Source organism: Blautia sp. 1033sp1_1033st1_G9_1033SCRN_220408, from assembly GCF_040929965.1.
Classification (GTDB): Bacteria; Bacillota; Clostridia; order Lachnospirales; family Lachnospiraceae; genus Blautia_A; species Blautia_A ammoniilytica.
In genome coordinates, this window is sequence record NZ_JBFKZO010000004.1 from 173,015 (window position 1) to 230,685 (window position 57,671).

The following is a 57,671-nucleotide window of genomic DNA, read 5'->3' on the forward strand; positions in this document are numbered from 1 at the left end:
TACATCGAAGCTCCACGTAAAAACTGTGTGGAATCCATCATGAAAAAGCTGCAGGTTTCGGAGCCGGAAGCTCATGAGCTGATCAGCAAAACAGATAAATACAGAGCAGATTATTATGAGTATTATACAAGAGGCGGCTACTGGACAAACCTGGTGAATTACGACCTTACATTAAACAGCGCAAGAGTAGGCCGTGAAAAATGTGTGGATGTGATAGAGGATTACTTAAAAATCCGATTTGATTTGTAATACCAAATACAAAGAAAAATGTCAGGCAGTTTAAAAACAGAGGAGATACTTGAGGAGAGTATTTTCTCTGTTTTTTTATCGAATATGAGGAATACTGTGTAGAAAAAACTTTTGTGGTACTGTGAAAAAGAGTATAATGGTGTAGATTGGATGGTTAGAGAATCAAGATACCATATATTCTCACAGAATCTTTATGTACGAGGGGAAAAGTGAATGAGGAAAAAAATCAATACATATGTTATGCTTGGTGCATTCGTCATCCTTATTGCAATATTTTGTGCAGGGAATTATTCGGCATTGAAAGAGGAAAATGAATGGCAGCAGCAGATGGAGGACTACGAAGAAGATTATAAGAAGGCGGTAGAGGCCGTTCATGCGGAAAATTATGCTACGGCAGTTGATTTATTGGAAAAAATACCTGAGGATCTTAGGCAAACTGTATCTGTGGGGCGTTTGGACAGTGTTCCTAGATGTCTTGCAAATGTAAAATATGTTCGGGCATATGCAAAGTATTGTGAGAACATAGCGTCTGGTGAAGATATAGATAGTCAATACTGGGTTATATCCAGGCTTCCCAGTGAGACGGCTGAGTATAATGGAGACTTGGCTGAAGAAATGCAAGAGACAAAAAAGCTTGTTCAGGAACGCTATGAGGCTGAAAAGCGGCGCAAAGAAAAAGAGGAGGAAGAACGGTACAAAGAAGAAATCCGAAAGGATCAGCCATTCCGGGGGATGGAACAGAGGTATATATCTATCACTAAGTGGGGACCTTATGATCGGAGGACGGAGGAAAATTACAGAGAGAATGGAGAAGTGAAGAAGCAGGTTACCTATACCTGGAGGAATATTGGCGGAAGTGTATACTCGGCAGTGTGCAGGGATGGTGAGGTGGTGGACCTGATACGATATGTAAGCAGTTCCTCAAACAGCTATAGTGGAAACTCAAGAGGATATTCATCCTCCGGAAGCTCTTCGTCCGGCAAGAGTGGGAATTCCTCACGAAAAGACGAGTATGACGTATATGATTATGATGATCCTGAGGACTTTTACTACGATCATGAAGATGAATTCGACAGCTTTGAGGATGCGGAAGATTACTGGGATGAAGCTCAATAAATAGAAGAATGGGTATGGTTATTTTGAAATTTGCAGAATAGCCGTATCCATCTTTTTTATTATACAAAATATTTCGGTCTATTTTTTTATATATAAAATATTCCAATCTATTTTTTCCTTGACAATATAAAAAAGTATGATATACTTTGATAATCAAAATATTTTGAAATAAAAACAAATTAGGCTAAGAGACAAACAGCAGGTTGATGCTTAGTAAGGCAGAAAAAGCAACACAACCAAGCAGTAAAACAATTCAATTGCAAAATAACGAAACAGTAAAACAGGAATAATCATTATGACAGGAAGAATAACAGGAACAGGCTCCTGGGTTCCGGAACACATATTGGATAATGATGCATTATCCAATATGGTGGACACAAATGATCAGTGGATCCGTGAGCGGACAGGAGTGGAAAGACGACATATTGTATGGCAGGAGACAACTGCCAGGATGGCTGCAAAGGCAGCACAAAGAGCACTGGAGCAGGCCCAAGTGGATCCGGAAGAAGTTGATCTGATCCTTGTGGCAACCATTTCAGGTAATGAGATTCTTCCCTGTACAGCTTGCAGTGTGCAGGAGATGCTGGGGGCAGTTCGAGCCACCTGTTTTGACCTGAACAGTGCATGTACAGGATTTCTTTTTGCACTGAACACAGCACAGGCATATCTGAATAGCGGCATCTACCGGAATGCGCTTGTGATCGGGGCAGAAAGCCTTTCCAATCTTACCAATTGGAAGGATCGGGGAACCTGTATTTTATTTGGAGATGGTGCAGGGGCAGTTTTCCTGGAGGCAGATGAGAAGAGCAGATATGCACAGGTCACTCATTCAGAAGGGGAGAAGGGCAGAGCCCTCACCTGCAGCAGCAGAAACCAAAAGCAGTATGTGGAACATCCGGATGCGCAGGAAACCTACATGGAGATGGATGGCAGAGAGGTATTTAAGTTTGCTGTGTCTTGTGTGCCACAGGTGATCCGGGAGCTTTTGGAAAAGGAAAAGCTTTCTGGGGAAGAGATAAGATTTTATATTTTGCATCAGGCTAATATAAGAATTATTCAGTCTGTGGCAAAAAGACTTGGAGAAGCTGAAGAAAAATTTCCTGTAAATATTCAGGAATATGGCAATACTTCCGGGGCAAGCGTCCCTATTCTTTTGGATGAACTGAATCGAAAAGGATGTTTCAAGGCAGGAGATAAGCTGGTCTTGGCGGCTTTTGGAGCCGGACTGTCTTATGGAGCAAGCCTGCTGGAGTGGAAATAAAAAATAACGAGGAGAAAAGAACATGTTAGAAAGAATTAAAGAAATCGTAGCAGAATCACTGGGAACAGAGGCAGGAACATTAACAGAGAGCACGTCCTTTAAAGAGGATCTGGGAGCTGATTCACTGGATCTTTTTGAAATGGTTATGGCTCTGGAAGAGGAATTTAATGTGGAGATTCCTACAGAAGACCTGGAAGGAATCCAGACAATCGGAGATGTGGAAGCTTATATCCAGAACCGGGAAAAGTAAGAAGCAGTATTGCAAAAGTAAGAAATAGTACTTGAAAAGTAAGAAATAGTACTTGAAAAGTAAGAGGCAATATTGAAAAAAGTAAACAGTATTGTGAAAGCAAAGGACAGTGTTATGAAAACAAAAGTTACAGATTTACTTGATATACAATACCCCATTATACAGGGGGGAATGGCCTGGGTGGCCGAGCATCATCTGGCAGCCGCTGTATCAGAGGCAGGAGGCTTCGGTATTATTGGAGCAGCCAATGCACCGGCACAGTGGGTGCGGGAGCAGATCCGGCTGGCAAAAGAGAAAACAGATAAACCATTCGGGGTAAATGTAATGCTGATGAGCCCTTATGCAGATGAGGTTGCGCAGGTGATCGCAGAAGAGGGTGTAAAAGCAGTTACCACAGGTGCCGGAAATCCGGAAAAATATATGGAGATGTGGAAAAAAGCAGGGATCCGCGTGATCCCGGTAGTTGCCTCTGTGGCACTGGCAAAACGTATGGAGCGGTGTGGGGCAGATGCAGTGGTAGCCGAAGGATGTGAGTCCGGAGGCCATGTGGGAGAGACAACCACCATGGCACTGGTGCCCCAGGTAGCAGATGGGGTACAAATCCCGGTGATCGCAGCAGGCGGTATCGGTGACGGCCGTGGGATCGCAGCAGCATTTATGCTGGGAGCACAGGCAGTACAGATGGGCACCTGTTTTGTAGCAACAACCGAATGCCAGGTGCATCAGAATTATAAAGATATGATCCTGAAAGCAAAAGATATAGATACAAGAGTGACCGGACGTACTACAGGGCATCCGGTGCGGGCACTGAGAAATCAGATGACCAGAGAATATCTGAAAAAAGAGGCTGAGGGCGCACCTTTCGAGGAACTGGAGCAGCTTACACTGGGAGGCTTACGAAGAGCAGTAACAGAGGGAGATGTGAAAAACGGAAGCGTTATGTCCGGACAGATCGCAGGACTTATAAAAGAAGAAATGAGCTGCAAGGATTTGATCCAAAAGCTGATGAAGGAGACGGAAACTCTTTTGAAAGGAACTGCAGTTTATGAGTAGGATCGCATTTATATTTCCCGGCCAGGGAGTTCAGAAAGCAGGAATGGGAAAAGATTTTTATGAAAAATATCCGGCTTCTGCCAGGGTATTTGAACAGGTGTCCCACTGGCTGGATCTGGACATGCCACAGCTTTGCTTTGAAGAAAATGATAAACTGGATCTTACCGAATATACACAGGCAGCACTTTTAACAGCCTGTCTTGCTATGGAAAAAGCAACAGAAGAATATGGCCTGATCCCGGAGGTAACGGCAGGCTTAAGCCTGGGGGAATATTGCGCCATTGAAGCAACTGGCGGAATCAGCCTGAAGGATGCAGCTGTAACTGTACGTAAGAGGGGAATCCTTATGGAACAGGCAGTTCCTGCAGGAAAGGGAAGCATGGCGGCAGTGCTTGGTCTGACCGGACCGGAGATCGAAAAAGTGATAGAAAAGATAGATGGAGTGGAGATTGCCAATTATAACTGTCCCGGACAAATTGTGATCACTGGGGAAAAGGCAGCAGTGGAAATAGCGGCAGCGCAGTTGAAAACTGCAGGGGCAAGGAGAGTCCTTCCTTTAAAAGTCAGCGGCCCTTTTCACTCATCTATGATGGAAGCGGCAGGCAGGAAACTGGAAAAGGTACTTGAGACTACAGAAATCCAATCTCTAAAGATCCCTTATGTGACAAATGTTACGGCAAAGTATGTAACAGACCCTGCACAGATCCGTCCGCTGCTGGCCAGACAGATTTCCTCTTCCGTCCGCTGGCAGCAAAGTGTGGAGCAGATGATCAGTGCCGGGATCGATACCTTTGTGGAGATCGGACCAGGCAGGACGCTTACCGGTTTTATAAAAAAGATAGATAAAAATGTAAGGACCTTTAATATACAGACAGTAGAAGATCTGGAAAAAACAGCAGCAGAGATATGACGATAACAGAAATGTAACAGAGATGAAAATCTGATAGAAGCACAGATATGACAGATACAGGAATCTAATAAAAGCACAGACATGACAGATACAGAAATCTGACAGGAGGACAAAAAATGACCGGAAAAAGAGTTGCCCTTGTAACCGGTGCATCCAGGGGAATCGGGCGTGCCATTGCCTTACGGCTGGCAGCAGAAGGATGCTATGTGGTTATCAATTATAATGGCTCAAAGGAAAAAGCAGAAGAAGTGCAGCAGGAGATCCTGCAGGCAGGAGGCCAGGCCCATATTTATCAGTGTAATGTAGCTGATTTTCAGGCTTGTGGTGAAATGTTTAAAGATACGATCAGTAAAATGGGACATCTTGATATTCTGGTCAATAATGCAGGAATCACAAAGGATGGCCTTTTGATGGGAATGAGTGAAGAAGATTTTTCAAAGGTAGTGGATACCAATCTAAAAGGAACATTTTATTGTATCCGCCATGCTGCCAGAAATATGATCAAACAGAAAAAAGGCAGGATCATCAATTTAAGTTCTATTGTGGGTATTTCAGGAAATGCAGGCCAGGCGAATTATGCTGCATCTAAGGCAGGGGTGATCGGACTGACAAAATCAGCTGCAAAGGAGCTGGCATCCAGGGGAATTACTGTAAATGCAATCGCTCCCGGATTTATCTGCACAGACATGACCCAGGTTCTGCCGGAGCAGGTGAAGGAAAAAATCTGGGCGCAGATTCCTATGGGCGGATTTGGCGATCCCCAGGATGTGGCAGCAGCAGCGGCTTTTTTTGCATCAGAGGAAGCCGGTTATATTACCGGACAGGTGCTGATGGTTGACGGCGGAATGGCAATGTAGGAAAAGTGAGGACAAACATATATGAAACGTAGAGTAGTGGTCACAGGACTTGGCGCAGTAACACCTCTTGGAAATGATGCAGAATCCTTCTGGGAAGGTATCAAAGCCGGAAAAGTGGGGATCCAGAGCATTACAAGATTTGATACAACAGATTATAAAGTGAAGGTGGCTGCAGAGGTAAAGGGGTTTGAACCTGAAAAATATATGGATTTTAAGGCTGCAAAAAGAATGGAATTATTTTCAAAATACGGAGTAGCAGCTGCAAAAGAAGCACTGGCGGATTCCGGGATCTGCATGGAACAGGAGGATCCATACCGGGTAGGTGTGATCGTAGGATCCGGTGTGGGAAGCCTGCAGGCTATGACAGCTTCTCAGCAAAGGCTTTCCCAAAGAGGACCTTCTAAGGTGGATCCGCTTTTTGTTCCCAAAATGATCAGCAACATGGCTGCCGGAAATATTTCCATTGCCATCGGGGCAAAAGGTAAGTGTACCAATGTGGTCACTGCCTGTGCATCAGGAAGCCACTGCATTGGGGATGCTTTTCGGGCGATCCAGTATGGGGATGCAGAGGTGATCCTGGCAGGTGGCACAGAGGGATGTATCTGTCCTTTGGGAGTTGCCGGATTTACCAGTCTGACTGCATTAAGCACATCTTCAGATCCTTTTCGGGCTTCCATTCCATTTGATAAAGACCGTGCTGGCTTTGTAATGGGAGAAGGAGCAGGGATCGTAGTTTTGGAAGAACTGGAGCATGCCAAGAAAAGAGGTGCCCACATTCTGGCAGAGGTTGTGGGATATGGTGCTACCGCAGATGCTTTCCATATCACTTCTCCAGCGGAAGACGGAGCAGGCGCTGCAAGGGCGATGGAGGATGCTATGCATGAGGCTGGGATCGAACCGGAAGAGGTGGATTATATCAATGCACACGGCACAGGCACCCATTACAATGATCTGTTTGAAACAAGAGCCATTAAAGCTGCGTTTAAAGAGGCTGCATATAAAGTAAAGATCAATTCTACCAAGTCAATGACAGGGCATCTTTTAGGTGCTGCCGGCGGTGTGGAATTTATTGTATGTGTAAAATCAATTCTGGATGGTTTTATCCACCAGACAGTTGGAACAAAAGAAACAGAAGAGGAACTGGATCTGGATTATTGTATTGATGCACCGGTTCAGACTCAGGTTCGGTATGCTATGAGCAACTCTCTTGGATTCGGAGGCCACAATGCTTCTCTTCTGGTAAAACGCTATGAGGAGGAATGATCATGGAATTTGAACAGATACTGCAGCTTATCGACAAAATAGACGCCGCAGGAGTATCATCCTTTGAATATGAAAACAATGGACAAAAAATGTCCGTTAAATGGGATAGAGATAAAAAAGAAACCGTATACAGTGCAGCTCCTGTACCGGAAAAGGCAGCTATTTTGGAGAAGGAAGCAGAAACCGGAAATCTGGTAACATCACCTTTGGTTGGTACATTTTATGCGGCTCCTTCCCAGGATAGCCAGCCTTTTGTGAAAAAAGGGGATACAGTGAAAAAAGGCCAGGTGCTTGCCATTGTTGAGGCAATGAAGCTGATGAATGAGATTGAAAGTGAATTTGAAGGAATTGTGGCAGAAGTTTTGGTTGAAAACGGACAGGCGGTAGAATATGGTACCCCTCTGTTCAGAATCGAGGAAGCATGAATTATTTAGATACAAAGCAGATACAGCAGATCATTCCACACAGACATCCCTTTCTTCTGGTGGATTATATTGAAGATTATGAACCAGGGGAATTTGCGGTAGGATATAAATGCGTAACCTACAGAGAGGACTTTTTTAAAGGCCATTTTCCACAGGAACCTGTAATGCCAGGGGTGCTGATCCTGGAAGCATTGGCACAGACCGGCGCTGTTGCCATCCTGTCAAAGCCGGAAAACCAGGGGAAAATCGCCTATTTCGGAGGCCTTGATAAGTGTCGCTTTAAGACGAAGGTGCGTCCCGGAGACAAGCTGCGTCTGGAAACCAGGATCGTGAAGCAGAAAGGCCCGCTTGGAGTGGGAGAAGCAGTTGCAACCGTAGACGGGAAGATTGCTGTTAAAGCACAGCTTACATTTATGGTGGGGTAAAATATGATACGAAAATTGCTGGTGGCAAACCGGGGAGAGATTGCAGTAAGGATCATCCGCGCCTGCAGAGAATTGGGGATTGAGAGCGTAGCGGTTTATTCAGAGGCGGACAAGGATAGTCTTCATGCTCAGCTTGCTGATCAGGCAGTCTGCATAGGACCTGGTCCTTCAACGGAAAGCTATCTGAATATGGAAAGCATTATCAGTGCTACAATGACAACCGGCGCAGATGCCATACATCCAGGCTTTGGGTTTTTATCTGAAAATGCCCGTTTCGCACAAATATGTGAAAAGTGCGGCATTATCTTTGTAGGGCCTCCCTCTTCTGTGATCCGCAGTCTTGGAAACAAGCAGGAAGCCAGAAACACCATGGAAGCAGCCGGTGTTCCGGTGATTCCTGGGACGAAGGGGGCAGTTCTGGATATTGACGCAGGAAAAAAGGAAGCTGACAGGATTGGTTATCCGGTGATCATCAAGGCTGCCCTTGGCGGTGGCGGCAAGGGTATGCGCACAGCCTTTTCACCGGAAGAGTTTGAAAAAGCTTTCCTGACTGCAAAGAAAGAAGCGCAGATGGCCTTTGGGGACGGAACCATGTACATAGAGCATTTTGTGGAAAAGCCAAGACATATAGAATTTCAGATCCTTGCAGACCAGCAGGGAAATGTGATCCATCTTGGGGAAAGGGACTGTTCCATACAGCGGAATCATCAAAAGATGATCGAGGAATCGCCCTCTGCAGCTGTATCGGACAAGCTTCGCAGGAAGATGGGAAAAGCAGCTGTGAAGGCTGCAAAGGCAGCACATTATGTGAATGCAGGAACCATAGAATTCCTTCTGGAAAAGGATGAGAACTTTTATTTTATGGAAATGAATACCAGGATACAGGTAGAGCATCCGGTAACAGAGTGGGTCACTGGCATGGATCTGGTAAAGGAACAAATCCGTATCGCTTCCGGTCTGCCGCTTCAGGTCAGCCAGAAGGATGTACATGTACAGGGGCATGCTATTGAATGCAGGATCAATGCGGAAAACCCGGAGAAGAATTTCAGGCCTTCTCCCGGCACCATTTCAGATCTTCATTTTCCTGGCGGCCAGGGAATCCGTGTGGATACAGGTATTTATCCAGGATATACAGTACCGCCTTATTATGATTCCATGCTTGCAAAGTTGATCGTTCATGGAAGAACAAGAGAAGAGGCTATTGCCAAAATGAAAAGCGCATTGGGAGAAGTGGTGATCCAGGGAGTGGATACAAACATTGACTATCAGTTTGAAATCCTCAGTCATCCGGATTTCCAGAGCGGTAATTTTAATGTTGGATTTTTAAGTACCCATGAAATCGGGGGAGTGAAAGTAAATGAAATTTAACTGTACATTTAAACGGACAGTTGGCCGTAGCAGCCTGACAGCAGAAACAGTAAAGCCGGAGGTTCCGGAAGGACTTCTGAAAAAATGTAATGTATGTAAGTCGGCGGTGTTTGTGGAAGAGGTAAAGGACAACGATTATATATGCCCCCATTGCGGCAATTATTTTCGTGTTCATGCCTGGAGAAGAGTCCAGCAGATCGCAGATCCAGGGACTTTTGAAGAATGGGATGCAGGTTTGCCCCAGGAGAATCCGCTTCATTACAAGGGATATAAAGAGAAAATTGAAGGTCTTCAGGAAAAAACAGGACTGGATGAAGCCATCCTTACCGGTAAGGCAGAAATTGACGGAAATCCCACAGTGCTTGGAGTCTGTGACAGCAGGTTTATGATGGCAAGCATGGGAAGTGTAGTAGGAGAAAAAATCACCCGGGCAGTGGAGAGGGCTACCAGGGAACGGCTCTCCGTAGTGATTTTTGCCTGCTCCGGCGGAGCACGTATGCAGGAAGGTATTGTGTCCCTGATGCAGATGGCAAAAACATCAGCAGCACTGAAACGGCACAGTGATGCCGGCCTTCTTTATATCAGTGTGCTTACAAATCCTACTACTGGTGGTGTTACGGCAAGCTTTGCCATGGAGGGAGATATTATTCTGGCAGAGCCGGGAGCGTTGATCGGCTTTGCAGGACCAAGAGTGATCCGGCAGACCATCGGACAGAAATTGCCCAAGGGATTTCAAAAGGCTGAATTTCTCCTGGAGCATGGTTTCTTAGATGGGATCGTTGATCGAAAACAGATGAAAGCTACACTTTCACGTCTGCTGTCCATGCATCAGCATCAGGATACAAAAAGCGTATATCAGGGAAAAAAAGTTCTGAAAGAAGAAAAGCTTCAGGATAAAAGTGCCTGGGAGCGTGTGCAGCTTGCAAGGGATAAGGAACGTCCAACAGGGAAAGATTATCTTGCACTGTTATTTGATGAATTTACGGAACTGCATGGAGACAGACGATATGGAGATGATCCTGCCGTGATCGGAGGAATAGGGCGTTTTCATGGAAATCCTGTGACAGTGATCATCCAGGAAAAAGGGCAGGGAACAAAAGACAGTATTGCCAGAAACTTTGGGATGGTTTCACCGGAAGGATATCGTAAATCCCTGCGTTTGATGAAGCAGGCAGAGAAGTTCAAAAGACCTGTGATCTGTTTCGTGGATACTCCGGGAGCATTCTGCGGGATGGAGGCTGAAGAACGGGGGCAAGGGCAGGCGATTGCAGAAAACATTTATGAATTATCTGCTCTTAAGGTACCTGTTCTGTCCATTGTGATCGGAGAAGGGGGAAGCGGCGGAGCTTTGGCTCTTGCTGTGGCTGATCAGGTATGGATGTTGGAAAATTCCATCTATTCTGTCCTTTCCCCGGAAGGCTTTGCTTCAATTTTGTGGAAGGATGCAGGAAAAGCCAGGGAAGCAGCCCAGGTGATGCGGCTTACTGCCGGGGATCTGAAAAAGCTTGGTATTGTGGAGCATGTTTTTTCTGAAAAGGAGCCTCTTACACGAGCCAATATGACAGACATGGGAGAGAAAATGGACCAGGCGATTGGTACATTCCTTACATTGTACGAGAAAATGGATCCAGAGGAGCTTTTGGAAAAACGGTATAACAGATTTCGTAAAATGTAGATGAAATCCGGAAAGCAGACGGAAATCGGAAAGCAGACAGAAATCGTAAAGCAGACAGAAACTCAAACCACAAATGCTGCGGAAATTCAAATTCAAATTTACGAATCCAAATGTCACGGAAACACATGGTGCAAAAATCCCCGGTTTATGCTATACTGTGTACACTTGAACAACAACGGACAGCAACGGACAAGCAGGAGCACAAGCTGCTCCCTGTATACAAATTAATTGGAATAGCCCATAAGGCGGGGGGAAGGACCATATTGAATGATAAGGAAGTAATCAACGATGTGCTGGTAAATCTTTTTAATGAGATCATGGAGCTGGAAGAACAGGCCATTATCACAGATGAGTATAAAGATATTACCAATAATGATATGCATATTATCGCTGCCATTGGTCTTGGAGAAAAAAAGATGTCCGATATAGCGGCAGAACTGAATATTACGGTAGGCTCCCTGACCATTGCCATGAATGCACTGGTTAAGAAAGGGTATGCGCAGAGAGAACGCAGTGAGAAGGACAGAAGAGTTGTTTTTATCCATCTTACGGTTAAAGGGCGTAAAGCCTTTCATCATCACGCAGAGTATCACAGGCAGATGACAGATGCAGTGGTGAGTGCTTTATCGGACAATGAAGTAGGTGTTCTGGCGAAGGCACTGGAGAAGCTGTCTGTTTTCTTCAGGCAGTACCAGAAATAACCGAAGGCAGGACAGACAGATGATATCCATAGAACTGGAGAATTTTAACATAAGGCAGATCATGGAATCCGGACAATGTTTCAGGATGGATGAAACAGATACAGACTGTTTTACTGTGATCGCAGGTAAGAAATACGTAGAAGTAAGGCAAAAAGGGCAGGTAGTGGATTTCGACTGTTCTCAGGAGGATTTCCTTTTCTTCTGGATCCCATACTTTGACCTTGATGCAGATTACAGCAGATATATACAGTCAGTGAATCCCAGGGACAGATATTTATGTGCAGCCGCACAGCATGGACAGGGAATCCGTATACTTCGTCAGGATCTGTGGGAAATGCTGGTCACATTTCTTATTTCGCAGCAGAATAATATACGCAGGATCCGCAGGTGCATTGAGAATATCTGTACACGGTACGGAGAAAGAATCATTTTGCCGGATGGCAGGGAATATTATGGCTTTCCAAAGCCACAGGCTTTGGCCACCGCATCTGAAGAAGATCTGCGGGCATGCAATCTGGGATACCGTGCTAAATATATTCATCAGGCCGCACTGGATGTGGCAGACGGGCAGATCAATCTATCAGAGATTCAATCAATGTCTTACAAAAAAGCACGGGAAGCTTTGATGGAAATCTATGGCGTAGGTGGGAAAGTGGCAGATTGCATCTGTTTGTTTGCCTTGCACCAGCTGGATGCGTTTCCGGTGGATACCCATATACGCCAGGTACTGGATCAGCACTACAAAAGAGGCTTCCCTAACCGCCGCTATAAAGGGATGCGTGGTGTGATGCAGCAGTATATTTTTTATTATGAACTTACAGGGGTTCCTTCCGGCGATAAATAAGCTCCCTGATGCTTTGCTATATCACTGGATTTTCTTTTGTAGTACAAAATCAGGTAACGGAATCAATCGCCAGTTCATCTTCTGAGTTAGAGGATGAACTTTTTTTGCCTTCGATCACTACTTTGTTAGGCAGACATACAATGGTTCCGCCGTTTTTGTCAATTGCATGCTGTTTCATACACAAATGGTCCGGGCAGTCAGCCCAGATCATTTTTATTTCCCCGTCTTTTATTTCACACCGATTGGTATCTCCTATGGAGATCACCTGATCTTTGGATAAAGAATAGGTGCCATATTCTTTGCCTGCCACTGTAATGCGTACTGTGGAAAGATCACCCTTGTCCATAAGGTGGGTACCTGCCCACAAAAGTGCTGCAGCTGCAAGGATTCCCAGGATAAATAGGATTTCTTTTTTTTTCAAAGTTTCACCTGCCTGTATGTAAATGATGCCAGCCAAAAGCTGCCAGCCAAAATCCACCAGCCAAAAGCCTCTGGTGCATATGCGTGTAAGCAGCTATTGGCTTTGTCGTTTCATAATTTCGCTTAATCGAAAATATCATAGCATAAGAAAATATGCATGTCAAAAAAGTGGGACGGTGTATGTGAATGCTTATTGAGCTGCTATTCACTTCGCTCATAGTAATAAAAATCCACAATAATCACAGAAAAGCAAAAAAATAATTGTATAATCCTGCCAGATAATGTACTATATTGGATATAGAATTGTGCAATGGATACAAATACATACTAGCGAACGACGCAAAGTAAGGAGGAAACCAATGTTAGATCAATCTTATTACAACAAGGCGGATGAGATTATCGCACACTATGGTCGGAAAGCAGCATCGCTGATCCCCATCATGCAGGACATCCAGGCAGAATACCGGTACCTGCCAGGGGAACTGCTCACCTATGTGGCGAAAGAGATCGGGGTAAAAGAAGCCAAAGCATACAGCGTGGCTACCTTTTATGAGAACTTTTCATTTGAGCCAAAAGGGAAATACGTGATCAAGGTCTGTGACGGAACAGCCTGTCACGTAAGAAAATCACAGCCTGTGAAAGAGGCACTGATGAAAGAACTGGGTCTGACAAATAAAAAGCATACCACAGACGATATGCTTTTCACAGTAGAGACAGTTTCCTGTCTGGGAGCCTGTGGACTTGCGCCTACCCTGACTGTAAACGATGAAGTACATCCGAAGATGACGGAAGAAAAAGCCATAGAACTTTTGAACCGGCTGAGAGGAGAAAGCGTATGAGTATAAGAAATGGAGAAGAACTGTTAAACAAACAGAAAGAAGTAAATGAAAAGATCCGCTCCTATACCTGTCGTGTACTTGTATGTTCAGGTACAGGCTGTATTGCCTCCGGCGCACAGAAGATCTATGAGGAGATGAAGGTGCTGTGCCGGGATGTGGACGGAGTAAAGGTGGAAATGCAAAAAGATATCCCTCATACAGGCGTGATCAAGACTGGCTGTCAGGGATTATGCGAGCTGGGGCCTTTGATGAGGATAGAGCCTTACGGATATCAGTATGTACATGTGCAGCCGCAGGACTGTAAAGAGATCGTAGAGCGTACAGTTCTGGAAGGAAAGCCAGTAGAGCGTCTGTTTTACAGAGAGAAGGACACTGTCTGTCCCCACCCGGAGGACATTCCTTTCCTAAACCTTCAGACAAGGGTGGTACTGGAAAATTGTGGAAAGATCGATGCAGAATCTATTGACGAATATATTGCAGTTGGCGGATACCAGGCACTGGCAAAGGCACTGGAATCCATGACTCCTGATGATGTGATACAGGAGGTGACAAAGTCAGGCCTCAGGGGCCGTGGCGGCGCCGGATTCCCGGCAGGGAAGAAATGGTCCCAGGTGGCAAGACAGGCCGAAAAGATCCGCTATGTTGTATGTAATGGTGATGAAGGCGATCCTGGTGCATTTATGGACGGGTCTGTTATGGAAGGCGATCCATATAAGATGATCGAAGGTATGACCATTGCTGCTTATGCAGTTGGCGCAGAAGAAGGCTATATCTATGTACGTGCAGAATATCCTCTCTCTGTAAAGAGACTGCGTATGGCTATTGAACAGGCAGAGAATTACGGATTTCTGGGAGATAACATCCTGGGAACAGGAATTAATTTCCATTTACATATCAACAGAGGTGCAGGTGCATTTGTATGTGGTGAGGGATCTGCACTTACAGCATCTATTGAAGGCAACCGGGGCATGCCCCGTGTAAAGCCTCCCCGTACAGTGGAGAAAGGACTGTGGGGCAAGCCTACGGTACTGAACAATGTGGAAACCTATGCCAATGTGCCCAAGATCATTCTTCAGGGGGCTGACTGGTTCCGGACCATCGGTACAGAAGGAAGCCCGGGCACCAAAACCTTCTCCCTTACAGGCGCCATTGAGAATACCGGATTGATCGAGGTGCCTATGGGTACTACGTTGCGCCATATCATTTATGATATTGGCGGCGGACTGAAAAAGGGAGCAGCCTTTAAAGGCGTACAGATCGGCGGACCTTCCGGTGGATGTCTGATCATGGATCAGCTGGATGTGCCCCTGGATTTTGACTCGGTAAAGAAGCTGGATGCGATCATGGGATCCGGCGGACTGGTTGTTATGGATGAAAACACCTGTATGGTAGAGGTTGCACGTTTCTTCATGAATTTTACCCAGAGGGAAAGCTGTGGTAAATGCGTACCTTGCCGTGAGGGAACCAAGCGTATGCTGGAGATCCTGGAAAGGATCGTAGATGGCAAAGGCGAAATGTCAGATCTGGATCAGCTGGAAGAACTGGCAAATATGGTTCAAAGTATGGCACTTTGCGGTCTTGGCAAAAGCGCACCGCTTCCTATAATCAGTACTCTGCACCGCTTCAGGGATGAATACGAGGAGCATATCAGGGATAAGAAGTGCCGTGCAAAGGTATGTACTGCACTGCGTCAGTTCCATATCAATCAGGAATTCTGTATCGGCTGCGGCAAGTGTGCAAGAAACTGTCCGGCAGGTGCAATTTCAGGACTGATCAAGCATCCTCATCATATAGACAATACTCTTTGCATCAAGTGCGGCGCATGTAAAGATAACTGTAATTTTGATGCGATTTATGTGGAAGCATAGGAAGGGGGTATATTATGGGATATATGATGATTGACGGTAGAAAAATAGAGTTTACCGATGAAAAAAATGTGCTGTCCGTGATCAGGAAAGCAGGAATAAATATTCCAACATTGTGCTACCATTCTGAGGTGTCCACATTTGGAGCCTGCCGTTTGTGTATGGTAGAGGATGAAAGGGGCAAGATGTTTGCATCCTGTTCTGAAGAACCAAAGGATGGGATGACCATTTACACCAATTCAGGACGAATTAAGAAATACAGGAAGCTGATCGTGGAGCTGCTTCTGGCGGCTCATTGCCGCGACTGTACTACCTGTGTGAAAAGCGGAGAGTGTATTCTCCAGGAGCTGGCACACCGTCTTGGGGTGAATACCATCCGTTTTGAAAATACCAGGGAGCCCTATGAGCTGGATACAAGTTCTCCTTCTCTTGTAAGGGATCCTAACAAATGTATCCTTTGCGGAGACTGTGTACGTGCCTGTGAAGAGCTTCAGGGGATTGGTGCGCTGGGCTTTGCATTCCGTGGTACGGACGCTATGGTCATGCCTGCATTTAACAAAAAGATTGCCCAGACCGATTGCGTGAACTGTGGACAGTGCCGTATTTATTGTCCTACAGGTGCGATTTCCATCAAGACCCATACAGATCTGGTATGGGATGCACTGGCTGATCCAAATGTACGGGTGGTGGCACAGATCGCACCGGCAGTACGTGTTGCAGTAGGGGATCATTACGGGCTGTCAAAGGGCAGAAGTGTTATGGGCAAGATCGTAAATGCCCTGCACAGAATGGGATTTGACGAAGTATACGATACCTCTTTCAGTGCAGATCTTACCATTATGGAGGAGAGTGCAGAATTTCTTGACCGGATCAAAAAAGGAGAAAAACTTCCGCTGCTCACATCCTGCTGCCCGGCATGGGTGAAATTTATTACAGATCAGTACAAGGATTACATCCCTAATCTTTCTACCTGCAGATCTCCACAGGGGATGCTTTCCGCTGTGATCAAGGAATATTTCCGGCAGCCGGAACATCAGGATGGAAAGAAGACGGTTATGGTTTCCATTATGCCATGTACAGCCAAGAAGGCAGAAGCGATCCGGCCCAACAGCTTTACCCACGGAGAACAGGACACAGACATTGTGATCACCACTACAGAGCTGATCCGTATGATCGATAATTTCGGTATCGACTTTGCTCCGCTGGATCCGGAAGCCTGCGATATGCCATTTGGCTTTGGCTCAGGCGGCGGCGTGATCTTTGGCGTAACAGGCGGTGTTACAGAGGCAGTTCTCCGTCGTCTCACAAAAGATCACCGCAAAGAATCTATGCATGAGATCGCAGAATGTGGTGTGCGCGGGGATGAAGGCATTAAAGAGTTTTCCGTTATGTATGAAGGAATGGAAATAAAGATCTGTGTTGCCAATGGACTTGCAAATGCACGGAAAGTGATGGATCAGGTGAAAAATGGAGAGAAAGAATACCATCTGATCGAGGTTATGGCCTGCAGACGGGGATGTATCATGGGCGGCGGTCAGCCTACAAGAGCCGGTGACAGGACCAAGGCATTAAGGGCAAAAGGGCTTTATAATGCAGACAATACCATGATCATCAAAAAGTCAGATGAAAACCCGCTGGTAGTAGAGCTGTACAACGGACTTCTGAAGGGAAAAGAACACGAATTGCTTCACAACAAATCTTATGAATGATATCAGCTGGGAGTCAATCCCCCAGCTGATATAGCCTCCAGCAGGATTGCAGAGGTGCGCAGGAGAAGTATGTCATGCAATTGCATGACGCGCACCTCGCAGCAAGAATGCCGAGGCATTCTTGTAACTGTGAAGATACTGAACAGTTACACGACTTTTAAGTATGACCTGAGACTAAGGAGGGGCAAAAGACATGAAGAAAAAAATGATATCCGTATTGCTGACAGCAGGACTCTTGGCAGGAACGCTGGCAGGAAACTGCGTTACAGTTCCAGCAGAGGAAAAAGCATCTGACAAGATTGCTATAGGCGCCTTAAAAGGACCAACTGCCATGGGCATGGCACAGCTGCTGGATGATGACAGCTATGATTTTACCATAGCAGCATCCCCAGACGAGATCATACCGCAGATCGTGCAGGGAAATGTAGATATAGCAGCTGTTCCATCCAATCTGGCGGCAGTGCTGTATCAGAAGACACAGAAGAATGTAAGCGTACTGGCTGTGAATACACTGGGCGTTCTCTACCTGGTGGAAAATGGAGAATCCATACAGTCTGTGGAAGACCTGAAAGGAAAAACTATTTATGCCAGCGGAAAAGGCGCTACACCGGAGTATGCCCTGGAATATGTATTAAGTGCAAATGGGATCGATCCGGAAAAGGATGTGACCATTGAATATAAGTCAGAACATGCGGAAGTAGTTGCAGCTCTGGCAAATGACCAGACAGCAGCAGGGCTTTTGCCCCAGCCCTTTGTTACAACTGCATTGATGAAGAATGACAGCCTTCGGGTGGCTTTGGATCTGAATCAGCTGTGGCAGGATGGAGTTTCTGATGACAGCCAGCTGGTAACAGGAGTGGTTGTTGTAAGAAATGATTATCTTAAGGAGCATGAGGCTGATGTGGATGCTTTTATGGATGCATATCAAGCGTCCGTAGAATTTGTAAACAGCGATCCGGATCAGGCTGCAAAGATCATTGGCGCCCATGACATTATTGCTGAAGAAGTGGCTAAAAAGGCCATCCCTGACTGCAGTATCGTATTTGTAGAGGGAGAAGAGATGCAGACCATGCTGTCCGGATATTTGAGCACACTGGAACAGCAGAACCCTGAGATGGTTGGAGGACAGCTTCCGGATGATGATTTCTACTACGCACGATGAGGCCCAAAATAACAGGCTCAGGTGGAAAAGCTATACAATAAGAATACTGGCAGCTGCCTTCTGGATCCTGGTATGGCAGCTGGCCAGTATGTGGCTGAAACAGGAGATCCTTCTGGCATCTCCTGTTTCTGTTGTAAAAAAATTGTGGCAGTTTTTGCCTCAGGCAGATTTCTGGAAAACTGTGGGATTCAGCTTTGTGCGGATTGTTTCCGGATTTCTTCTGGGGCTTTTTGCAGGAACCATATTGGCTGCCGCAGCCTGTGGATGTAAAGTGCTGGAGATCCTGCTGGCGCCTGTTGTAACGGTTATGAAGTCGGTCCCTGTTGCTTCATTTATTATCTTGTGCTTGATCTGGCTTCCATCCAGGAATCTTTCTGTATTTATAACGTTTCTTATGGTGTTTCCGGCAGTTTATACAAATGTATGCCAGGGCATCCGGGAAACCGACCGGGAGCTTTTGGAAATGGCCCAGGTGTTTCAGGTCAGCTTTGGAAGAAAGGTGCGGTATATTTACATTTCACAGGCTGCCCCTTATTTTCAGGCTGCCTGCCGTCTGGCACTGGGGCTTTGCTGGAAAGCCGGAGTCGCTGCAGAGGTGATCGGGATCCCAGGCGGATCGATAGGGGAGAAGCTGTATCATGCAAAAATATATTTAAATACACCGGATCTTTTTGCATGGACCATTGTGATCATCGGAATCAGCGTGCTGTTTGAAAAATTGTTTCTGACCGGAATAGGCGCACTTGTGGAAAGGATGGGAAAATAAAAATGGATCTGAGCATCCGGAATTTATGTAAAGCTTATCATGGACAAGTGGTGTTGCAGGATTTTTCCTATTGCTTTCCAGAAGGGAAAACCACCTGTATTATGGGCAGATCAGGATGCGGGAAAACAACACTTCTGAATCTGATCCTGGGATTGGAACTCCCGGATACAGGAACCATACAGGGAAACAAAGAACCTATGGCAGCTGTTTTTCAGGAGGACAGACTTTGCCGGAATCTTACCGTACAGGCGAATATCCGTCTGGTAAATAAAAGGCTTTCGGAGGAAAGGATTTGGGAACTTCTTGCTGCTGTAGACCTGGAAGAGGCCTGGGACAAAAAAGCGGGCGAATTAAGCGGCGGTATGTGCCGCAGAACTGCCATCGCAAGAGCACTGGCAGCAGACCGGAACTGTATTCTTATGGATGAGCCTCTTTCCGGACTGGATCCGGATACCAGGATCAAAGTTTTGGATACCATAAAAAAATACACCAAGGGAAAGACCCTGCTTTTGGTAACACATGAAAAACAGGATGCTTTTTCCCTTGGTGCAGATAAAATATTGGAAATGTAGTAATGTTTCAGCAATTAGCATCTTGCAGGATATTCTCACATTTCTTGCATACTGTAGAATCTTTTGGTATCTTTTTACAGATTCCTTTCACAGATATCAAATAGACAGCATCTGTCACAGTGAGGCTGTGTCCTTGCTGTGCAGATTTCTCTTCCGTGCCACACAAGGCGGTGACACAGATCACTGCCCTCTTCTGGCGGAATGATCTTCCATAATTCCATTTCTACTTTTTTCGGGTCTTTGATTCCATTTACAAGTCCGATCCTGTTGGAAAGACGGATACAGTGGGTATCTGTTACAATGGCGGGCTTACCGAATACATCTCCCATGATCAGATTGGCGCTTTTGCGGCCCACACCGGGTAAAGACAGAAGAGCGTTAAAATCTTCGGGAACCTTGTCATTATATTTTTCATGAAGCATTTTCATACAGGCACTGATATCTCTTGCCTTGCTTTTGCCAAGACCGCAAGGCTTTACGATAGCCTCGATCTCTTCCGGAGCTGCCGAAGCCAGGGCCTTTACACTTGGATATCTGGCAAAAAGATCTTGTACTACTACATTTACCCTTGCATCTGTACACTGGGCTGCCAGACGGACGCTTACAAGAAGCTTCCAGGCCTGGTCATAATCCAAGGTACAGTCTGCATCCGGATATGCGGTTTTTAATCGTTTGATGACTTCAAGAGCCAGTTCTTTTTTTGTCATAAGTACCTCTTTATTATTGGTCATTGATAATAGGATGTTGGGGGCAAAAGCATTTCTAGTACAGGCTGCGCCTGCTGATATGTTGAAATGCAAAGTAAAAAATGATCCCTTTCACTATGCTTGTAGCGGTAAGTGCCCACCAGATCCCGTCAAGTCCAAGGGAAGTGGCGGAAAGAACCATGGCAAGCGGGATACGCATACCAGTAAAAATAATACTGATAATACTGCAAAGCTTTGTTTTTCCAAGACCGGACAATGCACCTATGGTCATCAGCTCCACACTCATAAAGGCTTCCCCAAATCCGATGATGGTCAGGTAACTAACGGAAATCAGCACTACATCCTTTTCATGGAAAAACAGGGAGGAAATAGGGCCGGGGATCAATACAAAGGCTGCAGTGATCAAAAGCCCCCAGGCAACCAGCAGCCGAAAGGAAATGCTGTATCCTTTCCGGATACGGTCCGTCTTTCTTGCACCATAATTCTGTCCCATGAAAGCATTTAGAGCAGCACCGAAGCCGTCGGCAGTATTCCAGGACAGGGATTCGATCTGTCCGCCTACACGCTGGACTGCAATAGCACCTGCACCAAAGCCGGAAACCATACGGGTCAGGATCATGGAGATCAGGCAGTAAATGCTGCCTTGCAGTGCGGTGGGAATCCCAATGCGGAAAACATCTTTATAATAGCTGGAAGCAGATCTGCGTAAAGGGTTGGAATGACGCAGGATATTGGTTTCACTGTGATCCTTAACAAGGCTGACAACAAGTACTGCCAGCACCAGAAACTGGGAAGTGACAGTGGCAGCTGCAGCACCAACAACCTCCAGTCTTGGAAAAGGTCCCACTCCAAGGATCAGCACAGGATCCAGAACCATATTCAGCACAAGCCCCAGGAAGTTAGCCTTCAGGGGAGTTTTGGAATCTCCCTGGGCTGTATAAAGTCCGGTCAGAGTCTGAGTCAGGTAAGGGAGCAGGATCAGTCCACAGGTGATCAGCATGTAGACCCTGGCACTGGCATAAGCTTCCGGATCTGTCAGATTAAAAAAGTGAAGCAGAGGATCTGTAAAAAGCAGGCAGAGTGCAGTAAAAAAAAGACCAAACAGGATGGTCAGCTGCAGAGCTACATCTGCATAGCGGATAGAGGCCTCCCGATCTTTACGGCCAAGGGCCTGTGCCATATTTACCTGTCCGCCCATACGCGACAGGGAACAAAGTCCCTGGGAAAGCCATACGTACATGCCGCCTACGCCTACTCCTGCAACTGCCTTGGAACCAAGCATTCCGATCCAGGCCATATCAGTGATATTGTAGGCTGTAGCCAGAAAAGAAGATGCCATAATAGGCAGTGCCAGCTCCGTAAGGGTAGAAAGAATCGGGCCGGAGGTAAGATTTAATTGTTTGTTCTTCATATTTCATTATCCATTCGTTTTAATATCATTATTACATACCATTCTATACGGTATAAAAGGATTTTGCAAGGGAAGAGTTTTGTGGTAGAATCAAAGAAAAAAAATAGGAAACAACAGGAGGTGAGAGGATGGCAGAAAACGGAACACTTCATGCCCCAAAGGTGGACGAAACCCTGAAAGAACTGGGCCGACATGGCTCATTTGAACTTCCCGTAGAAACCTACACCGACAACTGTGTGATCTTCCATTCCTTGTACAACCACTGGCACAAAGAAATGGAGATCATCTGCATCGAAAAAGGCTGTGGCCTGGCAAAGCTGAACAGAGAAACCATTCGTCTGAAACAAGGAGATATCCTGATGGTCAATAGCGGAGTCATTCACGGCATACGATCAGACCTTCGGAATTATCTGTATTACAAAAGTATTGTATTTGACCTGAATTTTCTGTCCAGTCCGGCAGGGGATCTGTGCCAGGAGCGGCTGATCTCCCTTCTTGCTGAGAATCAGGCAGAGTTTACCCATTTGATATCGCCAGGAGACCGTGGCTATGAACACATTTTCCGCCTGTTTTATCAGATTCATGATTGCCACAGAGAGAAAAAGCCCTTCTATTATGTACAGCTGAAAAGCTTATTTTACGAATTTTTTTATCAGATGCTGATAGGAAATTACATTGTTCCTGCAGATACAGAACAGAACAGGAATCTTGCATCCATAAAAATGGTTTTGGATTATATTAATGAACACTATCAGGAACAGCTGACTGTGAAAGAGTTAACAGAGATGTCCAATTACAGTGAGTATTATTTCATGAAACTTTTTAAGCAATACACAGGCAAGACGGTAGCATCATACCTGAATGATTTCCGCCTGGAAAAGGCGAAAGTCCTGCTTTTGCATTCAGACCGTTCCATTACGGAAATCGCTTTGGATGTCGGCTTTAATAATACAAGCTACTTTATTAAAAAGTTCCAGCAGGCCAATCTGGTTTCACCGCATAAATATCGCAAAAATATGTCATAACATAACAGTTTTGTTGTATTTTTGTGTCTTTCATCCGTGCTAAGATTATATCATCAAAAAGAGCAAAGAACGAAGATGCAAAAAGGCGCGTATGAAAAGGTCTGAATATACAGACCAATGGATGAAAGGAGAAACAATGGAAGCTTTAAAGACAATGATCAATGACATGTTCCACAAAGACTGTTCTTCCTGTACAAATGAAGAGATTTATACAGCTCTTCTTACTTACACAAAGGAAGCACTGGAAGAAAAAGGTTATCACAACGGAAAAAAGAAAATTTATTATATTTCTGCAGAGTTCCTGATCGGAAAGCTGCTTTCTAACAATCTGATTAACCTTGGCATTTATGATCAGGTTGCAGATTACTTAAAAGAGAACGGCAAATCCCTTGCTGAGATTGAAGAGGTTGAGCCGGAACCATCTCTTGGAAATGGCGGGCTTGGACGTCTGGCAGCATGTTTCCTGGATTCTATTGCAACACTGGGACTGCCGGGAGAAGGTATCGGTCTGAATTATCACCTGGGTCTGTTTAAACAGGTATTCAAAGACAGACTTCAGAATGAGACACCGAACCCATGGATCACCAACAATACATGGCTTACACCTACAGATGTAACATATACTGTACCGTTCCACGGATTTGAACTTGAGTCTAAAATGTATGATATTGCAGTTGCAGGCTATCAGAATAAAGCAATCCATCTTCATTTATTTGATATTGATATTGCAGATGAGAGCATGGTTCATGATGGCATTGCATTCAATAAAAAAGACGTACTTCATAACCTGACTCTGTTCCTGTATCCGGATGACAGTGATGATGACGGAAGAAAGCTTCGTATCTATCAGCAGTACTTTATGGTAAGCAATGCTGCACAGCTGATCCTGGACGAGGCAGTGGCCAAAGGATGCAACCTTCATGACCTGGCTGATTACGCAGTTGTACAGATCAACGATACACATCCAAGTATGATCATTCCTGAGTTCATCCGTCTGCTGACTGCAAAAGGCATTGACTTTGAGGAAGCAAGCGATATCGTTGCAAAGGTTTGTGCTTATACCAATCATACGATCCTTGCAGAGGCACTTGAGAAATGGCCAATGAGCTATCTGGAAGAGGTTGTTCCTCATCTTGTTCCTATTATCAAACAGCTGGATGAGAAGGTTAAGAGAAAATATCCTCAGGAATCCGTTGCGATCATTGACAGCAACAACCTGGTGCATATGGCACATATGGATATCCACTATGGCTATTCCATCAATGGTGTGGCAGCACTTCACACAGAGATCCTTAAGAACAGCGAGTTGAAGCAGTTCTATGATATCTATCCTGAGAAATTCAATAATAAAACAAATGGTATCACATTCCGTCGCTGGCTGATGTATTGCAACCATCCTCTGACAGAACTGATCACATCCCTGATCGGAGACGGATTTAAGAAAAACGCATTTGAACTGGAAAAACTTCTTGCATATAAGGATGATCAGGAAGTATTGAATAAGATCCTGTCTATCAAGACCGATGCAAAGAAGGTGTGCAAAGATTTCATCCTTTCCAACACAGGTGTTGAGATTGATGAGAACAGTATCTTTGATATCCAGATCAAACGTCTTCACGAGTACAAACGTCAGCAGCTGAATGCTCTGTACATTATTTATAAATACCTGGAGATCAAAGGCGGCAAGAAGCCGGAGAAGCCTGTAACCTTCATCTTTGGTGCAAAGGCAGCTCCTGCATATGTGATCGCAAAGGACATCATCCATCTTCTTCTTACACTTCAGGATCTGATCAAAAATGATCCGGATGTAGCTCCATACATGAAGGTTGTAATGGTAGAGAACTACAATGTAAGCGCAGCTGAGAAACTGATCCCTGCATGTGATATTTCAGAGCAGATTTCTCTGGCATCTAAAGAGGCTTCCGGTACAGGTAACATGAAGTTCATGCTGAACGGTGCGGTAACTCTTGGTACTATGGATGGTGCAAACGTAGAGATCAGTGATCTGGTTGGCGAGGATAACATCTATATCTTCGGACAGTCCAGCGAGCAGGTTATCCAGCACTATGAGAAGGCAGATTACAATTCAAAAGCTATCTATGAAGGCAATGCAGATATTAAGAAATATGTGGATTTCATTGTCAGCGATCAGGTGCTTGCACTTGGACATGAAGAGAACTTAAGAAGACTTCACAATGAGCTTGTGAACAAAGACTGGTTTATGACTCTTCTTGACCTGGAAGACTATATTAAGGTTAAGAACCAGGCTCTGGCAGATTATACAGACAGAGAGAAATGGGCTAAGAAGATGCTTGTGAACATTTCAAAGGCTGGGTTCTTCTCATCTGACAGAACCATTGAGCAGTACAATGAGGATATCTGGCATCTCACAAAATAAATTTCAGGTAAGATAAGTTACAGGCAGGATAAGTAATTTACAGGCAATATAGATTAATTGCAGGCAGAACCTGTACAGAAATAAAAAAGACAGAACTGTATCGTGTAGGACGGCAGTTCTGTTTTTTTATGTACTAGGAAATTCCAACGGAATTTCCTAGTACATAAAAAAGCCCTACCGGGCAGGAGCGCACTGTGGCGGAAGGGTAGATGTCGCTTAATGCGACCCGCCACAGGCGGAGAATCCTGCTTTGCAGGATTCTTTCTTGACGGGATGCTCCTTAATACATTTTGGCCTTATTTTTTCTTGCGTAAAGAACAGGAATAGTCTATACTGTAACACAACAGGCAGTGTGGGACGGATGAGATCCATATTGCTATCGATAATGTAATATGAAGAGAAAGAGGACAGATTATGAACCTTACAACAGTTAAAGAGATTTACAGAAACAGAGATAAATATCTGGATCAGGAGATCACAGTAGGCGGCTGGGTACGCAGCGTGCGTGATTCCAAAACATTCGGATTTATTGTTCTCCATGATGGTACCTATTTTGAAACACTGCAGGTAGTTTACCATGACAATATGGAGAATTTTGCACAGATCAGCAAGCTGAACGTAGGCGCAGCTATTATTGTAAAAGGTACTCTGGTAGCTACTCCCCAGGCAAAGCAGCCTTTTGAGATCCAGGCTTCTGAGATCACACTGGAGGGAGCATCTGCACCGGATTATCCTCTTCAGAAGAAACGTCATAGCCTTGAGTATTTAAGAACCATGACCCATCTGCGTCCACGTACCAATACCTTCCAGGCTGTATTTCGTGTACGTTCCCTTTGCGCATATGCGATCCATAAGTTTTTCCAGGAGAGAGGTTTTGTGTATGTGCATACACCACTGATCACAGGAAGTGACTGTGAGGGTGCAGGAGAGATGTTCCAGGTCACTACACTTGACCTTGTAAATACACCTGTAGATGATCAGGGGAAGATCGATTACAGCAAAGACTTCTTCGGAAAAGAGACCAACCTTACTGTCAGCGGACAGCTGAACTGTGAGACTTTTGCACAGGCATTCCGCAATGTATATACCTTTGGACCTACCTTCCGTGCAGAGAATTCCAATACCACCCGCCATGCAGCAGAGTTCTGGATGATCGAGCCGGAGTGTGCATTTGCTGATCTTCAGGATGATATGGATCTGGCAGAGGCTATGTTGAAGTATGTGATCAATTTTGTGTTGGAGAATGCACCGGAGGAGATGAACTTCTTCAATTCTTTTGTTGATAAGGGGCTTCTGGACAGACTGAACCATGTGGTTAATTCTGAGTTTGGCCGTGTGACCTATACAGAGGCTGTAGAGCTTCTTGAGAAGAACAATGACAAATTCGATTACAAGGTATCCTGGGGATGTGACCTTCAGACAGAGCATGAGCGCTATCTGACAGAGCAGATCTTTAATAAACCTATCTTTGTTACGGATTATCCAAAGGAGATCAAAGCCTTCTATATGAAGCAGAACCAGGATGGCAAGACAGTGGCAGCCATGGACTGTCTGGTACCGGGCATTGGCGAGATCATCGGAGGAAGCCAGAGAGAAGAGGATTATGACAAGCTGAAAGCCCGTATGGACGAGCTTGGCATGAAAGAATGTGACTATGACTTCTATCTGGACCTTCGTAAATATGGCACTACCCGTCATGCAGGCTTTGGCCTTGGTTTTGAAAGATGCGTGATGTATCTGACAGGAATGGGCAATATTCGTGACGTGATCCCATTCCCAAGAACTGTAAATAACTGTGACCTGTAAGATAAAGGCCCTGTCATAACTGCAGGGTGCACTTGCTGCATGCTTTGATCTTTGCAGTTATGTTTGATCTTTAAAGATGTATTTTACCCTTACAGGTATAGCTTATCTATATAAGGAGCAGATCAGAATGAGATTTATTCATCTTGCAGATGTACATCTGGGAGCAGTACCTGACAGGGGATGCCCCTGGAGTGAAAAGCGGGAAGAAGAGATCTGGGAAACTTTCCGCCGGGTTATTACGGGTATCCGTGAAAATCCGGTGGATTTGTTATTTATAGCCGGAGATCTTTTTCACAGGCAGCCATTGCTGCGTGAACTAAAAGAAGTGAATCATCTGTTTTCCACCATCCCGGAGACACAGGTGTATCTGATGGCAGGAAATCACGATTATCTGAAGAAGGATTCTTTTTACAGAGATTTTCCATGGGCAGATAATGTGGTATTTTTTAAAGATGAAAAGCTTACCTGCGTAAAAGACAAAAAATTGGATGTATATGTGTATGGTTTAAGCTATGAACACCAGGAGATCAGGACTCCTCTTTATGATGGAATCCGCCCAAAGGAAGGAGAGGGACTTCATATCCTTCTGGCTCATGGTGGGGATGCAGATCATATACCTGTGAATATAAACAGCTTATCTGCCGCTGGATTTGATTATGTGGCAATGGGGCATATTCATAGGCCGCAGATCCTTTTAAGGGACAGAGCAGCTTATGCAGGAGCTTTGGAGCCTATTGACAGAGGTGACCTGGGAGAACACGGATATATAGAGGGCAGGCTGGAGAATGGCAGGCTGCGCGTTTCCTTTGTACCTTTTGCATCCAGATCCTATCAGCAGCTTCTTCTCACTGTATCTCAGGAGTCGACCCAGATTTCTCTGGAAGAAGAGCTGAAGGATGAGATTTACAGAAGAGGCGGTCTGAATATTTATCGGGTGATCATCCAGGGAGAACGTCCGGCAGAGCTGCTGTTTATTCCAGAAAAGCTGAAACAATTCGGCAATGTTACAGAGGTCCTGGATGAATCCCGGCCTATGTATGATCTGGAAGCCTTGCAAAGACAGTACAGCGGTACCCTGATCGGGGATTATATTACGTATTTTCTGGAAAAAGACAGAAGCATTGTGGAAGATAAGGCTTTGTATTACGGTCTTCAGGCACTTCTACAGACAAGTGCAGTGTGATTAACGATTAACAGGTGTTAGCAGAGAGGACAGGAATTGAATGATCTTCAAACGACTGACGATTAAGAATTTTGGAAAGATCCATGACAAGACTCTGGAGTTTTCCCAGGGGATCAACATACTTTACGGAGAAAATGAAAGTGGGAAAAGCACGGTCCATACCTTTGTAAGAAGTATGCTGTACGGAATCACAAGGCAGCGGGGACGGGCCTCCAGAAATGATATTTATACCAGGTACGAGCCGTGGGAGAATCCGGCACAGTACGGTGGGAGTCTGTGGTTTTCAACCGGAGGCGAAGATTATCGGCTCACTCGTAATTTTTATAAAGAGAACCAGAATGGGGAGCTGCTTAATCTTCGTACCGGAGAGCTGACCGGTGTGGAGGATGGCCAAATGGAGCAGCTGCTGGGCGGTGTAAGCCAGGCTGTATATGACAATACAGTGTCTGTGGCGCAGCTGAAAAGCGTTACAGGCAAGGATCTGGCATCTGAGGTACAGAATTATATGGCCAGCTACCAGGGGACCGGGGACAGCTCTGTAGATCTGGGAAGAACGATGCAGATGCTGAAGATGTCCAGAAAAGGCTATCAGGTACAAAAGGACAAAAAAAGAAAAGAAGCAGAAAAAGAGCAGGAAAAGCTGAATGCTAAAATGGAATATCTGAATCGGGAACTGGAAGAATTGAAGGAGAGACAATCCCAGGTATCCAGGAAAGAAGAAAAGCTGCAGATCCGGTCCGGACAGGACAGCGGTCTTGACATGATCGAAGGGAAGATCCAGGCTCTTCGTAAACGGCGCCTGGCTCTTACTGCAGCAGCCTTATTGGCTGTAATCCTGGGCATTGTAGGACTTTTCAGCAGGTTTTCTGCTGCTGATCAGATCACCAGGCTGGGATGGGATTTCTGTATTCTGCTTGGGATAGGGATGATCCTGTATTATCTTGGGCGACGGCGTATGCTGGATCGTGATCTGGCCAGCCAGAACAGATTGCGTACCAGGTGGCTCCAGCAGCAGGAGAAGCTGAAGTGGAATAAAGAATCCCTGCAGGAATCCTTTGAAGAAAAAAGGGTGGATTTTGAAAATCTGCAGGAAGAATACAAGGATTATGAATCGGAGATCTGGATGCCGGTCAGTGAGGACATAGAGATCCAGGCGCTGAATCTTGCAATGGATACCATTGAGCAGATATCAGGCAATATACACCGGCAGGTAGGATACCGGCTGCGGCAGCGTACTTCCCAGATCTTGTGTGAGATCACAGATGGCAGGTATCAGGAAGTACTGATCGACCCGGATCTTCAGATCAGCGTGAATACCAGCGAGCGGATAATACCTGCCCAGAGATTAAGTAGAGGTACTATAGAACAGCTGTATTTTGCCCTTCGCATGGCAGCTTCTGAATTGCTTTGCGGTGGGGAAACCTTTCCTGTGATCCTGGATGATGTATTCGGGATGTATGATGAAGCCAGGCTGGCAGCAGTGCTTCACTGGCTTGAAAAAGAGCAAAAACAGGTGATCATCAGCACCTGCAATAAAAGAGAGGCTCAGATACTGAAAAGAGAAGGAATCACGTATCGTTTGCAAAGCCTTTCAGAGGAATAAAATGGAATAAATAATCATTAAAAAAGATCTCCCGCATCCAGAAAGGATGCTGTGGAGATCTTTTGAGGTTAAGATCATTTTTAATAGTGATTTGTGTATTTTGATACTTGAATTATCATATTATTTGTACTGTGCCATGTAGTTGTCCACGCAGCGCTTGATCCTGTCTACTGGGTTCAGAAGGTGGCTTACAGAAAGATCATGGTTCAATGTATCAATGATCAATGCAATATATTTGCTCATGTCACAGGTGATATAATATGGCTTCTCAAGAAGCTTTGCAGGCTGATATACCAGGTTTGTAGTGAGAAGCTTGTCAAATACACCTGCCTGGTGGGCTTCATCAAATTTGTCAAGGCCATCTGTAAATAATCCGAAGGTAGAACAGATGTAGATCTTGCCAGCTCCTCTTTCTTTGAGAAGGGATGCGATCTTAAGCACTGTATCACCTGAGGAGATCATATCATCGATCAGGATCATATCCTTGCCTTCCAGCTTAGGACCAAGGAATTCATAAGCAGCTACCGGATGACGTCCATCTACAAATTTGGAATAATCCAGACGTTTGTAGTACATACCCATATCAACACCCAGGATATTGGCAAGGTAAATGGCGCGGCTCATGCTGCCTTCGTCAGGGCTGATAATGGCAAAGTGATCATTATCAAGGTGAAGTCCTTCTTCGTTGTGAAGAAGAGCCTTAATGAACTGATAAGAAGGCTGCACGGTCTCAAAGCCGTGAAGCGGTGTGGCATTCTGGATACGTGCATCATGAGCATCAAAAGTGATGATATTCTCTACCCCCATACTGATCAGCTCGTGAAGTGCGCTGGCGCAGTCAAGGGACTCTCTGCCTATACGCTTGCTCTGACGGCCTTCATAAAGATAAGGCATGATTACATTCACTCTTCGCGCCTTGCCGCCGATGGCGCCGATCACACGCTTCAGATCCTGGAAATGATCGTCTGGGGACATCAGGTTGGTGTAATTGCCGATAGGGTAGCTCATGCTGTAATTACATACATCTACTAAAATATAAACATCATCACCACGGACAGATTCGGAGATCACGCATTTGCCTTCACCAGAACCAAATCTGGGTGTCTGTACCTGGATCGTATAGGAATCTCTCTGGTATCCTTCAAAAGAAAATGAATCTATCTCCGGGTGTGTACGCTCATTACGCCACTTAACAAGCCATTCGTCTACTTTCTCGCCTAAGGGGCGACAGCTGTCTGTGGGGATCAGTCCAAGCCTTCCAACCGGAACGGTTGATAATTCCTTTGTGGATCTTTGTGCCATGTTCTATTTTCCTCCTAAATAGTTTTTCTTCATCCGGATGTCTTCTCCTGTAAGCTTCAGGATAATATAGTTATTGCAGATACGGGAAAAGGTCCGTTCAGAGTAAACATTCTGTATTTCACCTAACTCCAGATTGGTGGAGATGATGGTGGATCTGTGTCTCATAATACGCTCATTGACGCACAAAAACAACTGGGAAGACACAAAACTGTTGGTAAGCTCTGTTCCCAGGTCATCAATGATCAGCAGATCGCAGTCGTACACCAGATCGTTGTCTTTGCCTGTGCTGTCGCCGGAAAAGGTATTCCGTGCCAGCATATCAAACAGGTCAAATGCAGAAAAATATAACACACTGTGGGAGCTTTCAAGAAGATCATGGGCGATACAGTGGGAAAGAAAAGTCTTCCCAACGCCTGTGTTGCCATAGATCAGCAGGCTGCGGGGATCCTGGTCAAAGGATGAAACGAAATCCCTGGCAGTCTGGTATGCACGCTGTGCGGCTTCCAGTGCGGACAATCCAGTGGACGCATCTATTGTAGCAGAATAATAGTCAAAAGAAAAGTGGTCAAAGTTTTCTTTTTTGAGAATTTCATTTAAATTGGACTGAGTATACAAAAGCTGTATCTCCGCCCTGTGGAAACAGGAGCATTTCTTGCTGCCGATATAGCCGGTATCCTGACAATGAGAACAGGTGTAATGCATCTCAAGATAGTCGGAAGGGTAGCCATTCAGGGCAAGCAAAGCTTCACGCTCCTGGGCAAGCAGGGATATGGCAGCCTTCAGATCCTCCAGGCTGCGATCCAGACCGCTGATCATGGAGCGGGCTTTGGCTGCGCTTAAGGAAGCTACTTCGCTGTCAATCTCACGAAGCCTGGGAATCCGGTCATAAGCTTCCTGCCTGTGCTCCTCCAGCAGACGGCGGTTCTCAGCCTGCTTGCGGCTGTATTCTCTCATAATGGTATCATATTGAAAATTCTGTAAAGGCATAAACGATCAATCTCCTCTGTTAGTGAGGCTGTTGGGAGTAGGGATTCTGGCGCTCCAGAAGCTGCTTCTCAAGTTCTTTGAAATCATAATTCCGTTGTTGGAAGTTATTGAAGCGATTAGGGGACTTAGGTGTCTGGGAACGGCCCCGGCTGTTGTCCTGGCTGCGCTTCTGGTGCTGGACATCCAGGGCATGTACTGCCTCTGGGGTAAGGGCACTCTTTTTGAACCATCCGGTAAGGATCTTGTGTGCGTACTGGAAGCTGGGCTGTCCGGTCTGCATAATGGTGCGGCTGCAGGCTTCCTGGATCATGTCCATGGAAAATCCGTAATCCTTCAGCCATGTATCCATCATAACGATCTCTGAATCCACAGGGTTGCGATTGGTGATCCCCATAGCTTTCAGGATGGTGAAATAGTCTCTGCCATAGCGGGAGGTGGAATCCTTGGCCATCTCCACGGTAGTGATTCCTTCCTTAGACCAGGCCATGGCAACTGTCTCAATATAACGCATGCTCTTATGGCCGCGGCCTACACAATACTGGATCAGGAAATCAATAAGATCCACGGACATCTTCAGTTCATCGTAGAAGAAAAGAATCTTACGGGTATCGGTGGGGGTAAGAGTCTTGCCAAGGTATTGCTCACATATGTAGATCAGCTGTGCTACATCCTCGTTCTCCTTAAGCTCCTTGATTCGGGCTGGGGTGAGAGCAGAGGCAGATCTGGACGGTGCAGTATCCGGCTGTGGCGTGGAGACAGTGGCTGCAGATACCGTCTGCGAAATAGGAGCAGTGGCTGCCAGTGCAGACTGTGGAACAGAGACGGTAGCTGTCAGCTCCATCTGTGTATCCGGGGAAGGCTCTGTCAGGGTAATACCTGTCAGCTCTCCGGAAGGATCAGTTTCAAGGATCAAAAGTCCTTCATTACTCCAGTATTTCAGGGCACGGCTGATATCCCCCTCTGTACAGTTCAGACGATCTGCCAGAAGAGGCAGACAAACAGAAGCGGAAGGATCGGCAAGAAGCCGCAGCAGGTAAATATAAACTTTTACAAATTCGCCGCCGGCTCCCGGCATATATTGATCAATAAATATATTGGAAAGTATCGTCACCTGTGAGGATGAAAGAGCCCGGAGATGGATGGTGTTCATGGACTGTTACACTCCTTTTCTGAAAGTGGATTTATTATAACACAACTTTTTTTAAAAGAGAATACCGGGGTTAAACACCAGTAATCATCCACATTTAAATGTGGATAATGTGGATAGTGTGGAAAGAAGGTTGCCAATAAGATTATGGGAAACCGGAAAAGGTTAGAAAATGTTGGAACAAGGCATTTTATAGGAGAAACTGTTGTCGAATTATGTCAAGCAGATTATACACATAAGAATCCACACCTTTATGGGAGAAAAAATGTGCATAATTCTGTGGATAATGTGGATAAGCACGGAAAAACAGCAGAAATACTGAGGTTTTTATTGTGGATAACTTTTTCTTTATGTGGAAAACAGGGGACGAAATGTGTATAAATAAAAAAAGAACATTTATATAGTTTTCTGTAAATTCTCTCTGGATCAGAGGAAAAACAAAAAGCAAGAATGCCTCGGCATTCTTGCTGCGAGGTGCGCGTCATGCAATTGCATGACATACTTCTCCTGCGCACCTCTGCAATCCTGCCGGAGGCTATATCAGCTGGGAGATAACTCCCAGCTGATATATAAATGTTCTGAAAGACATAATTATTTACCAAGTAGCTGTTCGCCGATACGTACTACATCTCCGGCTCCCATGGTGATCAGCAGATCGCCAGAAGCACAGTGGGACAGAATGTAATTCTCAATCTCGTCAAAAGATGGGAAGTATTCACATGGAGTTCCAAGTGCCTGGATCCTTTCCTGAAGATCAGCAGAAGAGATGCCGATGGTGTTGGTCTCTCTTGCTGCGTAAATATCAGCCAGGATCACATGATCAGCCAGGGTCAAAGCCTGTGCAAACTCAGGAAGCAGTGCTTTAGTACGGGTATATGTATGTGGCTGGAATACACACCAGATTTTCTTGTGAGGATAATTAGCTGCTGCTGTAAGGGTGGCACGGATCTCTGTAGGATGATGAGCATAATCATCTACAATGTGGATCCCGCCCACTTCTCCCTTAAATTGGAAACGGCGGTCTGTACCGGTGAAGCTTCCCAGTCCTTTGACAATGGTATCATCAGGGATCTGGAGCAGCTGAGCCAGTACAATAGCTGCCAGTGCATTGGATACATTGTGGATCCCCGGAACCTTCAGGTAAAAGCTGCCTGCCTTTTTACCATTTCTTAAAACGGTAAAGGAGGCATGTCCATATTTGTCATAGGTAATATCAGTGGCCTGGTAATCAGCCGTATTCTGAACGCCATAGGTGATCACATTACATGGAAGGTCTTTGATGATGTCTTCATAATGAGGTGTGTCTACATTGATGATCAAGGTGCCATCTGCAGGGAGAAGCTGTGCAAAGCGTCGGAAAGAATGACGGATGTCCTCAATATCTTTGAAAAAGTCCAGATGATCGGCATCCATATTCAGGATCACGCTGATTTTTGGGAAAAAGCTGAGAAAGCTGTTGGTATATTCGCAGGCCTCGGTCACAAAGGTCTCAGACTGCCCCACACGGATATTGCCTCCGATGGAAGGAAGAATACCGCCTACGCTGATGGTAGGGTCGCAGGCTCCTTCCAGAAGGATCTGGGAAATCATGGAAGTGGTTGTGGTCTTGCCATGAGTACCGGAAATAGCGATGGGTGTCTGGTAATTGCGCATGATCTGCCCCAAAAGCTGGGCACGGGTAAGCATAGGGATCCCCTTTGCCTTAGCTGCTGCAAATTCAGGATTATCCGGGTGGATAGCTGCTGTATATACCACAATCTCTACATCATCCTGGATGTTGGAGGCACGCTGTCCGTAAAAGATACGTGCTCCCTTTTGGGCAAGGGCATCGGTAAGAGGGCTTTCTTTGGCATCAGAGCCGGAAACAATGAAATCTTCCTGAAGCAGGATCTGAGCCAATCCACTCATACTGATACCGCCAATCCCGATAAAGTGGATATGAAGCGGTTTGTGGAAGTCTATCTGATACATAATAAAAATCTCCTTAATGAAAAATATAAATTTGCTATAGTATACCTCTTTTAAGAAAAAATGAAAAGTATTTCTTTGAATAACAGGTTTTTAAAAAAAAATCAGGTGTTTTTTTAAGATGCAATCCATGAAAATGTAAAATAAGGTCGAAATATATAAAAAATAGACAAAATACACAAAAAACAGAGGAAAAAAGGAAAAAAATAGTATACAATAGATATAAAAAATAAAATAATTGGACAAAAAAATTGTAAAATATGTTCACGAAATGGATAAAGTATGATATAATAAGAAAACCATAAACTTACAGCAAGAGGTGATTACATGATTAAGAAAGAAATGATTGCCATGCTCCTGGCCGGAGGTCAAGGAAGCAGACTTGGAGTTCTGACGGAGAAAGTTGCCAAACCGGCCGTGTCTTTCGGCGGGAAGTACCGTATCATAGATTTCCCATTGAGCAACTGTATTAATTCAGGGATTGATACAGTTGGCGTGCTGACCCAGTATCAGCCGCTGCGTCTTAATACACATATTGGGATTGGTATTCCCTGGGATCTGGATCGTAATGAAGGCGGTGTGACAGTCCTTCCTCCTTACGAGCGGAGCAGCAGCAGCGAGTGGTACACAGGTACAGCCAATGCAATCTTTCAGAATATGGATTATATGGAGCAGTACAATCCTGACTATGTTCTGATCCTTTCCGGAGATCACATTTACAAGATGGATTATGAGGTGATGTTGGATTTCCATAAGGCTAATAAGGCTGATGTTACCATTGCATGTATGCCGGTACCTATGGAAGAGGCAAGCAGATTCGGGATCATGGTCACTGATGAGACAAGCCGTATTACAGAGTTTGAGGAGAAGCCAGAGCATCCAAGCAGCAATCTGGCATCTATGGGTATTTACATATTCAGCTGGCAGGCCCTTAAGGAAGCTCTTTATACACTTAAGGATCAGCAGAGCTGTGATTTTGGAAAGCATATCCTTCCCTATTGTAAAGAAAAGGGAGAGCGGCTTTTCGCATATGAATATAATGGCTATTGGAAGGATGTGGGTACGCTGGGATCCTATTGGGAAGCCAATATGGAGCTGATCGATATTATTCCGGAGTTTAATCTTTACGAAGAATTCTGGAAGATTTATACCAAAGGGGATATTATCCCGCCGGCATATATTTCCGAGGATGCAGTTCTTGACCGGTGTCTGATCGGTGAGGGAGCTGAGATCTATGGAGAAGTCCATAATTCAGTGATCGGTCCCAATGTAGTGATTGGCAAGGGTTCTGTGATCCGTAATTCCATTATCATGAGGAATACTGCGATCGGAGAAGGGGTAGTGATGGATAAGTCCATTGTTGCCGAGGACGTTACCATTGGAGACCATGTGACCCTTGGTTGTGGCGAAGAGGCTGAGAATGTATTGAAGCCGGCTGTATATGCATTTGGCATTGCTACCATAGGAGAGCGTAGTGTGATCCCGCCTGATGTAAAGATCGGGAAGAACACAGCTGTTTCCGGTATTACTACAGCAAAGGATTATCCGGGAGGCATCCTGGAAAGTGGACAGGTGATCGCAGCAAAGGATGGTGACAAGGCATGAGAGCAATCGGTATTATTTTAGCTGGCGGCAATAACAACCGTATGAGGGAATTATCTGACAAGAGAGCGATCGCAGCAATGCCCATTGCAGGCAGCTATCGCAGCATAGATTTTGCACTTAGTAATATGGCCAATTCCCATATACAGAAGGTAGCTATACTGACACAGTACAATGCACGCTCCCTGAATGAGCACTTAAGCTCTTCCAAATGGTGGGATTTTGGCAGGAAACAAGGAGGACTTTACGTATTTACACCCACGATCACCAAGGACAACAGCTTCTGGTACCAGGGTACAGCAGATGCTATCTACCAGAATCTTACCTTCCTGAAGAATAGCCATGAGCCATATGTGGTGATCGCATCCGGCGATGGTATTTACAAGCTGGATTACAACAAGGTCCTGGAATACCATATTGCAAAGAGAGCGGATATCACGGTTGTATGTACTACATGTCCGGATCCGTCAGAGGTGGAGCGTTTTGGTGTGCTCCGTATGAATGAAGACTGCAGGATCGAAGAATTTGAAGAGAAGCCAATGGTATCTTCTTATAATACGGTTTCTACCGGTATTTATGTGATCCGCAGAAGGCAGCTGATCGAGCTGATCGAGAAGGCTGCACAGGAAGGCAGGAATGATTTTGTACAGGATATCCTGATCCGCTACAAGAATCTGAAAAGGATCTACGGATATAAGATCGATACATACTGGAGCAATATTTCCACTGTGGAGTCTTATTACAAGACCAACATGGATTTCCTAAGGCCGGAGATCCGTAATTATTTCTTTAAGCAGGAGCCGTCTGTTAAGACAAAGATCGATGATCTGCCGCCTGCCAAATATAATCCGGGAGCCAGCGTGAAGAACAGTCTGATAGCCAGCGGATGTATCATCAACGGTGTTGTGGAGAATTCCGTTCTGTTTAAAGATGTATTCGTAGGGAACAATTGTGTGATCAAGAATTCAGTGATCTTGAATGATGTGTATCTGGGGGATAATACGCACATTGAGAACTGCATTGTTGAGAGCAGGGATACCATCCGGGCAAATTCTTACTATTGTGGAGAAGGCGAAGTTAAGATCGTTGTAGAAAAAAATGAGAGATATGTGCTGTAAATCCTGAAAGAATCTTATATCCATGGGATATAAATGTGTAACTGTCTGACAGGCCATATGCTTTATCATAGTTGTGGGAGGCTGGACGGTTATGCAACAGTCAGAGTACAGATCATATATATTGTATGGGAAAACGAAAGGGGCAGCAAAAATGAACATTACAGATGTACGCGTGAGAAAAGTAGCAAAAGAGGGCAAGATGAAAGCAGTTGTATCGATTACCATTGATGATGAATTTGTAGTTCATGATATCAAGGTGATCGAAGGTGAGAAGGGGCTGTTTATCGCAATGCCAAGTCGGAAAGCTACAGACGGAGAATACAGGGACATTGCACATCCTATTAATTCTGCAACCCGCGACCGTATCCAGAGAATCATCCTGGACAAGTATGATGAAGTAATGGCTGCAGAGCCAGAGGAGGCTATGGAAGCCTAAGGAGATCTGATTACTTTATTCTGTAATATGAAATGATTTCATAACAGATAACTGGTGAATTACAGGCCGGATGCCATATATCATAAAGGTATATGGCATCCGTTTTTTTTTTGCGCTGGCAGCAGCATACTGGAAATATTACACAATTGTTACAGAAATAAAATAAAACTATTGATTTTGTGATAAAATATGTTATACTGATGCTACGATTGATTACGAGGTGTTAGTATATGAGAAATAAAAAGCTTATTCCGGTGCTTCTTGCAGGGATTCTTACTTTGACAACAGGCACAGGTGTTTATGCAGCAGATATTGACGAACAGATTGCAGACATGCAGTCCCAGAAGGCGCAGGCACAGGCTGGACTTGCCCAGGCACAGGGAAATATCAGCAGCCTTGAGAGCAAGCGTCAGGAACTGGAAAGCTATCTGGCACAGCTGAACAGCCAGTATGAAGAATTAACAGACAGCGTTTCACAGCTAAGCATCCAGGCTGCCCAGAAGGAAGATGAGCTTCAGAATATGAAGCTGGAGCTGGCCAAGGCACAGCAGCAGTCCCAGCAGCAGTACGAAGCTATGAAGAAACGTATCGTATATATGTATGAGAATGGTGGGACTACCATGCTGGAGCTTTTATTATCTTCCAGTGATCTTACCCAGTTCATGAACCGTGCAGAGAATATTTCCCAGTTGTCCAAGTATGACCGAGATATGTTGAAGAAATATGAGGATCTTCAGGCAAGCATCCAGGAGCAGGAAGAGAACCTTGAGAAGGAAGCAGCTTCTGTGAATCAGCTTCTTGCAGAAAGCGCATCTAAGAAGCAGGAGGTTCAGGCTTTAGTATCCAGCACCAATGACAGCATTGCTTCTTATATCAGTCAGATCAGTGTCAGCCAGGCAGAGGCAGCAGCTCTTTCCGCACAGATTTCCAGTGCTGAGAACAGTATTTATAGTCTGACGCAGCAGGCAGCAGCCCAGCAGGAAACTGCTCAGCAGGAAGAAGCTCAGCAGGAAGGAGCTCAGCAGGAAGAAGCTCAGCAGGAAGAAACTCAGCAGACAGAAGACCAGCAGAGCCAGTCTCAGGAAGAGGATACATATACGGAAAGCTCCTCTTCAGGATCTGGTGATTCTTACAATGATGAGAGCGGAAGCGTAGAGTCCTCCGGTTCCGGACAGGGAACCTATCTTGGTAACTTTACATTGACTGCATATTGCAACTGTGCACAGTGTTGCGGCACAGCAGGCAATCTGACTGCCAGCGGTACAGTTCCTTCAGCGGGGCGTACAGTGGCGATGGCAGGTGTGCCTTTTGGAACACAGCTTCTGATCAATGGCAATGTGTATACAGTGGAGGATCTGGGAACTCCTTATGGACATGTGGACATTTTCTTCGGAAGCCATTCTGAAGCATTAAGCTTTGGCCTGCAGCATGCAGATGTGTATCAATTAAATTAAGTGATGTTCACTGTAAACCTAAAAGCAATCTGATTGTAAACTGAATATGAACACAATTGTAAACCTTATATAAAAATTTGGTTGACATTCCTCTTGGTGTGTGATAGATTTTCAATGTACAAAATTTGTAACTGCTCAGCAGATAGCATCCCGTAAGGGCTTTGAACAGTTACCAAAATCTATTCATTCATCAGGAGGATTTTTTTATGAGCTCAGTTGCAGCTACCAAAACAAAAACTTACGATCTGGCTTATATTGCTATTTTTGCGGTAGTAATGGCAGTATGTTCCTGGATTTCCATACCAATGACTGTACCATTTACCCTGCAAACCTTTGGCGTATTTATGGCAGTTGGGGTTCTGGGAGGCAAAAGAGGAACCCTTGCTGTTCTTGTATACATTTTACTAGGCGTAGTAGGTGTACCGGTATTTGCAGGATTTTCAGGCGGTATCGGGGTCCTGTTAAACACTACCGGCGGTTATATCGTTGGATTCCTTTTTTCAGCACTGGTAATGTGGGGCATTGAAAAAGTATTGGGAAAAAAACCTGTTGTACAGATCATTTCCATGGTGATCGGACTGCTGGTATGCTATGCACTGGGAACCATCTGGTTTATGGTGGTATATGCGCGGACAACCGGTGCCGTAGGACTGGGAACCGTTCTTAGCTGGTGCGTGATTCCATTTATTGTTCCGGATCTGGTTAAGATCGCATTGGCATTTGTTCTTTCCAGAAAGGTTCGGAAATATGTGCCAATGCAGTAGTAAGGAAAAGCCTGTGGCATTGCGTCCCCATCATGGGATGTGTCTTGCCTATTTTGTGGGAAAAGGCTACAGTGATGGCTTTACCATACATATGGAAGAAATGCTTGAGAAATTTCTTGCAGGTGCCAGCGTACAGTTGACCCTGCAGGAGGATGAGATCTGCAGTGCATGTCCAAATAATCTGGTACAAGGCTGCGAAGCAGGCAGGAAAGTGCAAAGATTTGATCGTAGCGTGCTTGCTTACTGCGGATTTGAAGAAGGACAGCAGCTTCCCTTCAGGGAGTTTGTGGAAAAGGTGCAGGAAAAGATCCTTGCACCTGGAAAAAGAACAGAGATATGCGGGGACTGTCAATGGGGCAATATCTGCGATCAGGTGAAAAGCCGGTGGGAATGATTTCCTGCCGGTTTTTTATGTTCTGTAATAGTGGACTTGATTCTTTATTCGTTATAATGTTTTCGCTATTTTGTTGAATTTGATGATATAAAAATTGATTATAATCACGATATTTGGCCTTTGCAGTTTCGGAATAGAGTAACTTTATTGACAACATTTTCTCGAAAGAGTAAAATTAATATATAAAACTGAGGAAGAAAGGACAGTATCAGACCTGTTTCATGGGGAAAACAGGCGAGGGATGATATTAAAAAGGAGCATAAGTGTATGAAAAATAACCATTGGAGATCTTTTAAAAAAGGGATGTCCTGGTTTTTGACGTTTGCAATCGCAATAGGAAGCCAGGGCACTGGGTTGTCTGCAGCTACGCTGGATTATGGGCAAGATTACCAGGTGTCTGTAAACAGTGACGTGGAGGATACCATCCAGGTGGAAGACATTTCTGCATCAGGCAGCAATGCAGATACCTTCAATGCCGGGCAGATTCCTGCATCAGACAGCGAGGGAGACACCACCCAGGTGGAAGATATTTCTATACCGGACAGTGAGGAAGATCCGGCCCAGATGGAAGATATTTCTACATCTGGCAGCGAGGGAGATATTTCTCGGGTGGAAGACAGTTCTGCACAGGACAGTGAAGGGAATACGTCTCAGATCGAAGACGTTTTTACTGATGGAGATGGTGTGCTTGTTGATAATCATGAAGAGACAGCAGATACCACTTTTCTGGATGCTCCTGCAGATGTAAAGGAAGGCACCATTCAGTATCAGATCGAGGAAGCAAGGAAGGCAGGATCTACAACACTTACCATAAGCCTTGACGACAGCTTTCCGGCTACAGTAGAAGAGAACCTTCTGATCCCCCGGGGGATGGAGATTGTACTGGATCTGAATGGCCATACCCTGACTGTGGATAAGTCTTCGGCAGAGGCTGGCAAGGATACCAATAATATTACAGTATATGGGCAGCTTACCCTGAAGAACGGCAGCCTATCCGGCAGTGCGTCTTCTACTGGCAACGAGAACACAAGAGGTGTATTTGTATGCTATGGCGGCCGTTTGATCCTTGGAGAAGGGTCACAGATCACCGGCTATTCTGCATCAGGCCGAGGCGGTGGCGTGTATGTAAGTGATGGCGCCGGATTATCTATGAATGGCGGCAGGATCCATGACAACTGTTCCGGTATCAGCGGTGGCGGTGTATGGATTTATCGCACAAGTAATCTTTCCTATGAGAATGGTACCATTACTGGGAATAAGGCTGCACTGAATGGAGGCGGTGTGTACATCCAGAAGGATGACAGTGAGACCATCACCTGGGGCAGTGGTATTGCCGTCACAGAGAATCATGCGGACCGCAACGGGGGTGGTCTTTATATCCACAGTGTATCGGATGTGGGAAATGAATTGATCTTTGACGGCCTGACTATTTCCCAAAATACAGCCGGTGTCAGCGGCGGTGGTATTCAGGTTCAGGATCCGGTCCATTTCACTATGGTATCCGGAGAGGTATCTTATAATCAGGCAGTGACTCATGGCGGTGGTCTGTACCTGAACAGTACGGATAAGAAACCAGCCCAGGTCAGTCTTACCGGCGGTACTATTCAGGGGAATACACTGGCCGATGATGTTTTTAATTATTATGACTCAGGATCTCACCTGGGCGGCGGTATGTGGATCAGCAATTATGCAAATGTAGTTCTTGCTGGAGTACAGATCCTGGACAATGAAACCGTTGGCACCGGTGGCGGTATTGCCATGGGGAATTATTGTCAGGTGCAGATCCGGGAGGGAACCCTGGTTCATGGCAATAAATCCTGGTATCATGGCGGCGGTATTTATGGTGTCTACGCAAATGTTGAGATGACCGGTGGTGAGATTTCTGATAATCAGGCAACAGGTGGAACATTGCCACAGGGCGGCGGCTTTTTCTTAAATGCAGGCAAGCTGATCGCCAGTGGCGGCAGCATCTGCAGGAATTATGCCGAGTCATATGGCGGCGGCGGTTTTATTTCAACGGTGATCCTTTCCGGAGATGTAACGGTTGCTGATAATAAGACAGGTGGACATGGCGGCGGTATCTTTGGAAGTGTTACCATGTCAGACCAGGCTAGGATTCAAGGGAATACATCCGGTTACGGTGGAGGTGTTAATGGTACTCTTGTTATGAACGGAGGATTCGTCTGTGGAAATACAGTCAGTGGCTGGAATGGAGGCGGCGGTGCTGCCGGAACAGTAACCTTAAATGAAGGAGAGATTTCTGGTAATTATTCGACTGGAGTAGGCGGCGGTGTACGAGGCACTCTGTACATGAATGGGGGAGTGATCAAAGACAATACTGCTGATGGCGGCGGAGGTGCTTTATATGGTGCCGGTACTCTCTCCAGTGGAGAGATCACCAACAACCAGTCAGCCAGTACAGGAGGATGTGCATATCTTGCTGAAAATGGCAGAAATCTGACCATCACAGGAGATGTACAGATCCATAAAAATCGTGCTGTCCATGGAGGCGCAGTTAGCCTGGTAGGAGGTACTGTCCAGATCAGTGGCGGTGTGATCAGTGAGAATCAGGCAAATCGGCTTGGCGGCGGTGTTTATGTATGGACATCCAATGCTTTAAATCCGACGATCACAATAGAGAAGGAAGCGGTGATTTCTGATAACCAGGCATCAGGTACCGGTACTGCTCCTGGCGGGCAGGATCTGTATGTGGCAGCCACCTTGACAGTGAATAATGGCAGCAATCCTGTTTATTATACCCCTGTGGTCAGCCTGCCCTCAGCCGATCAGATGACTTCTGCCACCGGTACCTCTGGAATCGCCTGGTACGATGAGGCTGACGGTACAAAGAATACAACAGGCCTTCAGCTGGACACAGCACAGCGGACAAAGATTTACCAGTATACTTTCCTTTATTCTGATCCGGAAGCAAAGACAGTAGCCCGTCTGGATGATTCCCAGGAGTATGCTACTGTTCAGGCTGCTGTTGATGCTGCTGGAGATGGACAGCTTCACAGGATCACCCTTTTAAAAGAGGATCAGGAGTCTGTACAGATTCCTAAGGGAACCAGTATCTGCTTTGACCTGAATGGAAATACCATTCGGGGAAGCGGGAAGACGAATACTCCTGTGTTTACGGTAAAGGGAGAAATGACCCTGGAAGACAGCAGCGAAGACCAGACAGGACACATTATCGGTGGCACACCAGCTGCGGATGGCAGAGGAGGGTGCTTTTATCTGGAGCACGGCAGTCTGGTTATGAATGGCGGCACCATTGGTCCAAGTGCTAGCGGCAGTGGCATTTATGTAAAGTACAAGGACAGCTCCTTTGTGATGAATGGAGGCAGGATCACGAAGAATAAAGCATCTGCCGTTTCTGTTTATCAAGGATCATTTCGGATGACTGGAGGAGAGATCACCGGGAACAGTGCTGACCATGGAGGCGGTATCTATGCCTGGGGCAGTGCCAACATCAATATTGAGGGAGGAAAGATCACCGGGAACACAGCCGCTTGCGGCGGAGGTATCCGTATACGGGATCATGCAGTCTGTCATATCTCCGGCGGCGAAATATCCGGCAATGCAACCTCCAATGCCAGTTCAAGCTGGGGCGGTGGTGGGATTGCTGTATCATGGGCCAGCTTATATGTAACAGGAGGAACCATCACAGACAATACCACAAGCGGCCTGGGGGGCGGTATCCGTGCAGACGAAGGAAGCACTGTCTCAGTAACCGGCGGGACCATATACGGCAACCAATGGACATTTGGAAAAAGTGATCTGTATGCAACGAAAGGGGTTAATCTTACCCTGTTGTCTGCTTCCGCTATGAAGCAGGAAGCTTACAATTGCTGGTATGATTGTGAAAACGATCAGGTATATCCAGAAGAGATAAGATCTGCCAGCCTGGAACAGCCTTGCAACCTTTATGCATGGTACAAGGAGGAGCTGACCTCAAGTGATGCAGCCCAGATCCTGGATGAAAGCGGCCAGGAGCACAATTTCCCATCTGTCCAGGAGGCTGTTCAAGCAGCTGCAGATGGACAAAGGATTTATCTTCTTAAGGATTGTGATGAAAGTGTCCAGATCGGAAAGGACAAGAATGTGATCCTGGACCTGAATGGATATACATTATACTCTTCACAGGAAAATGTGCTTGATGTTAGAGGAAAGCTGGAAGTAGACAGTACCACAGCGAACATCCATACCAATCCGGATCAGGGCGGCAGGATCCAGCCGGCAGAAGGTGTTGCCGGCAACAGAGGCGTTTTTGTAAGAGAAGGAGGAGCCTTTACCTTAAAGGGCGGCGTGCTCACAGGCTTTTCTGGCGTAAAATATGGCGGCGGCATTTATGCAGACCAGAATGCTTCCGTTACCATCAGCGGTGGAGAGATCACAGGAAACCAGGCTGTTTATGGCGGAGGTATAGCATTTTACAGTATCCGTTCCAACACTCTGTCTTCCTTTACCATGACTGGCGGAAAGATCCGGAATAATCAGTCTGAAAAGGATGGCGGCGGAGTGTATATGGGAAGGCCATTTAACCTTGCCAACCAGATCCGGATATCAGGCGGTGAGATCTGCGAGAATACAGCAGGTGGCCATGGCGGCGGTGTAAGCGCTGACTTTACACAAGGATCAAATACAGCCTCCCAGATCCTGATTTCCGGAGGAAAGATCCATCATAATACAGCGGCTACGGATGGAGCCGGTGTTTATATACAAAATTGCAAAATAGTTGTGATCGGACCAGATCTGGAAGTTTCCTATAATAAAGGGGCTGGGTCCGGAGGAGGGATCCGTGCTGTTCGAGTAACAGAATTAACCGTAGAGAATATTGACGCCCATCATAATCAGGCAAAAAGCGGCGGAGGTCTGTCCTTAAGTGCAGGAGAGCTGCTGGTAAAGGACTGCAAGATCCATCATAACAGTACAAGACCATATGGTGGCTACAGCTACAGTGGAGGTGCAAGCTTTAACAGCACCAAAAAGTTGGAAATCCAAAAAGGAGAATTTTATTCTAATGGAGCCTACAATGGTGGCGGCATGAGTGTTAGCACAGAAGCCGGTGGTCAGGCTGTGATCGGGAAGGATGTATGGATCCATGATAATAAGGCAACCGAAGGCGGAGGCTTGCGGATTGACTCAGTAGGAAAGCTTACTGTAAATGGACTGATCGAAAATAACAGCGCCTCCACCGGCGGTGGGATCAGAGTAGCCAGTAACTCTTCTGAAATTCACTTTGCAGATGTGACTGTACAGAACAACAAAGCCACTGGCAGTGGCGGAGGCATTTACCTGAATGATGGAAATCCGTCCAAGGTTTATCTGGAGGATCCTGCAAGGATCCTGGGCAATACAGCCAGCAGTGGCGGTGGTATTGGTACTCGGCTGTCACAGATGATCCTGTCCGGTGGTGTGATCGCAGACAATAAGGCTTCTTATTTAGGTGGTGGTGTCTATCTGGATGGCCACAGAACCTGGGGTACACATCAGGTAAAGATCACTGGAGATGTTCAGATCATTAATAACCAGGCATTGAACGGCGGCGGTGTTGGATGTTCTGAAAACACAGTTGTTACCATGGACGGAGGCAGGATCTGTAATAACAAGGCAACCTATGGTGGCGGTGTATGGGTTTCCCAAGTGATGGGCGGATTTACGCTAAAGACGCCAGAAGACGCCGGAAGCACAGCCAAGCTGTATGGGAACCAGGCCGGTTACGGCAGGGATGTTTGCGGAAATTATGATAAATCCTATAAGAATTCTAAAGTCCAGCTGTTTGCAGCAGCCCATATGTTTGGGGCTGATGAGGATAAAGTTGGCATCTGCTGGTACAATGAAACAAAAAACACATCCATAACAGATCCTATTGATTATGATCCGGTAACAACACCCTGTTATCTTACCCTTCAGTATACTTCAAAGGTGCCTGTGGCAAAGATAAAGAATGAAGCTGGTACTTATGATGCATACACATCTCTTCAGCAAGCTGTAAATGCTGTAAAAGAAGGAAAGTACAAGGATGTGGCACCTGAGATTTTCCTGATCAAGGATATTAATGAAAGTATTCAGGTTCCAGGCGACGTAAGTACAGTGCTGAACCTGAACGGACACAAGCTGCAGGGCACAGATACTGCTATCACCTGTTCCGGTGATCTGCGGATCCTGGATGAAAAGACAGAAGGACTGGATCCAGGAGAAGAGACAGGAACCATCTCAGGCAGCACAGATAATCTGGGCGGCGGTATTCTGGTATTATCCGGCGGCTGTGTGACTATGGAGAGCGGACAGATCAGCATGTGCTCAGCACCTACAAGACAAAGCGATCGTGGCGGTGCAGGCGTGGCTGTCAGCGGCGGTACTTTTATCCTGGATAACACAGCTTCTATCAATGAATGTGTTGCTGCCTTTGGAGCTGCGGTTCATGTAGGAAGCGGAAGCAGTCTTTTTGAAATGAGAGGCGGATCCATCTGCAACAATACAGCGAAAATTATATACAATTCCGGAAGTGGAATTATTTACAGTACAGGCGGTACTGTGCGGATCAGCGGAGGAAGGATCGCAGACAATGTTGTAGGCGACTGGGGAACTATTTACCTGGCCAGTGGAAAATGCGTATTGGAAGGCGGAGAGATCACCGGAAATCAGACAAGATACGGCGGCGGTTTTTATATAGGAAACGCGGCCAGTGTGTGGATGAGTAATACTGTGATTTCCAATAATCAGGCGACGATAAATGGTGGTGCCATTTATAATGAAGGCCAGTTGAATATTTTTGAAGGCACCAAGATCACCGGAAACCAGGCAGTGTATGGCGGCGCCATTTATCAGACCAGGGGAACCATTAAAATGGCAGGCGGCACTGTCACCGGCAATCAGGCGGAGAAGGGCGGCGGCCTTGCACAGAATCCCCAGGTAGGAAATGCAGGCAGCTTTGTTCTGTCAGGAGGACTGCTGTGTGAAAACAAATCCACAGTTGATGGAACCGGAAATGATATTTTTTCCCTTTATGAGGGAACCGGAAACTACGAAAATGTAAGTGTAAACCAGAAGCCATCTGTAACTCTGATCCAGGCAGCAGCCATGACAGAGGACAACGGAAAAGCCACAAAGTATAATGCCTGGAGAAATGATACCTACCAGGGAAATCAGCTGGAAGGTACAGATGTAACCAATGGTTACTATATTACCGGCGGTGTGGATCAGAGCAATAACCTGAAGCTGACGGCTGTTACATATAAGGAAGCAGAAGTAAAAGGCCCGGATAGTACAGTACAGGTTAAGTCTATTGGGGTAAAGAACACCAAGAATGAAGACGGTACTTCTGACGGTGGCGGTGTTTTTGACACAGAATGTGCAGGAGATGAAAAGACAGCCCAGCAGCTTCTGGATGAAGGGGACAGCCAGACCTATGAATCCCAGGAGGAAATCACAGAGGGTGAAACCCAGGAGCAGATGGCTCAGCGTCATCACTATCTGTATAATGGCGATATTCTGAAGATGATCTGCCATGACGGCAAGTGGTATGAGAGGGATCAGGCAGTTATGTGGAGTCCGGGAAATGACAGCTCTTATACCAATGGGATCGTGAGAAGCTTTGATACTGTAAAATATAATCTTCGTTTTACTTTGGAGGATACCGGGAAAGACGAAGAAGATGAAGGGAATCAGGAAGGAACTCCCTCTGTAACAGATGACACCTTACAGCTGTGGGTGGAAATGAAGCTTCCAGTGGACAGCAGCCTTGCTTCATTCTCTGAAATGAATATGAAATACCATCATATTTATGAGCAGAAGCAGGCAGATGGCAGCTATGCCCAGTATTTAAGAGGCTACTGGGAGCTGGAAGAAAATAAAGGAGGAACGGTTTACCGTACCCTGGCCATCAGTGTGAAGGGCATGAACAACGGAGACCTGCTTAAGCCTTCCTTTACCGCATGGGTAGATGGAAATGAGGAAGATGAACAGAATCCAAAATCCTGCAGCTCCAAAACACTGACAGTATCTGCTGCACCAAGATATAATGTGCTTCTTAAGAGAAACTCCCAGCTTGCCTATACCAGCTACTTTGATATGGAAAGCGGTGAGGAAACAACAGAGGAAGAAGTAAAGAAGCTTCATGATGAAAGCAAGGATATCTCCCACATCGTCTATGGTACCATGCTTGGATACGGCATTACCCTGCAGATGTACAATAATAAGACCAACAAGGGAATGCGGGGGCTTCAGATACCTGCCGGGGACATCCAGTTTGACATAAGCTTTGGCGGCGAACTGGTGATGAATGGCTCCTCGCTTGGAGAGAATCTGGCACCTTATGCATGGGCTTACAAGGTCAATGAAAACGGAGCAACAGGAAACAGCTTTACAGATGCACAAAAGACAGTCAATGTAGACTGGAATGATGAGGATGATTACAATAAGACTACCACTTATGGCTGGGATGCGGCTCCCTATAATACAGGGAACAGCGCTACCGGCTGCTACAGCGGTGGCTTCTGGAAGGGAGCATTAAAGCAGAGAAATGAAACAGGCGATAAGCGTCTCACCCTTCATTTTACAGTCAGCAATTACTCGGTGGCATCCTCCACTCCTTCGGCTACAGCCAATGGTTCCTGGGATAACCAGGTAGGACGAAGCGGATATATTAATTCCTTCTCTGCAGGATATGTGCAGGTGCTGTATCCTTTTGACAAGAAAGTGGCTGCAGGACAAAGCGGTTATCTGGAGGTCAATATGGAGTGTGCTGCTTCTGATCTGAATATCAGCAGCGTAACAGGGCTTACTCCTGAGTCAACGGAAAACGGCCTGGCTGCAATGGAAAGCTTCTTTGGAAAAGACTATAAGAACCATGCAGTCCATGAGATGAATTATATGGACAATTATCTGAACCACAGCACAGGCCTTTATATATATGGTGAAGGCGGAAATGGCGACCATCTGTCGAAGACGAATTACTTCAGCAAGGAGAACGGCACGGATCTGATCAGTACTTCGGAAGGCACAGGCTCCACCCCACTGGGAAGCCAGGTATACATTGATGCAGATATATCTTTTACCAGTAAAGAGTATTATACAGATGATGTGAAGGATCCACATTACATACCGCCGGATAAGTTTGACCCACAGGTGGACAATCTGCTGGAATACAATTATCTTACCGGAGTGAATCTTCTCCAGAAGTTTGATTCAGATGCCTATACACCTGCCTGTGGGGAAGAGATCATTGACAGACAGGTGAACCAGGGAGCAGGAAATAGATGGAACTGGGTAGGGAAAAGTGCAGGGACCAACAGCACCAATGCTTTTCTGGTAGGCACTTCGGAGTCGGCAACCACCTGGTCACCATCAGGAAACCTGAAAACAAAAAGCTTTAAGCTGACCGTACTATACGGTGCGAAGCCGGATGGAACCAACTGGACGAAAAAAGAAACAGCAGATGGTCTTACCGGCGGGGAAGAAGAGATGGATGCTTACACAGAGGAGGAGCTGATCTACTTTACTTCACTGGATGAACTGAAGGCCTACTTTGCAGCCAAAGGGAACTTGGACGGCAGATGTGTGGCACTTTTGTACGAGGTGCGGGACTGCTGTATCCGTACAGGCAGAAAACTGTATATCAGAAGCAGGATGCAGATGACAAAAGACTTTGCTAAGACAGGCGGCACCTACTGTACCACCAACGATGTAAGAGGATGGACCACATATCGTCCAACCTATAAGCGATATTATAATGATGGGAAGCGGGATGCCATCCTGTTTTCCGCAACCTGGCGAAGCAGACAGTATGGCACGGCAGATGGTATCGTTGCCTACGGAAATGGAGACACAGGCGGTCCACTTCCGGATGGGTATGTAAATACCCTGATGGAAAGCCAGGATCCGGTAATGAAATATACAAAACAAAGATGTGATTTTACTTTTAACGGATATAAGAAAACAGAATACCAAAACGGTGTTAAGAAAAACGGAACCCATGTGATGGGGTGGATGGCAGGAAATACGCTGCTTCTGTATACCTTGGTCAGTGAGATCGGCGTTAAGAATACAGACCTGATCAAAGGCTCTAACCGGGAAAAGACCTATTATAATGTGTCCGACGGTGAACGTACAGCAAACTTCATGGTAATGCCAAGGCTGCAGATCTCCAGTGCTACAAAGGATCATGAACTGGTAGCAAACGGCAGTCAGGCAACGGATGTTGTGATCACCATGACCATTCCAAAAGATCTTCATTATAATAAGGGCAGCCTGCAGTTCGACTATTCGGCTCCTGGAAACCAGTGTAAATACAAAGCCGGCGATCTGGCATGGGATGTAAAGCAGACGGATAACCCGGATGGGACTATCACATTGACCCTCTGTTCAACGGTAAGTGATATCAACAAAGGACTTCCCTACATCCGGTATAACTGCACTATCGGAAAGAAAGGGGCAGATGAGAATGAGGATGTAAAGGACAACCAGCAGCTTACTACAAAGGTACAGATCCATACCACCTATGAAGAGATCCACCGTATTACCGGACAGGCTAATAGTGCAGAGCAGACCATCATTGCAACAAGGATAAACGATGATGCGATCTACAAGGAAACGGGCCGGGACCTGATAGAGATCGGGGATGACCTGATCTATTACCTGAATTACAGCAACCATACAGAAAACCTGAATCCCATCCAGCTATGCGATATCCTTCCTGCCAATGGAGACGGAAGGAACAGCAGCTTCCATGGTGGATACCGGGTAAAAGAAATCTATCTGGATTTTACCAGAGAAGCGGACAGGCAGGCATTCCTGGATGGCAGTGCAGGACAGCTGAAGTACAGGAAGGGCGGGATCAGTGCAAAGGATCTTACACAAGATGAAAGAATTTTGATACTGAATACCATTAACAACGGTAAGTGGTTTGATCTGGCTTCTTCTTATGAATCATCTGAATATACAGAAAATGGTGTGACAATGTACAGACTGACCTGCAGGGCAGATGCAAACGGACGATGGGCCAAAGGGGAAGAACTGATCCATTATGCAGATGGCAATGGTACAATTGATGCGATTTACGGATTTGTTCCTCAAGTAAGTGAAAAAGGAAATTTCCGGATGGGACTGGTCTTTACGCCGTTTACAAAGGACAATGCAACACTGCTGAAAAGCAGAAATATAACCCAGCAGGGCGGCGATGTATATAACAACAGCTTCTTCTACAGAAGCGGCGGCCTTACCAGCCAGGCGCCTACTGTTTCCAGTTCAACAGAAGGAATCCGAACTGTAAAACGTAAGATCGCAGGTCTTGTATGGCTGGATCAGGACCAGAACGGGAATTATCGCCCGGCCATCAATGGCTATAGCACCACAGACCGGCTGCTTTCTAAGGTGGATGTATATCTTTATCAGGGAAGCGAGCCATCTTCTCCCAAGATCACCAAGAATCCGGATGGAAGCTTCAGTCAGCAGATTGGCGGCAAAACACGGACTATAAGCGCCACCACTGTGGATGGCAAGACCTTATATCCGGCTGTGGATGTGATGGGCAACCTTCTGGATAAGGTAGTTACCGGAAGCGATGGGGCATATGCCTTTGAGAATCTGGCTGAAGGCAGTTACTACATAGTGCTTCAGGACGAGGGTGATGATTATGCTGTTACAGGAGGAACCAGGGTTCTTCCCTTTGAAAGACTGAGCATCACACCTGAAAGAGAGGATACAAAGAATACCCTGACCCAGCCGGGAAGGGACACAGACAAAGCTCTTCCGGAATACCAGGGCACAGATACTGCGGATCAGGGGGCAGCAGCCATGAAGCGTACAGTGATCGCCAATCATGGCAGTGGCATTACCCTTCCTGGACTTACCGATATGGTATCCTGGGAGTATGTGACCAATCATTGGGACTGCGGTTTGTATTATCTGGACCTTTCCTTAGAAAAGAACTGGGCACAGACTACCAGCATCCCGGATCAGGCATCCGTCCTGTTTGAAATAACAGGCTCCACCGGAACCGGGGAACATGCAGTAAGCTACCCGGCTGCCACCTACACTGCGAAGATTGCTTCCGGCAGGGTAACCGCACAGGCAGAGGGAATAGCAAGGCCTTACAGCAAGACAGAAGGAGCACCATCGCAGATTCCTACAGCGGTGGCAGCATCCCAGGATAAAGGAAACAAGACCATACGCTGGCTGATCCAGAACCAGCCGATGCAGGCAGAAGGAGCAAACGGGGTGATCCGTTATGACTTTAAAGAGACTGCAAAGGACGGGGAAGGCAATTCTCTTCCAGGCTTTGTAATGACCCGTAGATCAGATAGTACAGCAGAGGATCAGACCAGAAAGTTTGCTGTATGGAACACTCAGATCAATTATGAGATCTGTCTGGGCAAGAAAGGCAGTGAAGGGGAACCTCTTTCCAATGCAGTATTTACCTTATATAAAGATAAGAACTGCAGGGTGCCTGCCGGCATCACTATGAAGACGGACCAGCAGGGAAATGGCACCATCACAGGTCTGGAGGCAGGCACAGGGGCTGTGTATTATATAAAAGAAACAAAAGCCCCCAGCGGATATTTCCTGAATAAAGGAATCCTGAAGCTGACCATTGCTTATAAAGACAAGACAAAATATTATGATCCAACCATTTCTCTGGAGAGGATCACAGACGAAACAACAGGAGATCCACTGGATCCGGTTGCTGATCTGGATAAAATGTCCATTTCGTGCACGGTAGATGACAGTGAAAAAGACCCGGATTCACTGGTACCTGAGGTACCTTTGAAATATAGTATTTCCTTTGAACTTACAGATTCCTGCATTTATTCGCTGCCTAAGACAGGCGGACGGGGCATCTGGTGGGAAATGCTTTTTGGAACAGGAATGATGCTTACAGCAGTGTATCTGTATAGCAAAAAAAGGAGGAATTTAATATGAAAAAGATGTGGAAAAAGGTAATGACGATCATCCTGGCCCTGGTAATGACCCTGGGGCTGGGCACAAGTGTGCAGGCAGCTGCCCTGAGCAGTGGGGAAAACACCAATAGCACTAATGTGACTATCACAGGTCTGCCAGCAGACAAGACGGTTACATTTGCAACCTATCAGGTGATCAAAACCAAGTTTGATACAGCTGCCAATGAACTGACCTATCAGCTGACAGACTGGGCAAAGGCTGTCCTTGCAACTGGAGGCAAGACAGAAGATGACGTAATTAAAGAGATCAGTAAACTGAATACAACTGGTACAAGCACCACAGAGCAGGATAACATTGTTAATCAGCTGGCAGCAGCTTCCAAAACTGCATACAGCGCAACTTGGACTGTAAGCAGTGACAAGACAACGGCAACAGCAAATCTGCCCATTGGATCTTATCTGGTAATGGCATCCTGTACAGATATGACATTCCTGAACATGTTGGTAAGTGTGAATGCAAAGGCCGATTCTACAGATCCAAACGGCTGGATACTGGAAGGAGAGGGCGCTGTGCTGAAAGGCAATCCGTTAAGCGTTGATAAAAAGATCACAGGAAAGAAAGGCACTGCTTTACAGACACCTATTGATGAAACAACTGCGGCCATCGGTGATACTCTCTCTTACACAGTTACTGCTAATGTGCCACATTATCCGGCAAATGCAACCCATACCACATTTAAAGTAAAGGATACTCCTACGAATCTGGAGATTAAGCAAAATACAGTGAAGGTGTATGGTGTGAAAGCAGATGGAACAGAAACCGATCTTACAGGTCAGTTTACTCCTACACTGGATGGCAATGGTGTACTTACCGTTGATATGTCTGAAAAATATCTAACATTGTTCTGCGCAAATGGAACTTATCCATATGCAACAGTAAAAATAACTTATGATGCAGTTCTTATGGAATCTGCAAGTATAGCAACGGGAAACACCAATAAACCGGCGCTGATTTACGGAACGGATCCTTACACAGACAGTGACGCAAGTGATGAAGAAATCCCGGGAGATGGCAAGCAGAAGGTATATACATATGGTCTGAACCTGACCAAAAAGAATAGTGATAACGATGTTCTTTCCAACGCAGTATTCAGTGTGAAGCGTGGTGATACAAAGCTGAAATTTATTGAAGATGCAAATGAAAAAGGCACTTATACACTGGCAAAGGATCAGAGTGCTGCCGGGGCTACTGATCAGCTGACAACCAATGATCAGGGTACCTTCAACATCAAAGGTCTGGATGCAAATGTTGAGTATGTTCTTGAAGAGACAAAAGCACCTTCCGGATACTTCCGTAATCATGGATCTGTAGCATTTACCATCACTCCTGCGGCAGATACAGAAGGCAAGCTGACTGGCGCTATCAAGTCTGTAACTGCAAAGGATGAAAAGGGTACAGCACTGGACAATGCAGGTGCCTGGACCTGTGGTATCGATCAGAATAAGACCGCTTATGTTGCAGTTACCCTGAAGGATACAAAGATCCCGTTCCTGCCGGCAACCGGTGGCATGGGTACAGTGATCTTCACCATCGTAGGTGATGCGCTGATGATTCTTGCCATTGTGCTGTTCATCCGGTCAAGAAAGGGACGCAAAGAAGATAAATGAAGAAAAAATGGGGCAATATTCTGATCTTTGCCATATTCCTTGTAGGTCTTATTACTGTTTTCTATCCTTCCATCAGTAATTTCTGGAACCAGCATCTGGAAAAAAAGCTGATGAACAATTATGAAACAGTTGTACAGCAGCTGGAACAACAGGACCTTACAAAGGAAATGGAGGCTGCAAGGGCATACAATGAGGCGCATAAGGATAACCGGGTGCCGGATGCCTTTGCAGAAGGAGAAGTAAAAGAGGATACAGAATATGAAAACCTTTTGAATGTGGACCAGGATGGAGTAATGGCCATCCTGGAGATCCCCTGTATCAATGTAAAGCTGCCTGTGTTTCACGGTACAAGGGATGAGAATCTGCAAAAAGGTGCAGGGCATCTGATCGGTTCCTCCCTTCCGGTAGGCGGGAAAGGCAGCCATTGTGTGATCGCGGCCCACCGGGGGCTTCCGTCAGCGGCTTTGTTTACAGATCTGAATCTGGTGAGAAAGGGCGATCTTTTCTTTATCCAGGTACTGGGTGAGACACTGGCCTACAAGGTAGACCAGATAAAGATTGTAGAACCGGAAGAAACAGAAAGCCTTCAGGTAGTAAAGGACAAGGATTATGTTACGCTTGTGACCTGCACCCCTTATGGAGTGAATACCCAAAGGCTTCTGGTACGGGGAGTCCGTACAGAATATACGCCGGATCTGTCAACTGAAAACAAGGAAACAAGAAAGTCCCTGGCCACCAATTATGTACTGGCAGCGGTGATGAGCCTGCTTCTTGTTCTGGTGGCTGCAGTGCTTTTGTGGCGCATAGGGAATAAAAAGAAAAAGCAAGGGAAAAACAAAGAGAAAAGCTGAAAATAAAAAAACATCTCCGGGATACGAATTGTCCTGGGGGTGTTTTTTTTGAAAAAAGCTAAGAAAAGTGTAATATTATTGGAATAGTATCTTGTATTAGCAGGCATACCATGGTAAAATATAAAAAATTACTTTTTGGGTAATAAAAATAAGAGAGGTGCACGAAATAGTAATTCTATATCATGATAAAAAGACCGAAAAAATTTGTAAAGATATAAAAAAAGCTAAGCAAGAATTACCTGCAATTGTAGCAGAAAAACTTCATGCACTCATAAATTTGCTTGAAAGTGCAGAAAATCTTTGTGATATATCAGAAATACAGATATATCATTTACATCCGCTTCATGGAGATAAAGAAGGAATGCATGCGTTAGATGTGGCTGGATGAAGATCTGGTTATCGTCTGGTTATTATACCACTGGATGCGGATGGGAAAGAATGGAAAGAGAAAGATATAAATGTTATTTATAAAGCAACAGAAATAATTATTGCATGGGAGGTGTCAAATCATTATGAATAAAGTGGAATATCAGGCGCTGATCGCATTTCATCCTGGTTATTATGTGAAAGATTATATCGAAGAGCAAGGGATTACGCAGGAAGAAATGGCAAAACGTCTTCAAACCACACCAAAGTATGTGAGCGATTTGGTAAATGGAAGAACTCCATTATCCGACGAAATGGCATTAAGACTATCGATCGTATGTGGAACATCTGTGAAAATGTGGCTAAATCTGAATCAGAATTATATTGAAAAAAAACTGGAAATCGAAAGACAAAGAAAAATAGATGAAGAGTGTAATTTGATCCGACAGATAGAATATAAATTCTGGATGGAATTAGGGGTAGTGAAGTCTACGCGAAGTGCAGAAGAAAAGGTTCAGGAGCTTCAAAGATATTTAAAAGTTTCTTCACTTAAAGTTCTTGGTCAGAGAGACTTTCTTGTACAATATAAGACCAGTGTATCTGAGGTGACAGATGTTAATGTAATAAATGCAAATGCGTGGGTGCAGACTGCAATCAATATGGGAATGCAAATGGAAAGCGCTCCTTTTAACAAGAACAGACTTACAGAAGCGATTCCACAGATCAGAAAGATGACAGTACAGGAGCCAAAGGTTTTTTGTCCACAGTTAAAGGAGCTTCTGGCAGAGTGTGGGGTAGCACTCGTTCTGCTTCCAAATCTTAAAAATTGTGGGATAGATGGAGCTGTCA

General features: G+C 45.6%; 44 protein-coding genes (2 of these 44 running past the window's edge). 37 read left to right on the forward strand and 7 right to left on the reverse strand.

Features of this window, described 5'->3' with window-relative positions; genetic code table 11:
- From AB5916_RS05020 to AB5916_RS05085, 14 genes are all read left to right on the forward strand, one after another.
- Positions 1-249, forward strand: the 3' portion of a protein-coding gene (locus tag AB5916_RS05020) for an AAA family ATPase (protein ID WP_262583450.1). The gene continues 36 nt to the left of window position 1, outside the view; 249 of the gene's 285 nt are visible here — the last part of the coding sequence; its start codon lies beyond the left edge, outside the window; the stop codon is at positions 247-249.
- A 213-nt stretch (positions 250-462) separates the two neighbouring features.
- Positions 463-1,365 (forward strand): hypothetical protein, encoded by a 903-nt coding sequence (locus AB5916_RS05025; protein ID WP_368189555.1) that lies wholly within the window; start codon positions 463-465, stop codon positions 1,363-1,365.
- A gap of 295 nt (positions 1,366-1,660) precedes the next feature.
- Positions 1,661-2,626: a beta-ketoacyl-ACP synthase III gene (locus AB5916_RS05030; protein ID WP_368189557.1), complete on the forward strand. Its 966-nt coding sequence runs from the start codon at positions 1,661-1,663 to the stop codon at positions 2,624-2,626.
- A 22-nt stretch (positions 2,627-2,648) separates the two neighbouring features.
- Positions 2,649-2,876 (forward strand): acyl carrier protein, encoded by a 228-nt coding sequence (acpP, locus tag AB5916_RS05035; protein WP_158421887.1) that lies wholly within the window; start codon positions 2,649-2,651, stop codon positions 2,874-2,876.
- 72 nt (positions 2,877-2,948) lie between these two features.
- Entirely contained in the window at positions 2,949-3,929 is a 981-nt protein-coding gene (gene fabK, locus AB5916_RS05040) for an enoyl-[acyl-carrier-protein] reductase FabK (RefSeq protein WP_262582830.1), read from the forward strand.
- Positions 3,922-4,839, forward strand: a complete 918-nt coding sequence (fabD, locus tag AB5916_RS05045; RefSeq protein ID WP_368189560.1) for an ACP S-malonyltransferase — start codon at positions 3,922-3,924, stop codon at positions 4,837-4,839. The genes fabK and fabD overlap by 8 nt, the downstream gene beginning before the upstream one ends.
- A 116-nt stretch (positions 4,840-4,955) precedes the next feature.
- The gene (fabG, locus tag AB5916_RS05050; protein ID WP_368189562.1) at positions 4,956-5,696 is read left to right on the forward strand and encodes a 3-oxoacyl-[acyl-carrier-protein] reductase; all 741 of its coding nucleotides are present in this window, start codon (positions 4,956-4,958) and stop codon (positions 5,694-5,696) included.
- Positions 5,697-5,717: 21 nt separating this feature from the next.
- Entirely contained in the window at positions 5,718-6,959 is a 1,242-nt protein-coding gene (fabF, locus tag AB5916_RS05055) for a beta-ketoacyl-ACP synthase II (protein WP_368189563.1), read from the forward strand.
- A 2-nt stretch (positions 6,960-6,961) separates the two neighbouring features.
- Positions 6,962-7,384, forward strand: a complete 423-nt coding sequence (gene accB / locus AB5916_RS05060; protein WP_368189565.1) for an acetyl-CoA carboxylase biotin carboxyl carrier protein — start codon at positions 6,962-6,964, stop codon at positions 7,382-7,384.
- Positions 7,381-7,809, forward strand: a complete 429-nt coding sequence (gene fabZ, locus AB5916_RS05065) for a 3-hydroxyacyl-ACP dehydratase FabZ (RefSeq protein ID WP_158421892.1) — start codon at positions 7,381-7,383, stop codon at positions 7,807-7,809. The genes accB and fabZ overlap by 4 nt, the downstream gene beginning before the upstream one ends.
- Positions 7,810-7,812: 3 nt before the next feature.
- Entirely contained in the window at positions 7,813-9,177 is a 1,365-nt protein-coding gene (locus AB5916_RS05070) for an acetyl-CoA carboxylase biotin carboxylase subunit (RefSeq protein WP_173728556.1), read from the forward strand.
- On the forward strand, positions 9,167-10,852 hold the full coding sequence (locus AB5916_RS05075; RefSeq protein ID WP_368189567.1) for an acetyl-CoA carboxylase carboxyltransferase subunit alpha: 1,686 nt from the start codon (positions 9,167-9,169) through the stop codon (positions 10,850-10,852). The genes AB5916_RS05070 and AB5916_RS05075 overlap by 11 nt, the downstream gene beginning before the upstream one ends.
- A 263-nt stretch (positions 10,853-11,115) precedes the next feature.
- A complete protein-coding gene (locus AB5916_RS05080) occupies positions 11,116-11,553 on the forward strand; it encodes a MarR family winged helix-turn-helix transcriptional regulator (RefSeq protein WP_244093013.1) in 438 nt (145 codons plus the stop codon).
- A gap of 19 nt (positions 11,554-11,572) precedes the next feature.
- The gene (locus AB5916_RS05085; protein ID WP_368189569.1) at positions 11,573-12,397 is read left to right on the forward strand and encodes a DNA-3-methyladenine glycosylase; all 825 of its coding nucleotides are present in this window, start codon (positions 11,573-11,575) and stop codon (positions 12,395-12,397) included.
- A gap of 49 nt (positions 12,398-12,446) precedes the next feature.
- Here AB5916_RS05085 and AB5916_RS05090 read toward each other — a convergent pair whose 3' ends face one another.
- On the reverse strand, positions 12,447-12,818 hold the full coding sequence (locus AB5916_RS05090) for a NusG domain II-containing protein (RefSeq protein ID WP_368189571.1): 372 nt from the start codon (positions 12,816-12,818) through the stop codon (positions 12,447-12,449).
- 358 nt (positions 12,819-13,176) lie between these two features.
- Between AB5916_RS05090 and AB5916_RS05095 the strand changes: the two genes are divergently transcribed.
- The 6 genes from AB5916_RS05095 to AB5916_RS05120 all read left to right on the forward strand — a co-directional run bounded on the left by AB5916_RS05095 (position 13,177) and on the right by AB5916_RS05120 (position 19,730).
- Complete coding sequence (locus tag AB5916_RS05095) at positions 13,177-13,656, forward strand: NAD(P)H-dependent oxidoreductase subunit E (RefSeq protein WP_158421898.1); 480 nt, start codon at positions 13,177-13,179, stop codon at positions 13,654-13,656.
- Complete coding sequence (locus tag AB5916_RS05100) at positions 13,653-15,524, forward strand: NADH-quinone oxidoreductase subunit NuoF (RefSeq protein WP_158421899.1); 1,872 nt, start codon at positions 13,653-13,655, stop codon at positions 15,522-15,524. Before AB5916_RS05095 ends, AB5916_RS05100 begins: the two co-directional genes overlap by 4 nt.
- Before the next feature lie 14 nt (positions 15,525-15,538).
- Positions 15,539-17,230 carry a [FeFe] hydrogenase, group A gene (locus AB5916_RS05105; RefSeq protein WP_368189574.1) on the forward strand — a complete coding sequence of 564 codons (1,692 nt, stop codon included), beginning with the start codon at positions 15,539-15,541 and terminating at the stop codon, positions 17,228-17,230.
- 193 nt (positions 17,231-17,423) lie between these two features.
- Positions 17,424-18,392 (forward strand): ABC transporter substrate-binding protein, encoded by a 969-nt coding sequence (locus tag AB5916_RS05110; RefSeq protein WP_368189575.1) that lies wholly within the window; start codon positions 17,424-17,426, stop codon positions 18,390-18,392.
- A complete protein-coding gene (locus AB5916_RS05115; RefSeq protein ID WP_368189610.1) occupies positions 18,370-19,158 on the forward strand; it encodes an ABC transporter permease in 789 nt (262 codons plus the stop codon). Before AB5916_RS05110 ends, AB5916_RS05115 begins: the two co-directional genes overlap by 23 nt.
- A gap of 2 nt (positions 19,159-19,160) precedes the next feature.
- Positions 19,161-19,730, forward strand: coding sequence for an ATP-binding cassette domain-containing protein (locus AB5916_RS05120; RefSeq protein WP_368189577.1), 570 nt, complete (start codon positions 19,161-19,163; stop codon positions 19,728-19,730).
- Positions 19,731-19,804: 74 nt separating this feature from the next.
- Here AB5916_RS05120 and nth read toward each other — a convergent pair whose 3' ends face one another.
- Both nth and AB5916_RS05130 read right to left on the reverse strand, forming a co-directional pair.
- Complete coding sequence (gene nth, locus AB5916_RS05125) at positions 19,805-20,437, reverse strand: endonuclease III (protein WP_368189578.1); 633 nt, start codon at positions 20,435-20,437, stop codon at positions 19,805-19,807.
- Positions 20,438-20,492: 55 nt separating this feature from the next.
- Positions 20,493-21,848: an MATE family efflux transporter gene (locus tag AB5916_RS05130; RefSeq protein WP_158421905.1), complete on the reverse strand. Its 1,356-nt coding sequence runs from the start codon at positions 21,846-21,848 to the stop codon at positions 20,493-20,495.
- Between the two features lie 128 nt (positions 21,849-21,976).
- On the opposite strand from AB5916_RS05130, the gene AB5916_RS05135 reads away from it, so the two are divergent.
- The 5 genes from AB5916_RS05135 to AB5916_RS05155 all read left to right on the forward strand — a co-directional run bounded on the left by AB5916_RS05135 (position 21,977) and on the right by AB5916_RS05155 (position 29,863).
- Positions 21,977-22,873, forward strand: a complete 897-nt coding sequence (locus AB5916_RS05135; protein ID WP_158421906.1) for an AraC family transcriptional regulator — start codon at positions 21,977-21,979, stop codon at positions 22,871-22,873.
- Between the two features lie 136 nt (positions 22,874-23,009).
- Positions 23,010-25,271, forward strand: a complete 2,262-nt coding sequence (locus tag AB5916_RS05140; RefSeq protein ID WP_368189611.1) for a glycogen/starch/alpha-glucan phosphorylase — start codon at positions 23,010-23,012, stop codon at positions 25,269-25,271.
- A gap of 414 nt (positions 25,272-25,685) precedes the next feature.
- Positions 25,686-27,077 carry an asparagine--tRNA ligase gene (asnS, locus tag AB5916_RS05145; RefSeq protein ID WP_368189579.1) on the forward strand — a complete coding sequence of 464 codons (1,392 nt, stop codon included), beginning with the start codon at positions 25,686-25,688 and terminating at the stop codon, positions 27,075-27,077.
- A 127-nt stretch (positions 27,078-27,204) separates the two neighbouring features.
- Entirely contained in the window at positions 27,205-28,260 is a 1,056-nt protein-coding gene (locus AB5916_RS05150; RefSeq protein WP_158421908.1) for a DNA repair exonuclease, read from the forward strand.
- A 40-nt stretch (positions 28,261-28,300) separates the two neighbouring features.
- Positions 28,301-29,863 carry an ATP-binding protein gene (locus tag AB5916_RS05155; RefSeq protein ID WP_368189581.1) on the forward strand — a complete coding sequence of 521 codons (1,563 nt, stop codon included), beginning with the start codon at positions 28,301-28,303 and terminating at the stop codon, positions 29,861-29,863.
- A 120-nt stretch (positions 29,864-29,983) separates the two neighbouring features.
- Here the strand turns inward: AB5916_RS05155 and AB5916_RS05160 are convergent, their stop codons facing one another.
- Genes AB5916_RS05160 through AB5916_RS05170 form a run of 3 tightly spaced genes read right to left on the reverse strand, consistent with a single transcriptional unit; the run spans position 29,984 to position 33,302 of the window.
- On the reverse strand, positions 29,984-31,165 hold the full coding sequence (locus AB5916_RS05160) for a ribose-phosphate pyrophosphokinase (protein ID WP_173728527.1): 1,182 nt from the start codon (positions 31,163-31,165) through the stop codon (positions 29,984-29,986).
- Between the two features lie 3 nt (positions 31,166-31,168).
- On the reverse strand, positions 31,169-32,152 hold the full coding sequence (locus tag AB5916_RS05165) for an ATP-binding protein (protein ID WP_158421911.1): 984 nt from the start codon (positions 32,150-32,152) through the stop codon (positions 31,169-31,171).
- Between the two features lie 19 nt (positions 32,153-32,171).
- A complete protein-coding gene (locus AB5916_RS05170; protein ID WP_368189583.1) occupies positions 32,172-33,302 on the reverse strand; it encodes a DnaD domain protein in 1,131 nt (376 codons plus the stop codon).
- A gap of 144 nt (positions 33,303-33,446) precedes the next feature.
- Between AB5916_RS05170 and AB5916_RS05175 the strand changes: the two genes are divergently transcribed.
- Complete coding sequence (locus AB5916_RS05175; RefSeq protein ID WP_368189584.1) at positions 33,447-33,680, forward strand: hypothetical protein; 234 nt, start codon at positions 33,447-33,449, stop codon at positions 33,678-33,680.
- 210 nt (positions 33,681-33,890) lie between these two features.
- On the opposite strand, the gene murC is transcribed toward AB5916_RS05175, so the two are convergent.
- Entirely contained in the window at positions 33,891-35,270 is a 1,380-nt protein-coding gene (murC, locus tag AB5916_RS05180) for a UDP-N-acetylmuramate--L-alanine ligase (RefSeq protein WP_368189585.1), read from the reverse strand.
- A 324-nt stretch (positions 35,271-35,594) separates the two neighbouring features.
- Between murC and AB5916_RS05185 the strand changes: the two genes are divergently transcribed.
- From AB5916_RS05185 to AB5916_RS05235, 11 genes are all read left to right on the forward strand, one after another.
- Positions 35,595-36,872, forward strand: coding sequence for a glucose-1-phosphate adenylyltransferase (locus AB5916_RS05185; RefSeq protein ID WP_368189586.1), 1,278 nt, complete (start codon positions 35,595-35,597; stop codon positions 36,870-36,872).
- Positions 36,869-37,987, forward strand: a complete 1,119-nt coding sequence (gene glgD / locus AB5916_RS05190) for a glucose-1-phosphate adenylyltransferase subunit GlgD (RefSeq protein WP_158421916.1) — start codon at positions 36,869-36,871, stop codon at positions 37,985-37,987. The genes AB5916_RS05185 and glgD overlap by 4 nt, the downstream gene beginning before the upstream one ends.
- 151 nt (positions 37,988-38,138) lie before the next feature.
- Entirely contained in the window at positions 38,139-38,423 is a 285-nt protein-coding gene (gene spoVG / locus AB5916_RS05195; protein ID WP_158421937.1) for a septation regulator SpoVG, read from the forward strand.
- Positions 38,424-38,653: 230 nt separating this feature from the next.
- Entirely contained in the window at positions 38,654-39,877 is a 1,224-nt protein-coding gene (locus AB5916_RS05200) for a hypothetical protein (protein ID WP_368189588.1), read from the forward strand.
- Between the two features lie 206 nt (positions 39,878-40,083).
- A complete protein-coding gene (locus tag AB5916_RS05205) occupies positions 40,084-40,641 on the forward strand; it encodes a biotin transporter BioY (protein WP_173728513.1) in 558 nt (185 codons plus the stop codon).
- Between the two features lie 13 nt (positions 40,642-40,654).
- Complete coding sequence (locus AB5916_RS05210) at positions 40,655-41,035, forward strand: DUF1284 domain-containing protein (RefSeq protein ID WP_368189590.1); 381 nt, start codon at positions 40,655-40,657, stop codon at positions 41,033-41,035.
- 267 nt (positions 41,036-41,302) lie between these two features.
- Entirely contained in the window at positions 41,303-53,959 is a 12,657-nt protein-coding gene (locus AB5916_RS05215) for a SpaA isopeptide-forming pilin-related protein (RefSeq protein WP_368189591.1), read from the forward strand.
- On the forward strand, positions 53,956-55,605 hold the full coding sequence (locus AB5916_RS05220) for a SpaH/EbpB family LPXTG-anchored major pilin (RefSeq protein WP_368189593.1): 1,650 nt from the start codon (positions 53,956-53,958) through the stop codon (positions 55,603-55,605). The genes AB5916_RS05215 and AB5916_RS05220 overlap by 4 nt, the downstream gene beginning before the upstream one ends.
- Positions 55,602-56,456 (forward strand): class C sortase, encoded by an 855-nt coding sequence (locus AB5916_RS05225; protein WP_368189594.1) that lies wholly within the window; start codon positions 55,602-55,604, stop codon positions 56,454-56,456. Before AB5916_RS05220 ends, AB5916_RS05225 begins: the two co-directional genes overlap by 4 nt.
- A 157-nt stretch (positions 56,457-56,613) precedes the next feature.
- Complete coding sequence (locus tag AB5916_RS05230; protein WP_368189596.1) at positions 56,614-56,844, forward strand: hypothetical protein; 231 nt, start codon at positions 56,614-56,616, stop codon at positions 56,842-56,844.
- Positions 56,845-56,968: 124 nt separating this feature from the next.
- Positions 56,969-57,671: the 5' portion of a HigA family addiction module antitoxin gene (locus tag AB5916_RS05235; protein WP_158421924.1), read on the forward strand. It continues 404 nt past the right edge of the window; only the first 703 of its 1,107 coding nucleotides appear in the window; its start codon is at positions 56,969-56,971; its stop codon lies off the right edge, out of view.

What these genes read in the sequence shown, in the direction of transcription:
- AB5916_RS05025 (WP_368189555.1), top strand. Translation starts at nt 463, where the DNA reads ATGAGGAAAAAAATCAATACATATGTTATGCTTGGTGCATTCGTCATC.
- AB5916_RS05030 (WP_368189557.1), top strand. Translation starts at nt 1,661, where the DNA reads ATGACAGGAAGAATAACAGGAACAGGCTCCTGGGTTCCGGAACACATA.
- acpP (WP_158421887.1), top strand. Translation starts at nt 2,649, where the DNA reads ATGTTAGAAAGAATTAAAGAAATCGTAGCAGAATCACTGGGAACAGAG.
- fabD (WP_368189560.1), top strand. Translation starts at nt 3,922, where the DNA reads ATGAGTAGGATCGCATTTATATTTCCCGGCCAGGGAGTTCAGAAAGCA.
- fabG (WP_368189562.1), top strand. Translation starts at nt 4,956, where the DNA reads ATGACCGGAAAAAGAGTTGCCCTTGTAACCGGTGCATCCAGGGGAATC.
- fabF (WP_368189563.1), top strand. Translation starts at nt 5,718, where the DNA reads ATGAAACGTAGAGTAGTGGTCACAGGACTTGGCGCAGTAACACCTCTT.
- accB (WP_368189565.1), top strand. Translation starts at nt 6,962, where the DNA reads ATGGAATTTGAACAGATACTGCAGCTTATCGACAAAATAGACGCCGCA.
- fabZ (WP_158421892.1), top strand. Translation starts at nt 7,381, where the DNA reads ATGAATTATTTAGATACAAAGCAGATACAGCAGATCATTCCACACAGA.
- AB5916_RS05070 (WP_173728556.1), top strand. Translation starts at nt 7,813, where the DNA reads ATGATACGAAAATTGCTGGTGGCAAACCGGGGAGAGATTGCAGTAAGG.
- AB5916_RS05075 (WP_368189567.1), top strand. Translation starts at nt 9,167, where the DNA reads ATGAAATTTAACTGTACATTTAAACGGACAGTTGGCCGTAGCAGCCTG.
- AB5916_RS05085 (WP_368189569.1), top strand. Translation starts at nt 11,573, where the DNA reads ATGATATCCATAGAACTGGAGAATTTTAACATAAGGCAGATCATGGAA.
- AB5916_RS05095 (WP_158421898.1), top strand. Translation starts at nt 13,177, where the DNA reads ATGTTAGATCAATCTTATTACAACAAGGCGGATGAGATTATCGCACAC.
- AB5916_RS05100 (WP_158421899.1), top strand. Translation starts at nt 13,653, where the DNA reads ATGAGTATAAGAAATGGAGAAGAACTGTTAAACAAACAGAAAGAAGTA.
- AB5916_RS05105 (WP_368189574.1), top strand. Translation starts at nt 15,539, where the DNA reads ATGGGATATATGATGATTGACGGTAGAAAAATAGAGTTTACCGATGAA.
- AB5916_RS05110 (WP_368189575.1), top strand. Translation starts at nt 17,424, where the DNA reads ATGAAGAAAAAAATGATATCCGTATTGCTGACAGCAGGACTCTTGGCA.
- AB5916_RS05115 (WP_368189610.1), top strand. Translation starts at nt 18,370, where the DNA reads ATGATTTCTACTACGCACGATGAGGCCCAAAATAACAGGCTCAGGTGG.
- AB5916_RS05120 (WP_368189577.1), top strand. Translation starts at nt 19,161, where the DNA reads ATGGATCTGAGCATCCGGAATTTATGTAAAGCTTATCATGGACAAGTG.
- nth (WP_368189578.1), bottom strand. Translation starts at nt 20,437, where the DNA reads ATGACAAAAAAAGAACTGGCTCTTGAAGTCATCAAACGATTAAAAACC.
- AB5916_RS05130 (WP_158421905.1), bottom strand. Translation starts at nt 21,848, where the DNA reads ATGAAGAACAAACAATTAAATCTTACCTCCGGCCCGATTCTTTCTACC.
- AB5916_RS05135 (WP_158421906.1), top strand. Translation starts at nt 21,977, where the DNA reads ATGGCAGAAAACGGAACACTTCATGCCCCAAAGGTGGACGAAACCCTG.
- AB5916_RS05140 (WP_368189611.1), top strand. Translation starts at nt 23,010, where the DNA reads ATGGAAGCTTTAAAGACAATGATCAATGACATGTTCCACAAAGACTGT.
- asnS (WP_368189579.1), top strand. Translation starts at nt 25,686, where the DNA reads ATGAACCTTACAACAGTTAAAGAGATTTACAGAAACAGAGATAAATAT.
- AB5916_RS05150 (WP_158421908.1), top strand. Translation starts at nt 27,205, where the DNA reads ATGAGATTTATTCATCTTGCAGATGTACATCTGGGAGCAGTACCTGAC.
- AB5916_RS05155 (WP_368189581.1), top strand. Translation starts at nt 28,301, where the DNA reads ATGATCTTCAAACGACTGACGATTAAGAATTTTGGAAAGATCCATGAC.
- AB5916_RS05160 (WP_173728527.1), bottom strand. Translation starts at nt 31,165, where the DNA reads ATGGCACAAAGATCCACAAAGGAATTATCAACCGTTCCGGTTGGAAGG.
- AB5916_RS05165 (WP_158421911.1), bottom strand. Translation starts at nt 32,152, where the DNA reads ATGCCTTTACAGAATTTTCAATATGATACCATTATGAGAGAATACAGC.
- AB5916_RS05170 (WP_368189583.1), bottom strand. Translation starts at nt 33,302, where the DNA reads ATGAACACCATCCATCTCCGGGCTCTTTCATCCTCACAGGTGACGATA.
- AB5916_RS05175 (WP_368189584.1), top strand. Translation starts at nt 33,447, where the DNA reads ATGGGAAACCGGAAAAGGTTAGAAAATGTTGGAACAAGGCATTTTATA.
- murC (WP_368189585.1), bottom strand. Translation starts at nt 35,270, where the DNA reads ATGTATCAGATAGACTTCCACAAACCGCTTCATATCCACTTTATCGGG.
- AB5916_RS05185 (WP_368189586.1), top strand. Translation starts at nt 35,595, where the DNA reads ATGATTAAGAAAGAAATGATTGCCATGCTCCTGGCCGGAGGTCAAGGA.
- glgD (WP_158421916.1), top strand. Translation starts at nt 36,869, where the DNA reads ATGAGAGCAATCGGTATTATTTTAGCTGGCGGCAATAACAACCGTATG.
- spoVG (WP_158421937.1), top strand. Translation starts at nt 38,139, where the DNA reads ATGAACATTACAGATGTACGCGTGAGAAAAGTAGCAAAAGAGGGCAAG.
- AB5916_RS05200 (WP_368189588.1), top strand. Translation starts at nt 38,654, where the DNA reads ATGAGAAATAAAAAGCTTATTCCGGTGCTTCTTGCAGGGATTCTTACT.
- AB5916_RS05205 (WP_173728513.1), top strand. Translation starts at nt 40,084, where the DNA reads ATGAGCTCAGTTGCAGCTACCAAAACAAAAACTTACGATCTGGCTTAT.
- AB5916_RS05215 (WP_368189591.1), top strand. Translation starts at nt 41,303, where the DNA reads ATGAAAAATAACCATTGGAGATCTTTTAAAAAAGGGATGTCCTGGTTT.
- AB5916_RS05220 (WP_368189593.1), top strand. Translation starts at nt 53,956, where the DNA reads ATGAAAAAGATGTGGAAAAAGGTAATGACGATCATCCTGGCCCTGGTA.
- AB5916_RS05225 (WP_368189594.1), top strand. Translation starts at nt 55,602, where the DNA reads ATGAAGAAAAAATGGGGCAATATTCTGATCTTTGCCATATTCCTTGTA.